This window comes from Pseudomonas gingeri (genome assembly GCF_013386115.1).
Classification (GTDB): domain Bacteria; phylum Pseudomonadota; class Gammaproteobacteria; order Pseudomonadales; family Pseudomonadaceae; genus Aquipseudomonas; species Aquipseudomonas gingeri.
Genome location: NZ_JACAOR010000015.1, coordinates 99322 through 151012, shown reverse-complemented (window position 1 = coordinate 151012; position 51691 = coordinate 99322). Strand labels below are relative to the sequence as shown.

The 51691-nt window shown below is 61.8% G+C and carries 51 protein-coding genes and 1 tRNA gene (1 of these 52 cut by a window edge); 16 read left to right on the top strand and 36 right to left on the bottom strand.

What is annotated here, in order from left to right:
• The 19 genes from HX881_RS30205 to HX881_RS30115 all read right to left on the bottom strand — a co-directional run.
• Nucleotides 1–1561, bottom strand: a 1561-nt coding sequence (locus HX881_RS30205; protein WP_177088228.1) for a two-partner secretion domain-containing protein, incomplete at its 3' end; no start/stop codon positions are given.
• 353 nt (nucleotides 1562–1914) lie between these two features.
• Nucleotides 1915–1990, bottom strand: a tRNA-Lys gene (locus HX881_RS30200).
• A 63-nt stretch (nucleotides 1991–2053) separates the two neighbouring features.
• A complete protein-coding gene (gene queC / locus HX881_RS30195) occupies nucleotides 2054–2743 on the bottom strand; it encodes a 7-cyano-7-deazaguanine synthase QueC (protein ID WP_177088226.1) in 690 nt (229 codons plus the stop codon).
• A gap of 1 nt (nucleotide 2744) precedes the next feature.
• Complete coding sequence (gene queE / locus HX881_RS30190) at nucleotides 2745–3392, bottom strand: 7-carboxy-7-deazaguanine synthase QueE (protein ID WP_042934595.1); 648 nt, start codon at nucleotides 3390–3392, stop codon at nucleotides 2745–2747.
• A gap of 165 nt (nucleotides 3393–3557) precedes the next feature.
• Complete coding sequence (ybgF, locus tag HX881_RS30185; RefSeq protein ID WP_177088224.1) at nucleotides 3558–4382, bottom strand: tol-pal system protein YbgF; 825 nt, start codon at nucleotides 4380–4382, stop codon at nucleotides 3558–3560.
• A 6-nt stretch (nucleotides 4383–4388) separates the two neighbouring features.
• Nucleotides 4389–4886: a peptidoglycan-associated lipoprotein Pal gene (gene pal / locus HX881_RS30180; protein ID WP_083875268.1), complete on the bottom strand. Its 498-nt coding sequence runs from the start codon at nucleotides 4884–4886 to the stop codon at nucleotides 4389–4391.
• Between the two features lie 52 nt (nucleotides 4887–4938).
• Nucleotides 4939–6189, bottom strand: a complete 1251-nt coding sequence (tolB, locus tag HX881_RS30175; protein ID WP_370590988.1) for a Tol-Pal system beta propeller repeat protein TolB — start codon at nucleotides 6187–6189, stop codon at nucleotides 4939–4941.
• Between the two features lie 47 nt (nucleotides 6190–6236).
• The gene (gene tolA, locus HX881_RS30170; protein WP_017124281.1) at nucleotides 6237–7316 is read right to left on the bottom strand and encodes a cell envelope integrity protein TolA; all 1080 of its coding nucleotides are present in this window, start codon (nucleotides 7314–7316) and stop codon (nucleotides 6237–6239) included.
• Nucleotides 7316–7768 (bottom strand): protein TolR, encoded by a 453-nt coding sequence (gene tolR / locus HX881_RS30165; RefSeq protein ID WP_017124282.1) that lies wholly within the window; start codon nucleotides 7766–7768, stop codon nucleotides 7316–7318. Before tolR ends, tolA begins: the two co-directional genes overlap by 1 nt.
• 14 nt (nucleotides 7769–7782) lie before the next feature.
• The gene (gene tolQ / locus HX881_RS30160; RefSeq protein ID WP_103033137.1) at nucleotides 7783–8478 is read right to left on the bottom strand and encodes a protein TolQ; all 696 of its coding nucleotides are present in this window, start codon (nucleotides 8476–8478) and stop codon (nucleotides 7783–7785) included.
• Entirely contained in the window at nucleotides 8468–8935 is a 468-nt protein-coding gene (ybgC, locus tag HX881_RS30155) for a tol-pal system-associated acyl-CoA thioesterase (protein WP_017124283.1), read from the bottom strand. The genes tolQ and ybgC overlap by 11 nt, the downstream gene beginning before the upstream one ends.
• Nucleotides 8936–9063: 128 nt before the next feature.
• A complete protein-coding gene (gene ruvB / locus HX881_RS30150; RefSeq protein WP_017124284.1) occupies nucleotides 9064–10122 on the bottom strand; it encodes a Holliday junction branch migration DNA helicase RuvB in 1059 nt (352 codons plus the stop codon).
• Nucleotides 10123–10737 (bottom strand): Holliday junction branch migration protein RuvA, encoded by a 615-nt coding sequence (gene ruvA / locus HX881_RS30145; protein WP_017124285.1) that lies wholly within the window; start codon nucleotides 10735–10737, stop codon nucleotides 10123–10125.
• Nucleotides 10738–10851: 114 nt separating this feature from the next.
• On the bottom strand, nucleotides 10852–11376 hold the full coding sequence (gene ruvC / locus HX881_RS30140; RefSeq protein ID WP_177088222.1) for a crossover junction endodeoxyribonuclease RuvC: 525 nt from the start codon (nucleotides 11374–11376) through the stop codon (nucleotides 10852–10854).
• Between the two features lie 148 nt (nucleotides 11377–11524).
• Nucleotides 11525–12271, bottom strand: a complete 747-nt coding sequence (locus HX881_RS30135; protein WP_017124287.1) for a YebC/PmpR family DNA-binding transcriptional regulator — start codon at nucleotides 12269–12271, stop codon at nucleotides 11525–11527.
• Between the two features lie 133 nt (nucleotides 12272–12404).
• Nucleotides 12405–14180, bottom strand: a complete 1776-nt coding sequence (gene aspS / locus HX881_RS30130) for an aspartate--tRNA ligase (RefSeq protein WP_177088220.1) — start codon at nucleotides 14178–14180, stop codon at nucleotides 12405–12407.
• 94 nt (nucleotides 14181–14274) lie between these two features.
• Nucleotides 14275–14496 (bottom strand): FmdB family zinc ribbon protein, encoded by a 222-nt coding sequence (locus HX881_RS30125; RefSeq protein WP_003193872.1) that lies wholly within the window; start codon nucleotides 14494–14496, stop codon nucleotides 14275–14277.
• Between the two features lie 211 nt (nucleotides 14497–14707).
• Complete coding sequence (locus tag HX881_RS30120) at nucleotides 14708–15043, bottom strand: ribbon-helix-helix domain-containing protein (protein ID WP_042934596.1); 336 nt, start codon at nucleotides 15041–15043, stop codon at nucleotides 14708–14710.
• A 225-nt stretch (nucleotides 15044–15268) separates the two neighbouring features.
• Nucleotides 15269–15739 carry a Dps family protein gene (locus HX881_RS30115; RefSeq protein WP_017124291.1) on the bottom strand — a complete coding sequence of 157 codons (471 nt, stop codon included), beginning with the start codon at nucleotides 15737–15739 and terminating at the stop codon, nucleotides 15269–15271.
• A gap of 461 nt (nucleotides 15740–16200) precedes the next feature.
• Here HX881_RS30115 and HX881_RS33030 point away from each other — a divergent pair, with 461 nt between their 5' ends.
• Entirely contained in the window at nucleotides 16201–16803 is a 603-nt protein-coding gene (locus HX881_RS33030) for a cold-shock protein (protein WP_017124292.1), read from the top strand.
• Between the two features lie 76 nt (nucleotides 16804–16879).
• On the opposite strand, the gene HX881_RS30105 is transcribed toward HX881_RS33030, so the two are convergent.
• On the bottom strand, nucleotides 16880–17086 hold the full coding sequence (locus HX881_RS30105; RefSeq protein ID WP_017124293.1) for a SlyX family protein: 207 nt from the start codon (nucleotides 17084–17086) through the stop codon (nucleotides 16880–16882).
• On the bottom strand, nucleotides 17083–17514 hold the full coding sequence (locus HX881_RS30100; protein WP_177088218.1) for an HIT domain-containing protein: 432 nt from the start codon (nucleotides 17512–17514) through the stop codon (nucleotides 17083–17085). Before HX881_RS30100 ends, HX881_RS30105 begins: the two co-directional genes overlap by 4 nt.
• A gap of 985 nt (nucleotides 17515–18499) precedes the next feature.
• Between HX881_RS30100 and HX881_RS30095 the strand changes: the two genes are divergently transcribed.
• The gene (locus HX881_RS30095; protein WP_177088216.1) at nucleotides 18500–19864 is read left to right on the top strand and encodes an OprD family porin; all 1365 of its coding nucleotides are present in this window, start codon (nucleotides 18500–18502) and stop codon (nucleotides 19862–19864) included.
• A 233-nt stretch (nucleotides 19865–20097) separates the two neighbouring features.
• On the opposite strand, the gene HX881_RS30090 is transcribed toward HX881_RS30095, so the two are convergent.
• Both HX881_RS30090 and HX881_RS30085 read right to left on the bottom strand, forming a co-directional pair.
• Nucleotides 20098–20940, bottom strand: coding sequence for a mechanosensitive ion channel family protein (locus tag HX881_RS30090; protein WP_017124296.1), 843 nt, complete (start codon nucleotides 20938–20940; stop codon nucleotides 20098–20100).
• A gap of 121 nt (nucleotides 20941–21061) precedes the next feature.
• Nucleotides 21062–21547, bottom strand: a complete 486-nt coding sequence (locus HX881_RS30085; protein WP_017124297.1) for a YajQ family cyclic di-GMP-binding protein — start codon at nucleotides 21545–21547, stop codon at nucleotides 21062–21064.
• 118 nt (nucleotides 21548–21665) lie between these two features.
• Here HX881_RS30085 and HX881_RS30080 point away from each other — a divergent pair, with 118 nt between their 5' ends.
• Complete coding sequence (locus HX881_RS30080) at nucleotides 21666–22619, top strand: GGDEF domain-containing protein (protein WP_017124298.1); 954 nt, start codon at nucleotides 21666–21668, stop codon at nucleotides 22617–22619.
• Nucleotides 22619–23536 carry a putative 2-dehydropantoate 2-reductase gene (locus tag HX881_RS30075; RefSeq protein ID WP_177088214.1) on the top strand — a complete coding sequence of 306 codons (918 nt, stop codon included), beginning with the start codon at nucleotides 22619–22621 and terminating at the stop codon, nucleotides 23534–23536. Before HX881_RS30080 ends, HX881_RS30075 begins: the two co-directional genes overlap by 1 nt.
• 26 nt (nucleotides 23537–23562) lie before the next feature.
• Here HX881_RS30075 and HX881_RS30070 read toward each other — a convergent pair whose 3' ends face one another.
• Nucleotides 23563–24798, bottom strand: a complete 1236-nt coding sequence (locus HX881_RS30070; protein WP_177064869.1) for a M20/M25/M40 family metallo-hydrolase — start codon at nucleotides 24796–24798, stop codon at nucleotides 23563–23565.
• Between the two features lie 215 nt (nucleotides 24799–25013).
• Between HX881_RS30070 and HX881_RS30065 the strand changes: the two genes are divergently transcribed.
• Together HX881_RS30065 and HX881_RS30060 are read left to right on the top strand one after the other, a co-directional pair.
• The gene (locus tag HX881_RS30065) at nucleotides 25014–27050 is read left to right on the top strand and encodes a sensor histidine kinase (protein WP_177088212.1); all 2037 of its coding nucleotides are present in this window, start codon (nucleotides 25014–25016) and stop codon (nucleotides 27048–27050) included.
• Nucleotides 27051–27052: 2 nt separating this feature from the next.
• Complete coding sequence (locus HX881_RS30060) at nucleotides 27053–27637, top strand: cob(I)yrinic acid a,c-diamide adenosyltransferase (protein ID WP_017124302.1); 585 nt, start codon at nucleotides 27053–27055, stop codon at nucleotides 27635–27637.
• Nucleotides 27638–27745: 108 nt separating this feature from the next.
• On the opposite strand, the gene HX881_RS30055 is transcribed toward HX881_RS30060, so the two are convergent.
• From HX881_RS30055 to secA, 3 genes are all read right to left on the bottom strand, one after another.
• The gene (locus HX881_RS30055; protein WP_177088210.1) at nucleotides 27746–28687 is read right to left on the bottom strand and encodes a Nudix family hydrolase; all 942 of its coding nucleotides are present in this window, start codon (nucleotides 28685–28687) and stop codon (nucleotides 27746–27748) included.
• A gap of 61 nt (nucleotides 28688–28748) precedes the next feature.
• The gene (gene argJ / locus HX881_RS30050; protein WP_177088208.1) at nucleotides 28749–29966 is read right to left on the bottom strand and encodes a bifunctional glutamate N-acetyltransferase/amino-acid acetyltransferase ArgJ; all 1218 of its coding nucleotides are present in this window, start codon (nucleotides 29964–29966) and stop codon (nucleotides 28749–28751) included.
• Between the two features lie 128 nt (nucleotides 29967–30094).
• A complete protein-coding gene (gene secA / locus HX881_RS30045) occupies nucleotides 30095–32830 on the bottom strand; it encodes a preprotein translocase subunit SecA (RefSeq protein ID WP_042934581.1) in 2736 nt (911 codons plus the stop codon).
• A 308-nt stretch (nucleotides 32831–33138) separates the two neighbouring features.
• Between secA and HX881_RS30040 the strand changes: the two genes are divergently transcribed.
• Entirely contained in the window at nucleotides 33139–33594 is a 456-nt protein-coding gene (locus HX881_RS30040) for a DUF721 domain-containing protein (protein WP_017124306.1), read from the top strand.
• 4 nt (nucleotides 33595–33598) lie between these two features.
• Here HX881_RS30040 and HX881_RS30035 read toward each other — a convergent pair whose 3' ends face one another.
• From HX881_RS30035 to purU, 3 genes are read right to left on the bottom strand one after another with little or no spacing between them, the layout of a single operon-like run.
• A complete protein-coding gene (locus HX881_RS30035; protein WP_017124307.1) occupies nucleotides 33599–35086 on the bottom strand; it encodes a helicase HerA-like domain-containing protein in 1488 nt (495 codons plus the stop codon).
• A gap of 34 nt (nucleotides 35087–35120) precedes the next feature.
• A complete protein-coding gene (locus HX881_RS30030; protein ID WP_017124308.1) occupies nucleotides 35121–35318 on the bottom strand; it encodes a hypothetical protein in 198 nt (65 codons plus the stop codon).
• Between the two features lie 30 nt (nucleotides 35319–35348).
• Entirely contained in the window at nucleotides 35349–36197 is an 849-nt protein-coding gene (gene purU / locus HX881_RS30025; protein WP_042934597.1) for a formyltetrahydrofolate deformylase, read from the bottom strand.
• A 349-nt stretch (nucleotides 36198–36546) separates the two neighbouring features.
• Between purU and mvaT the strand changes: the two genes are divergently transcribed.
• Nucleotides 36547–36924: a histone-like nucleoid-structuring protein MvaT gene (gene mvaT, locus HX881_RS30020; protein WP_017124310.1), complete on the top strand. Its 378-nt coding sequence runs from the start codon at nucleotides 36547–36549 to the stop codon at nucleotides 36922–36924.
• Nucleotides 36925–37014: 90 nt separating this feature from the next.
• Here the strand turns inward: mvaT and sbcB are convergent, their stop codons facing one another.
• Nucleotides 37015–38451, bottom strand: a complete 1437-nt coding sequence (sbcB, locus tag HX881_RS30015; protein ID WP_177088206.1) for an exodeoxyribonuclease I — start codon at nucleotides 38449–38451, stop codon at nucleotides 37015–37017.
• A 162-nt stretch (nucleotides 38452–38613) separates the two neighbouring features.
• On the opposite strand from sbcB, the gene HX881_RS30010 reads away from it, so the two are divergent.
• Genes HX881_RS30010 through HX881_RS29985 form a run of 6 tightly spaced genes read left to right on the top strand, consistent with a single transcriptional unit; the run spans nucleotide 38614 to nucleotide 45350 of the window.
• A complete protein-coding gene (locus HX881_RS30010) occupies nucleotides 38614–39339 on the top strand; it encodes an RDD family protein (RefSeq protein WP_017124312.1) in 726 nt (241 codons plus the stop codon).
• Complete coding sequence (locus HX881_RS30005) at nucleotides 39336–40316, top strand: stage II sporulation protein M (RefSeq protein ID WP_177088203.1); 981 nt, start codon at nucleotides 39336–39338, stop codon at nucleotides 40314–40316. The genes HX881_RS30010 and HX881_RS30005 overlap by 4 nt, the downstream gene beginning before the upstream one ends.
• Nucleotides 40303–41832 carry a DUF4129 domain-containing protein gene (locus HX881_RS30000; RefSeq protein ID WP_177088201.1) on the top strand — a complete coding sequence of 510 codons (1530 nt, stop codon included), beginning with the start codon at nucleotides 40303–40305 and terminating at the stop codon, nucleotides 41830–41832. The genes HX881_RS30005 and HX881_RS30000 overlap by 14 nt, the downstream gene beginning before the upstream one ends.
• Nucleotides 41829–42992 (top strand): DUF4350 domain-containing protein, encoded by a 1164-nt coding sequence (locus HX881_RS29995; RefSeq protein WP_177088199.1) that lies wholly within the window; start codon nucleotides 41829–41831, stop codon nucleotides 42990–42992. Before HX881_RS30000 ends, HX881_RS29995 begins: the two co-directional genes overlap by 4 nt.
• Nucleotides 42989–44005: an AAA family ATPase gene (locus HX881_RS29990; RefSeq protein WP_177088197.1), complete on the top strand. Its 1017-nt coding sequence runs from the start codon at nucleotides 42989–42991 to the stop codon at nucleotides 44003–44005. Before HX881_RS29995 ends, HX881_RS29990 begins: the two co-directional genes overlap by 4 nt.
• A 13-nt stretch (nucleotides 44006–44018) precedes the next feature.
• Nucleotides 44019–45350, top strand: a complete 1332-nt coding sequence (locus tag HX881_RS29985; protein ID WP_177088195.1) for a DUF58 domain-containing protein — start codon at nucleotides 44019–44021, stop codon at nucleotides 45348–45350.
• Between the two features lie 18 nt (nucleotides 45351–45368).
• Here the strand turns inward: HX881_RS29985 and HX881_RS29980 are convergent, their stop codons facing one another.
• Both HX881_RS29980 and HX881_RS29975 read right to left on the bottom strand, forming a co-directional pair.
• Nucleotides 45369–45728 (bottom strand): PilZ domain-containing protein, encoded by a 360-nt coding sequence (locus HX881_RS29980; protein ID WP_017124323.1) that lies wholly within the window; start codon nucleotides 45726–45728, stop codon nucleotides 45369–45371.
• Between the two features lie 227 nt (nucleotides 45729–45955).
• Entirely contained in the window at nucleotides 45956–46330 is a 375-nt protein-coding gene (locus HX881_RS29975; RefSeq protein WP_042934583.1) for a tetratricopeptide repeat protein, read from the bottom strand.
• Nucleotides 46331–46502: 172 nt separating this feature from the next.
• Between HX881_RS29975 and pyk the strand changes: the two genes are divergently transcribed.
• Nucleotides 46503–47954 (top strand): pyruvate kinase, encoded by a 1452-nt coding sequence (pyk, locus tag HX881_RS29970; RefSeq protein WP_017124326.1) that lies wholly within the window; start codon nucleotides 46503–46505, stop codon nucleotides 47952–47954.
• Between the two features lie 90 nt (nucleotides 47955–48044).
• Here pyk and HX881_RS29965 read toward each other — a convergent pair whose 3' ends face one another.
• The 3 genes from HX881_RS29965 to HX881_RS29955 are packed head-to-tail and all read right to left on the bottom strand — an operon-like array spanning nucleotide 48045 to nucleotide 50877.
• Nucleotides 48045–48794, bottom strand: coding sequence for an enoyl-CoA hydratase-related protein (locus HX881_RS29965; RefSeq protein ID WP_177088193.1), 750 nt, complete (start codon nucleotides 48792–48794; stop codon nucleotides 48045–48047).
• A 45-nt stretch (nucleotides 48795–48839) separates the two neighbouring features.
• Nucleotides 48840–49778 carry an iron-sulfur-binding ferredoxin reductase gene (locus HX881_RS29960; RefSeq protein ID WP_177088191.1) on the bottom strand — a complete coding sequence of 313 codons (939 nt, stop codon included), beginning with the start codon at nucleotides 49776–49778 and terminating at the stop codon, nucleotides 48840–48842.
• Nucleotides 49771–50877, bottom strand: a complete 1107-nt coding sequence (locus HX881_RS29955; RefSeq protein ID WP_177088234.1) for a GGDEF domain-containing protein — start codon at nucleotides 50875–50877, stop codon at nucleotides 49771–49773. The genes HX881_RS29960 and HX881_RS29955 overlap by 8 nt, the downstream gene beginning before the upstream one ends.
• A gap of 335 nt (nucleotides 50878–51212) precedes the next feature.
• Here HX881_RS29955 and HX881_RS29950 point away from each other — a divergent pair, with 335 nt between their 5' ends.
• Nucleotides 51213–51691 carry the 5' portion of a fumarate hydratase gene (locus tag HX881_RS29950; RefSeq protein ID WP_177088189.1) on the top strand. It continues 1045 nt past the right edge of the window, so the window shows 479 of its 1524 coding nt (coding positions 1–479); the start codon lies at nucleotides 51213–51215; its stop codon lies beyond the right edge, outside the window.

The following is a 51691-nucleotide window of genomic DNA, read 5'->3' as shown; positions in this document are numbered from 1 at the left end:
CCTGATTGTTCACCGCGCCGGTAGCTGTGATGTCGAGGATGTTCTCGGCCATGACCAGGCCGGTGAGGTTATCCATCGAGCCCAGCACCAGCGTGCTGCTGTCCTGGCTGGAGACTTCACCGCCATTGTTGTTCAGGTGCCCCAGGGTGGCGGTCAGTTGGCTGGCGCTGTTGATCAGGCCGCCCTGCCCGTTCAGTGCCTTGTCGGCGGTCAGGTTGAGTTGCGCAGCGCTGAGTACCCGGCCCTTGTTCTGGTTGTCGAGGGTGCCGGCGGTGACCGTGGTCTGGCGCTGGCCGCTCAGGGTGCCGCCCTGGTTGTTCAGGGTTTGTGTGGTGGTAATCGACAGGTCACGGCTGGCAAGGATGGTTTTGCCGGCGTTGTTGAGGTTCTGCACGCTGATGCTGACATCGGCGTCGGTGTTGCGGGTGTTGTCGAGGTTGACCCCGGCTTCGATGATGCCGTTGTTGCTCAACTGGCCGCCGCTGCTCAGCGTGATGCGGTCCTTGGCGACCAGGTTGTTCTGGCTGCTCAGGTCGCCCTGGGTTTGCATGTCCAGGGTGGTGCCGGCGTAGACCGGGCCCTTGGCTTCCAGGCTCTGGGCCTTGACATTGACCGCTCCGCTCGCCGCCGTGTCGACCATGCTCAGATGGCCGTTGGCATCGAGTTGGATATCGCCACCACTGGCGACCATCTTGCCGTCGAGCTTGACCCCGACACCGGCTTCGGTGCCCACCAGCTTGATCGCCCCGGCGTACATGCCGCCCAGCGCCGAGGAGTCGATGGCCAGTTGCGGCGCATTGGCGGGATTGGCCGTGCGGGCGGTGGCCTTCAGCGTTTTGGCATCGACATCGTTGGCGCCGGCAATGATCGCCAGGTTCTTCGCCTGGATCTCGGCATTGAGCCGGGCCGAGCGGGTGATGATTTCGAACTGGTCGATATTGTTGGCGTTAAGCCCGGCGCCTTCGATGGACACGCTGCCCTGGTCGACCTGATAACCCGACACCTGGCCGTTGGTGATCACCGCCTTGCCGGTGGTCAGGGTCGCCTGCGGCGTGTTGATGAAGCCGCAGCCGCTGCAACTGATGCCGTAAGGGTTGGCGACGATCACATGGGCCGACTGCCCCGCCACTTCGGTGTAGCCGCGCAACTGGCTGGGGCTACCGCCGTTGACTTCGTTGAGGATGGTGGTGGCGGCACGACCGTTGAGGTTGCTGTTGCCGAGGATGTAGCCACCCAACTGGGTGCTTTGCAGGTTCTGCGTCGAGTTGTTGAGGATGACCCCGTTGGCGCCGACGTTGTAATCCTTGAATTGGTTGTGCGACAGGCCGCTGGCATTCGGTGCAGCGATATTGACGATAGGTACGCCGTTTGCCGCTTGCCCAAGCGAAGTCCCTGGTGCACTGACCACGATGCCGTTCGCCTGGGCCCACAGCGGCTGCCAGAACATCACGTTCGCCAACAGGAACGCCAGGCCGCGCTTGGGCAGTCCCAGGAAGTGCTCACGTTTTTTCAGGGCCGCAGAAGGTTGACCCGCGAGGAAGGCGAACTGACGGACGTCCATGTGGTGTCTCGATGCGCGAAGGCGTGAAGGAGTTCACAGCGCACAGCCTCGTCATGAAGACGAGTGCAAACAGCCCCGATCCCTCGAAACAAAAGTTGATATCAATATGATGTCACGATGGTAGAGAGACGCATCTCTGGCGTCAACAAATGTTGCACATTGTGTCCATTCAGATACAGGCTGCAGAGCAGACGCACGATGCATCCGCCCATTTGCTGAGAGCAGGCGGGATCCGGAAGTGATACGCAGGAGGATGCGCTAGACAGGGGAAGATCATTCGCTTTGTGGCAGGCAAAAAAAATCCGGAAATCCTCACTTGCGTGGGCTTTCCGGATTTTCTTCTACAACAAATATGGTGGGTCGTGTGGGATTCGAACCTACGACCAATTGGTTAAAAGCCAACTGCTCTACCAACTGAGCTAACGACCCGCTGTGTGGTGGCGCGTATAATACTGATTTCTAACGGGAATTCAACACCTTAAATGAAAAAAATCAAAAATAACGCGTTGGGTCGCTGATTCCGGCTGCTGCGAAGCCTTCTGCACGCAGGCGGCAGCTGTCACATTTCCCACATGCAAAGCCGTTAGCATCCGCCTGATAGCAGGATACGGTCAGCGAATAGTCGACTCCCAGCTTGATCCCGGCCTGGACGATATCGGCCTTGCTCAGGTTCTGCAGCGGGGCCCAGATACGGAAACCATCGCCCTCGACGCCAGCCTTGGTCGCCAGGTTGGCCAGGGTTTCGAAGGCCGCGACGAACTCGGGACGGCAATCCGGGTAACCGGAGTAATCCACCGCGTTCACACCGATAAAGATGTCGCGCGCGCCCAGCACTTCCGCCCAGCCCAGCGCCAGGGACAGGAACACGGTGTTGCGGGCCGGCACGTAGGTCACCGGAATGCCCTCGCCCGGTGTCTCGGGCACATCGATGGAGCTGTCGGTCAGGGCCGAACCACCGATACCGTTGAGGTTCAGGCCGATGACCTTGTGCTCGATCACGCCCTGGTCCCGTGCCACCCGCTCGGCGGCCTGCAACTCGGCGCGGTGACGCTGGCCGTAGTCGAAACTCATGGTGTAGCAGCTGTAGCCCTCGGCGCGCGCCATGGCCACCACGGTCGCCGAATCAAGGCCGCCGGACAGCAGGATTACCGCTTTCTTTTCAGTACTTGCTTGCAGGGTCATATCAACGTCCCGGTTCATCATTCCAAAGATATTTGTGCAACTGCATCTGCAAGCGCACGGGAAGATTGTCCGCCACGATCCAGTCCGCCAGTTCACGCGCCGGCAAATCGTGATGGCTCGGCGAGAACAACACTTCGCCGGCCCGCTTCTCCAGACCGTACTGGATCAGCTTGGACACCGACCAGTCGTAGTCTTCACGGGAACAGATGACGAACTTGACCTGATCGTTGGCGGTCAGCAACTCGATATTCTCGTAGCGGTTGCGATGCGCCTCCCTGGAGCCCGGCGTCTTCAGGTCGACCACGCGGCTGACGCGCGTATCCACCGCCGAGATATCCAGCGAGCCACTGGTTTCCAGGGAAACCTCATAACCGGCGTCACAGAGCCGCTTGAGCAGGGGAATGGCGTTGGGCTGGGCCAGCGGCTCGCCGCCTGTCACGCAGACATAGCGTGGCCGGTAGCCGGCAACCTGGTCGAGGATGCTGTCCAGCGACATCAGCGTGCCGCCGCTGAAAGCGTAGGCGCTGTCGCAGTACTGGCAGCGCAGGGGGCAACCCGTCAGGCGCACGAACACTGTGGGCAGCCCAGCAGTCCGCGTTTCACCCTGTAACGAGTAAAAAACTTCGGTAATTCTCAATGTGTCTTGCATATCCGCCACGGGCGTAACAGCTAAACAGGCTGTCCGCCTCCGTCAGGCACCGCAATGAACCTGCGATCGCATAGTCCAGAGCAGCGTGTTTCATAAAAAAGGGCATCAATTCTAACGAAAAAACCCGCGACAAGCGCGGGTTTCTTGATTCGGGCCTTCAGCACATCACATGCGCTGCAGGTCCCGTTGAGCCAGCTGGGCAGCCGATGTCCCCGGATACTGGGAAACCACCTGCTGCAGAATGCCCTTGACCTTGTCGGTATGACCCAGGCGACGCTCTACGTCAGCCAGCTTGTACAGCGAGTCAGGCACCTTGGCATGCTTGGGATACAACTGGCTGACCTTGGCAAACGCCTGGCCGGCACCTTGCAGGTCACCCTTGGCCAGGTTCACTTCACCCAGCCAGTATTGCGCGTTGCCCGCGTACTGGCTGTTCGGGTATTTGCGCAGGAAAGCGCTGAACGCCTGGCTGGCCTTGTCGAAATCCTTGGCCTTGATCAGGTCGAAGGCGGCGTCGTAGTACAGCTTTTCCTTCGCCGGATCGCCTGGTTCACTGCTGGCCGCAGGGGCCTGAGCAGCAGGTGCAGCACCGGCGGTGGCATTGACATCGCCACCGCTGGAAGAATTATCAGGAGCCGCAGCCGCCGGAGCGCCGCCACTGCCTATGCGCCGGTCAAGATCCTGGTATCGCTCCAGGTTTTCCTGCTTCATGCGCGCTACATCATTTTGCAGAACTTCGATTACGCCCTGTTGCTGCGCAAGTTGTTCCTGCATGCGTTGCAATTGGTTGAACAGTTCGCCCTGTGCCGAGACAGGGGCCGAAACCCCTCCCCCGGCATAGGCGCCGTTCGTACCGTAACCCGCTGGAGGATAACTCCCACCGCCATTGTTATAGCCGGAGTTGTCATCGACCACAGGAACCGCAGCCCACGCCGCAAGCGGCATGAGACTGAGAGCCAATACAGTTACAGCACGACGGCACGTTCGCATGACGAATTACTTACGCAGTTCGACGCGACGGTTTTGAGCCCAGGACTGTTCGTCGTGGCCAGTAGCAACTGGACGCTCTTTACCGTAGGAAACCAGTTCCAGCTGAGCTGGGGAAACACCTTGCAGTACCAGGTAGCGCTGAACGGCTTTCGCACGACGCTCGCCCAGTGCCATGTTGTACTCACGAGTACCACGTTCGTCGGTGTTGCCTTCCAGAACGACGCGAGCGCCGTTGGCTTTCAGGTCCTTGGCGTGAACGTCCAGAGCGCGCATGGCTTCTGGCTTCAGGTCCGAGCTGTCGTATTCGAAGTAGAAGGTGGTGATTGCGCGCAGAGCAGCTTCTTCGCTCAGGGAGCCATCAACAGCACCAGTGTTAGCGCCGTAACCAGCGTTTGGATCAACAGCGCCTTGACCGGCGTTGTCGCCGCCTTTGGACGAGCAACCTACAGCTACAGCCATGGCCAGAGCCAGCGCAGCAAATTTACCAAACTTCAGCATTTCCATCGTGAAACTCCTAATGAACCCCAGTGTGTTAAGTAAAACGTATAGCGCCGCGTCAGTTCAGGTAAGGGGACCAGGAAGGTTCTCTGACTTCGCCTTGTGCGGTAGGAAGCGGGAGCCTTACGCGTCCGTTGATGGACACGAGCATCAAGACTCCCCGGCCCTGCTGGGCGGTGGCGTAGATTACCATGGTGCCGTTGGGCGCGACAGTAGCTGACTCATCAAGGTTGGTGTCTGTAAGGATTTTTACGCTACCGCGCTGCAAATCCTGAGCCGCCACGCGGAAATTGGTGAAGCCATCCTGACGATGGATCATCACCAGCGTTTTTTCATCGGCCGACAGTTTCGGGTTGGCGTTGTAGTTACCGATGAAGGTCACGCGCTCGGCACCACCGCCATTGACGTTGGTCTTGTAGATCTGTGGCTTGCCGCCGCGGTCGGAGGTGAAGTAGATGGTCGAGCCATCCTTGCCCCAGAACGGCTCGGTGTTGATGCCGGGACCGCTGGTCACGCGACTGATCTGACGCGAGGCCAGGTTCATCACGTAGATATCCGGGTTACCGTCCTTGGACAGCACGAACGCCAGGCGCGTGCCATCCGGCGACCAGGCTGGCGCGCCGTTCAGGCCTTCGAAGTTGGTGATCTGCTCACGACGACCGGTGTCGATGTGCTGGACGAAGATCCGCGGACGCTTCTGCTCGAACGAGACATAGGCGATACGCTTGCCGTCCGGCGCAAAACGTGGCGAAAGGATCGGCTCGCGCGATTGCAGCAGGGTCACCGCACGCGCACCGTCGTAGTCCGAACGCTGCAGGGTGTAGCGGGTGTTGTTCACCGAGAAGCGTTCGGCCGTCACGTACAGCATGCGGGTGGAGAACGCACCCTTGATGCCGGTGAGTTTTTCGAACGACTGGTCGGCGATGTAGTGCGACATGTCCCGCAGTTGCTCGGCCGTGCCCGACACGCTGCCGGTCAGCACTTGCTGCTCGGTGGCGACGTTGAACAGCGCGTACTGCACCTGCAGGCGACCGCCCGCAGGAACAATGCTGCCGACCATGATGTACTGGGCGCCCAGGGCCTTCCAGTCACGGTAGATGACTTCGCTGGCCTGGGTCGGCAGGCTGATCATGTTCTGCTTCGGGATCGGCGAGTAGTAACCGGAGTTACGCAGGTCGTCGCCGATAATCTGGGCCATGTCGTCCGGCAGGACGCTGCCGCCCTGCCAACCGAACGGAACCACCGCGATCGGCGTGGCCCGGTCACTGCCACTGGTGACCAGAATGTTCTTTTCATCTGCTACCGCCATCCCTGCCAGGCAGCAGATCACGACAAGCATTCCTCGAAGAAGGTTTCTCACAAGGCTAGATCCTCAGGTGTGAATGTCATCTTGAATGAACGATAAGGAGCGAAGTCGCTCGGTTTCATTCCCTGCATTTCTGTCAAACGACCAATATTCTTGACCGCCGCTACCGCCGATGCGTCAAACGGACCGTCACCACTGGACTTGGCCACCGAGACCGTAGTCACGGTACCGTCCGGCAACATGCCGATCTGCAGCACCACCGTCATCCCTTTACGTGCCGAAGGCGGACGAGCCCAGCCTTCCGCGGCACGGGAGCGAATCAGATCGTCGAAACTGCCCGCGGTTTCATCGCCCTGCTCATCCGCCAGGGCCTGCTGACGCTGCGGCGTATCGGAAAGCAAATCGGCCAGGGCTTGCGCCTTCTTCTCTTCGGCGGATTTACGCGCGGCGTCCTGCGACTTTTTCTTCGCCGCATCGGCTGCTGCTTTCTTCTTCGCGTCTTCGGCGACTTTCTTCTTCGCCTCTTCAGCTTCAGCTTTCTTCTTGGCGTCTTCCGCGGCTTTCTTCTTCGCGTCTTCGACTATCTTTTTCTTCGCTTCGTCAGCGGCCTTTTTCTTGGCCTCTTCTTCAGCGGCCTGCTTGGCTTCTTCTTCGGCTTTCTTCTTGGCTATATCAGCCAATTGTTTCTCTTCAGCCTTTTTCGCTTCGGCAGCCTTCTTCGCGTCGTCGGCTTTCTTGGCTTCGTCAGCCTTCTTCGCCTCATCCGCTTTCTTGGCTTCGTCAGCCTTTTTCGCTTCTTCGGCCTTTTGAGCCGCCTCTTCTTTCTTTTGTTCCGCTGCCTTTATCGCTTCCTGCTCGACCTTCTTCTGTTCCATCTGCTCGACTTCGGTCTGGCGCGCGGCGGATTTCTTCGCCTCACCCGCAATCTTCTGATTGGTCTGGGTGGTTGCCTGACTTTTCGATTTCAGCTGGTACAGGGTCGCCTGGACGATCGGCTTGGCCGGCGGCAGTTCCGGAGTCATGGCGAAGCTGGCGAACAGCATGCCAAAAATCAGGACGTGCAGGCCTATCGCCCAGACGCTGGGCCAGAAGTAGCTTTCCGAGGCGGACGGCTCTCGCTGTTGGTGCATCAGGGCGCCTCGGTAATCAAGCCAACATTACCGACCCCAGCTTTCTGCAGACCGCCCATGGCACCCATGACGGCGCCGTAGTCGACGGTCTTGTCGCCACGAATGAAGACCTGGGTATGCTTGCCGCCTTCGTTGCCGGCGCGAATGATCTTGGTCACGGCGTCGGTCATCTGCGGCAAGGTCATGGCCTTGTCCTGCTGCTTTTCGGTGTCGACTTCACTGCCAAGGTTCCAGTAGTAGGTCTTGTCAGCCTTGATCGAAATGGTCAGGACCTGGGTGTTGTTGTCCTGCGGCAAGGCTTCGCTGGAAACCTTGGGCAGATCGACTTTCACACCCTGGTTGAGCATCGGTGCGGTAACCATGAAGATAACCAGCAATACCAACATCACGTCGATGTATGGCACCACGTTCATCTCGGCAACCGGCTTGCGTTTGTGGCGAACTCGGGCCATGGGGATTTACCTGCTCACTCTTCGCTGGTGTGCACTTTACGGTGCAGGATCGCCTGGAACTCGTCGGCGAAGGTGTAGTAACGGCTGATCAGCGTTTCACCGCGGGCGGCGAAGCGGTTGTAGGCGATAACCGCCGGGATCGCCGCGAACAGGCCGATCGCCGTGGCCACCAGGGCCTCGGAGATACCCGGTGCCACGGTGGCGAGGGTCGCCTGCTGGGCAGTCGCCAGGCCGCGGAAGGAGTTCATGATCCCCCAGACGGTGCCGAACAGGCCGATATACGGGCTGACGGAACCCACGGTCGCGAGGAACGGCAAGCTCTGCTCGAGCTTTTCTTCTTCACGGGAAATGGCGACGCGCATGGCACGGGACACACCTTCCATGACCGCTTCCGGATCGACACCCGGTTGCTGGCGCAGGCGGGAGAACTCCTTGAAGCCGGCGCGGAAGATCTGCTCGACACCCGAATCCGGATCCGGGTTGCTGCCGGCCTGACGGTACAGCTTGGACAGGTCGATACCTGACCAGAAGCGCTCCTCGAAGCTCTCCAGGGCGCGACGACCGGCGCGCAGCAGGTTGCTGCGCTGGAAAATCATGATCCACGAGGTGACTGAGGCAGCCACCAGGATCAGCATGACCAATTGCACCACGATGCTGGCATTGCTGACCAAGCTCCACATGGAGGAATGGTCGACGACGTTAGCTTCCACGCTTTATCTCCTGCTCTAAGTGAGTACCCGCGCCGCTTGAGTCGGCAAAGGCCGACCGCAAGGCTTCTGGAATGGCCCGGGGTTTCAAACTGTCGGCGCGTACACACGCCACCAGAAACTGCCCTTCGCAGAGCAGCGTTAAATCCGTTGCCCGCCGAACCTGCTGCTTGAAACGCAGGCTCGCACGGTTCAATTCAATGACATCCGCGCTGATCAACAGCTCGTCGTCCAGTCGCGCCGGCACGTGGTAACGCGCTTCGCTGGAATGCACGACGAACAACAGGTTCTCCCCCACCAGCTCGGATTGGGCAAAGCCCAGCTCCCTCAGCCGCTCGGTTCGAGCCCGCTCCATGAACTTAAGGTAATTAACGTAATACACGATGCCGCCGGCATCGGTGTCCTCGTAATAAACGCGACAGCGATGTGCGAACGACTGAACCCCGTTTTGCGCGCGCATACTCTAGTGCTTACTCCTCAGGTTGCCAATCCGGCCAGGCAACTGTTTTTCATACTTTTGCATGAAGATTCGTGACACGTGCCCTTCGGACAACGCAAACACCGAATAAATCAGCCCCTGTCCCGTCTTTACTCATCCAGCGCATCCAGAAACTCGTCTGCCACGGGCATTTCACCCAGGCGCGAGGGAATGTTCAAACCGAAGTGCAGGTACGCATGCCGGGTGACCACGCGACCACGGGGGGTGCGCATGATATAGCCCTGCTGGATCAGGTAGGGCTCGAGCACATCCTCGATCGTGTGTCGCTCCTCGCTGATCGCCGCCGCCAGGCTGTCCACGCCCACCGGGCCACCGTCGAACTTCTCGATCATGGTCAGCAACAGGCGCCGATCCTGATGATCGAAACCGTGTTCGTCGACATCCAGCAGGTTCAACGCCAGGTCCGCGACCGCCTTGGTGATATGCCCCTTGGCCCGCACCTCGGCGAAATCACGGACCCGCCGCAGCAGCCGGTTGGCGATCCGCGGCGTACCGCGGGCACGCCGGGCGATCTCGAAGGCACCGTCGGGATCCAGCGGCAACCCGAGGATCCCCGCCGAACGACTGACGATGGTCGCCAGATCCGCGGTGCTATAGAACTCAAGACGCTGCACGATACCGAAGCGGTCACGCAACGGGTTGGTCAACATCCCCGCACGGGTGGTCGCGCCGACCAGGGTGAACGGCGGCAGATCCAGCTTGATCGAGCGCGCGGCCGGGCCCTCGCCGATCATGATGTCGAGCTGGAAGTCTTCCATGGCCGGATACAACACCTCCTCGACGATAGGCGACAGGCGGTGGATTTCGTCGATGAACAGCACATCATGGGGCTCGAGGTTGGTCAGCAGCGCCGCCAGGTCCCCCGCCCGTTCGAGCACCGGTCCGGAAGTGCTCTTGATCGACACGCCCATTTCCTGGGCAATGATATTGGCCAGGGTGGTCTTGCCCAACCCCGGCGGCCCGAAGATCAGGGTGTGGTCGAGGGATTCGTTGCGACCGCGGGCGGCCTGGATAAACAGCTCCATCTGCTCCTTGACCGTGGGCTGACCGATGTACTCGGCCAGGCTCAACGGACGAATCGCCCGGTCCTGGACCTCCTCGCGGTCACGCCCGCTGGAAGCGGCTATCAAACGATCGGCTTCAATCACTTAAATCATTCCCTTCAGGGCGCGACGAATCATATCTTCGCTGCTCAAGCCTTTCTCTTTGATGGCAGACACGGCCTTGCTGGCTTCCTGTGGCTTGTAGCCCAGGGAAATCAGCGCGCTGACCGCATCGGTCTCGGCGCTGGCGACCGGCACCGGCGGCGCACCGTCCGGCTGGTTCGGTACCAGGGCAAACATGCTAGGCACGGTCTCCCAGGCCTTGAAACGGTCCTTGAGCTCGACCAGCAGGCGCTCGGCGGTCTTCTTGCCCACCCCCGGCACCTTGACCAACGCCGAGGTGTCCTGGGCCGACACACAGCGCACCAGCTCATCGACCTCCAGGCTGGACATCAACGCCAGCGCCAGCTTGGGCCCGACACCATTGAGGCGGATCAGCTCGCGAAAGAAGTCGCGCTCACGCTTGCCGACAAAGCCATAGAGTAACTGGGCATCCTCGCGCACGACCAAATGGGTGTGCAGCGTCAGCGGTTCGCCGACCGACGGCAGACGATAGAGCGTGGTCATCGGGACCTCCAGCTCATAGCCGAGGCCATTCACATCCAGGATAAGGTGCGGTGGCTGTTTTTCAGCCAGGGTGCCGCGCAAGCGTCCAATCACGTATCAGATCCTTGTTTCCGGCCAGGCCGGGGGCTGATGAACAGAACGATAGACCTGCCATCATCCGGCAAGACACTCTATCGGCAAGCAAAATTGTTTAAGCTGATGATGCTATCAGAGACGCAGGCGACCGCCACGGGTCCGTGCCGCCCCCAATCCATGGGGCAACAGGCTCGAACGCGTGTGCGCATGGCACAAGGCGATCGCCAGGGCATCCGAGGCGTCAACCTGTGGCTTGCTGGTCAATTTGAGCAGGTGCATCACCATCATCATCACCTGTTCCTTGTTGGCGCCGCCCGTACCGGCCACCGCCTGCTTGACCTGGGTCGCCGTGTACTCGGCAATCTCCAGGTTCTCCTCGGCACCGGCGACAATCGCCGCGCCGCGCGCCTGGCCGAGCTTGAGCGCCGAATCGGCGTTCTTTGCCATGAACACCTTTTCGATGCCCATGGTCACCGGGCCATAGGTCTGGATCACCTCGCGCACGCTGCGGTAGACCACCTGCAAGCGCTCATGCAGCTCGCCGCTGCCGGTGCGGATGCAGCCCGAGGCCACATAGACACAGCCACGCCCGGTGTCGCGGACCACACCGTAACCGGTAATCCGCGAACCCGGGTCGATACCAAGAATAAGAGTCATAACGCCTGCGGTTTGATCGAGAAAGCCTGCCAATGACGCGCAGTATCTACTGTATATGCATGCAGGTCGATAGAGTGCTGCCCAGAGGACACCCGCCCCTCCCCGCGGCAACCGGAGAATGCCCCTGCCACGCAGGGGCATGTGTCGCTCAGCCGAGCTGTTCCAGCACGGCCTCGGGAATCTCCGCGTTGGAATAGACGTTTTGCACGTCATCCAGGTCTTCGAGCATATCGATCATCTTCAGGACCTTTTCCGCGCCCTCGAGATCGAGTTCGGCACTGGTGGTCGGCAGCATGACGATTTCCGCGTCACCAGCCTTGAACCCGGCCGCCTCCAGGGCGTTGCGCACCGCGTAGAAGCCGGCAAACGAGGTGAAGACATCAATGGAGCCGTCTTCGTTGGTCACCACGTCATCGGCATCGGCCTCCATCGCGGCTTCCATCAGGGCATCCTCGTCGACGCCCGGGGCAAAGGAGATCTGCCCCTTGCGTTCGAACAGATAGGCCACGGAGCCATCGGTGCCGAGGTTGCCGCCACACTTGCTGAAAGCATGACGCACGGCAGCGGCGGTGCGGTTGCGGTTATCGGTCATGCATTCGACCATGACCGCCACACCGCCCGGACCATAGCCTTCATAGCTCAGCTCGACCATGTCATCGGTGTCGGCGGCACCGGCACCACGGGCGACGGCACGATCGATGATGTCACGACTCATGTTCGCGCCCAGGGCCTTGTCCAGGGCCAGGCGCAGACGTGGGTTGGAGCCCGGCTCAGCACCACCCTGGCGGGCAGCAACGGTCAGCTCGCGAATCCACTTGGTGAAGATCTTGCCCTTCTTGGCATCCTGACGTTCTTTGCGGTGCTTGATGTTCGCCCACTTGGAATGACCCGCCATAACTCGCTCCGGTGCTCTTTGAAAGATTGCCTTGAAACATTGCCCGCCACGCAGTCGGCGCCGGCCGGCAAACAGAATTTTCGACCTGTATAAAAGAAAGGGCGCATCCGAGGATGCGCCCGCCAGGACCGGGTTACTCGGCCTTGGGTGTTTCGCGCAGGCGGATATGCAGCTCGCGCAGTGCCTTGGCGTCCACCAGGCCCGGTGCCTGGGTCATGACACAGGCCGCGCTCTGGGTTTTCGGGAAGGCGATCACTTCGCGGATCGACTGGGCACCGGTCATCAGCATCACCAGGCGGTCGAGACCGAAGGCCAGGCCACCGTGGGGTGGAGCACCGTACTTCAGTGCATCGAGCAGGAAGCCGAACTTCTCTTCCTGTTCCGCTTCGCTGATACCCAGCAGGCGGAATACCGCCTGTTGCATTTCCTTGCGATGGATACGGATCGAACCGCCACCCAGCTCGGTGCCGTTCAGGACCATGTCGTAGGCGCGGGACAACGCGGTGGCCGGGTTGGCCTCCAACTCTTCCGGCGAGCACTTCGGCGCGGTGAACGGGTGATGCAGGGCGGTGAAGCTGCCGTCTTCGTTCTCTTCGAACATCGGGAAGTCGACGACCCACATCGGCGCCCACTGGCTGGTCAGCAACTCGAGGTCATGACCGACCTTGATCCGCAGCGCGCCCAGGGCCTCGCTGACGATCTTGGACTTGTCGGCACCGAAGAACACGATATCGCCATCGACCGCACCGACGCGATCGAGGATCACGTTGAGGTTGGCCTCGGGGATGTTCTTGACGATCGGCGACTGCAAGCCTTCCACGCCCTTGGCGCGCTCGTTGACCTTGATGTACGCCAGGCCCTTGGCACCGTAGATGCCGACGAACTTGGTGTAGTCGTCGATCTTGCTGCGCGGCATGCTCGCCGCACCCGGCACGCGCAAGGCTGCCACACGGCATTTCGGGTCGTTGGCCGGACCGCTGAACACCTTGAATTCGACATCCTTGAGCTGGTCGGCAACGTCCACCAGTTCCAGCGGGATACGCAGGTCCGGCTTGTCGGAGCCGTAGCGACGCATGGCCTCGTCCCAGGTCATGTGCGGGAATTCGCCGAATTCCAGATCCAGCACTTCCTTGAACAGGTTGCGGATCATGCCTTCGGTCAGCCCCATGATGTCTTTTTCATCGAGGAAACTGGTCTCGATGTCGATCTGGGTGAATTCCGGCTGGCGGTCGGCACGCAGGTCTTCGTCGCGGAAGCACTTGGCGATCTGGTAGTAACGGTCGAAACCGGCCACCATCAGCAGTTGCTTGAACAGCTGTGGCGACTGTGGCAGGGCGAAGAAGCTGCCGGGGTGGGTACGGCTCGGTACCAGGTAGTCGCGGGCGCCTTCCGGAGTCGCACGGGTCAGGATCGGCGTCTCGACGTCGAGGAAGCCGTTTTCGTCCAGGTAACGACGAATGCTGGTGGTCATGCGCGAACGCAGGCGCAGCTTCTCGGCCATTTCCGGGCGACGCAGGTCGATAAAGCGATAGCGCAGGCGGGTTTCCTCGCCGACATCGGAGTACTCGTTGAGCGGGAACGGCGGGGTTTCCGCTTCGTTCAGCACTTCCAGCTCGTAGCCCAGCACTTCGATTGCACCGGAAGCCATGTTGGCGTTGCCGGCACCGGCCGGACGCAGGCGCACCTTGCCGGTGATCTTCACCACGTATTCACTGCGCACGCGATCGGCGGCGGCAAAGGTGTCGGCGCGATCCGGATCGAAGACCACCTGGGCCAGACCTTCGCGGTCACGGATATCGAGGAAAATCACCCCGCCATGGTCGCGACGACGGTGGACCCATCCGCAAAGGGTGACTTCCTGGCCTTCCAGGCTCTCGTTCAGTTGGCCGCAATAATGGCTGCGCATCATGGTCGTGGTTTCACTTCTCGTAATTCGAATTCGGTGGAGGTCTTGCGTACTGTAGTGCCTGTAGCGCGCAAGAGCCCGCTCGTGTGACTCATTTTCAGTCGGCTTTGTCGCCACCGGCCAGGTTTTTCTTGGCACCGGTCTTGAAATCGGTTTCGTACCAGCCGCTGCCGCTGAGGCGGAAGCCGGGCATCGAAAGCATCTTTTTCAATTCTGGCGCCTGGCAAGCAGGGCAATCGACCAGAGGGGCGGCGCTGATTTTCTGAATGGCTTCCAACTGATGACCACAGGAAGCGCATTGGTAGTCGTACATGGGCATGGGGCGTCTCGACAATCAGATAACGACATCACTGCTGCCCGAGCCCAGAGTCGGGCCATGCAGCAAAGAGCGGGATTATATCTGTTAAATCGAGGCTTTGCAGCCGTATGACCGGCCATCCCGCTCAGCGTATCCAGCGACCGCCGACGGGCGCCGCCTTTCAGGACCTTCGACGACCGACAGTCCGACCGGGGGCGCCGCTCCCCCGCCATCACGCCGAACGGTGCAAACCACCCAGGGTCAGGAGGTGCACCATGCACACGACACGAATCAAGCCACTGAAGTTCTTCACCCCCCCATAGCGAAGATGAACCTCCATATCGACGTTGGACAGCAGCGCATTGACCGTGCACTGGTTGATACCGGCCATATCGGCCAGTACTTTCCAGTACACCTCCTCCAGGCGCAAACAGGTTGCAAATCCATTCAGGCGCACCGACCGCGAAACCGGCTTTGCCAATCCGATATCAAACTCCAGCAACATGGGATCCGTCCTGGTTTTACGAAACAAACCAGCCTCCCCCCCACACTGACTTAACTGAACCATCTTCCTCGCACTCCGTCGCCACATGTCCTTGAATAAGGACATTCCTGGAAAATCTCTCTCACATAAAACATTAAGTAAAAGTTCTTATCCAGCGGACCGAACCATGACAACTGTAGGATGATGCGACGAGAAAATGCAGAACCACGATATTGCGCGGCAGGAACGGAACAGCAGGCCCGGCAATCGCACGAATGAAGCCCCGTGGGCCTCATCCGTGCCCCTGCCTCAGCCCTCCAGCAGCGCCCGCAGCATCCAGGCGGTTTTCTCATGCACCTGCATACGCTGGGTCAACAGGTCGGCGGTCGGCTCATCGCTGACTTTATCCAGAAGCGGAAATATGCCACGTGCCGTACGGGTAACGGCTTCCTGCCCCTGCACCAACTGCTTGATCATTTCCTCGGCACTCGGAACACCTTCTTCTTCCTTGATCGAAGACAACCGTGCATAAGTTGAATAAGTACCCGGCGCCGGAAATCCAAGTGCCCTGATTCGCTCCGCAATCAGATCCACCGCCAGGGCCAGTTCATTGTATTGTTCTTCAAACATCAAGTGCAGGGTCCGAAACATCGGGCCGCTGACATTCCAGTGGAAGTTGTGGGTCTTCAGATAAAGTACATAGGTATCCGACAACAGGCGGGAAAGCCCCTCGACAATGGACTTGCGATCCGCTTCGCTGATACCGATATCAATAGCCATATGCATCCCCTTGATGTGATTGAGATCACCCTTGAAGGTGTAGGACCACTCTAGCAAGAGTCCGCACGGCATGCAGCCCGCACGCCACGATCCACCTGCGACAAATCCGCCACACCTGCCAGCCTGATACCTGCGAAAGCGAAGGAAAAAACCGGGCTCGCCGGCCTTCACCTTGAAACATCTCGGATCAACGGCCTGCAAACGTCTAGATCAGGCCTCTCCCCGCCCCTTGGGCAATCACGACCGGCATTCACCCGCAATGCCACCGATAGTAGGCCAAGCCACTGATTTGAGAAGGTTCGGGCTTTGCTGTTAAATAGAGTCTGTGTCGTCGCAACCCCATTTTCTGGGCGCGGCGCATAGGCTGATTGGCGCGCGTGCTCACCGCCTCACCTTTTTTCAGAAGCGAACCGGGTGCCTTCAGCTCTTCCTTGCGATCTATCTTGAGTGAGTTAATCAAAATGTTGAAAATCGTCCATCTGCTAACGGGCGCTGTCGCCCTGCTGCTGTCCTTTATACCCAGCCTGCGATCCGAAGCCCTGCCTTACCTGCAACAACCCGATGCGCTTTACCTGGCATTCTTCGGCTTGCTCAACCTCATCCTCGCTCCGGTCATTCCCTACTGGAACAAGGGTCCACGCCACCAATTGCAAAACCTTGTCAGCGCCTTGCTGATCCTCGCGGTTGTCCTGCAAATCCTGGTACTGCTCGCCCCCCTGCCGATGGTCGCAGGCCAACCCGCCGTACTGCTGAGCCTGGCAGCCGCGGTGATAGCCGTGCTTCTGCACCTGGTCGTGAGTTTCTACAGGTCCTCGCCCGCCGCGGCTTCCCACAACTACGACATGACCAACCGCGATACCGGCACCGTGAAGTGGTTCAATACCTCCAAGGGTTTCGGCTTTATCTCGCGGGACTCCGGTGACGATATTTTCGTGCACTTCCGCGCCATTCGTGGCGAAGGCCACCGCGTCCTGGTCGAAGGACAGCGCGTGGAGTTCTCGGTGATGAACCGCGACAAGGGCCTGCAGGCCGAAGATGTGATCGCCGCCTCGCCGCGTCGCTGATTCCCGCCTGAAAAAAAACCGCGACGCCATTTGACGGCTCGCGGTTTTTTTACGCCTGCTGGCTGCGCTCCCTCCCTCAATAGTGTGGCGGCGGGGCCTCCTCTTCGGAAGACTCGAACTGCCCCATCATTTCTTCATGACGTTTGAGCAGGGCCGCCATCTGCAGTTGCAGACGTTCCACCACTCGCTGCTGTACCACCAGCACATCGTTCAGCGACTGGATGGTGTCATCCTGAAAGGCCAGACGGGTCTCCAGTTCCGTCACGCGCTCCTCGAGGCTCATGATTGCGCCTGCACATAGGAGAAACCCTCGGCCAGGGCCACGCCCAACTGCTGGCGAATCACACTGACCTGCGCATCACTGTAGGGCTGTGCCGGATGCTTGCCCCAGACCGGGGCGGGCCAGGCGGCGTCGCTCTGCCGACGAACGATGACATGCATATGCAGTTGGCCGACCACATTGCCCAGCGCCGCGACATTCATCTTGTCCGCCTCGAAAGTATCCTTGAGCACCCGCGCCAGCTCGGTGGTTTCACGCCACAACTGTTCCTGGTCCGCCGCCTCCAGTTGAAACAGCTCACTGATGTCCGCGCGCCGGGGCACAAGAATGAACCAGGGATAATTCGAATCATTGGATAACAGCAGACGACACAACGGAAAGTCGCCCATCGGCAAAGTGTCTTGTTGAAGACGCGAATCGAGAACGAACACCGTAAACACTCCTGCTTGACTGATTTTCCTGCCAGGGCGACGACTCGACCGCGCCTTCGCCCGGCCACATGCGATGAGGATACCCGCCTTCGGCCTCCAGTTCACTGCAAGCCGGCCGGAGAGCGGCAAACGGACGATCATCTTCTCTCCGCGCCAAAATGAAACACCTGGAAACGCTACGCACCATTTCGGGCACAGAACGACCCTTTCTCATTCAGAAAGACGTAAAAAAGCCTTTCTTATAATCAAAACGTCATCTTTTCCTGAAAACCTTCCCTGACCTGCAATGCCGACTCGACCTGAGCCGATCGCCAGAAAGCACGAACGGAAACGACTGACTGTACGAACAGAAACAGCCTACAGTCACTTTTGCACCAAAACTGCACAGAGCGACTACTATCGGTGCATGTTCTACCCGCCGATTAACCCATTGGCGGTGTGGACCGGTAACGTTTTCAGCTTTCTGCACGTAATCAATGGATTAGCAGCACAAGGAAAAGTGATACGTCAAGCACCATGAGAAACCGGCTTCGCCCCTGCTCTCATGAGGGTTTCAGCGCGACGGGACGGTCAGGAAAATATTTTCTGGTTTTTTTTGAACTTTGTGCATGCTTGTTGCATTACCCCTTGCATAGTCGCTACAGAGGGCCTGATCGGACGCTGAAGCTCCCGCGACACGGTAACAACGCAAGACGGTGCGACCATGGACAGTTAAATGCTTGAACATGGGGCTTTCTTATCTATGCTCAGGCGTTCGACAACAGCGCTGAAGTTGTACAGCCGATACGAAAAGGCTGTGAATTTGCGACATGGACCGAGCTTTTTGCGACACGCTCGTAAAGAAGCCGCAAGGATAGGTGAGCAAGTATCGCCAACAATGTCAGCGTGATATAAGTTTGCGCCGACACAAAAAGAAAGAGCCGCCCAGACAAAAATACAGGTGGGACGGCAGTACTCTTCCTAAAAACCAAAGGAGCAAATCACGATGCGCGTGATGAAGTGGAGCATGATCGCCCTGGCTGTTTCCGCAGCAGGCACTCAATTGGCAATGGCTGAACCTTTTGTTACCGACCAGGCTGATGCCAAGGGTTTTGTTGAAGGTGCTTCGGCTGGCGTGGTTCTGAAGAACTATTACTTCAACCGTGACAAGAAAGACCATACCGAAGACTCGATCGACTGGACCCAGGGCATTCTGGGCAAGTTCAGCTCGGGCTACACTCAGGGTCAGGTTGGCGTAAAGGTTGAAGGCTTCGGCGACGCCGGCTTCAAGCTTGACGGTACTGACGATCAGGCCGGTTCCCAGAACCTGAGCCGCAAAGCCAACGGCGAGAACAACAACAGCTTCGGCAAAGCCGGTGCAGCAGTTGCTGTACGCGTCTCCAAGACCGAACTGAAGTTCGGTGACCAGCAGCCTAGCACTGCTCCTGTCTTCGCCCTGGGCGGCAGCCGTCTGTTCCAACAGACCGCTCGTGGTTTCCAACTGCAGAGCAGCGAAATCAAAGACCTCGATCTGGAAGCAGGTCACTTCTACGCTGGCAGCAGCCAGGACCAGACTGCAATGGACCAGCAGTTGCGCGCCACCTACGCCGGTAAAATCGGTCTGGGCAAAGCCAACGCCGGTGCAAACCTCGACGTCAAGAGCGCCGACTACCTGGGTGGCAAATACGCCATCAACGAGAACCTGACCGCGTCCCTGTACGGCGCCAAGCTCAAGGATCTCTGGAACCAGTACTACGCCAACGTCAACTACACCCTGCCATTGGCTGAAAAACAGTCGTTGAACTTCGACTTCAACATCTATCGCACAACCGACACCGGCTCTTCGCTGGCAGGTGACATCGACAACACCGCTTTCTCGTTCGCGACTGCCTATTCCTTCCTGAATGCACACACCGTTACCGTGGCATTCCAGAAAGTACGTGGCGACACCCCGTTCGACTACGTCGGTGTGGGTGACCGCAGCAACCGTGGCGGCGACTCGATTTTCCTCGCCAACTCCATCCAGTACTCCGACTTCAACGGTCCGGGTGAGAAGTCCTGGCAAGTACGTTACGACCTGAAAATGGCCGAGTACGGCATCCCAGGCCTGAGCTTCATGGCTCGTAACATCCACGGTACCGGCATCGACGGCACCCACGCCGACGTTGATGGTTCCTATGTCGGTGCATACGGCAAAGATGGTCGCCACTTCGAAACCAACGTGGAAGCCAAGTATGTCGTTCAGGCTGGCCCTCTCAAGGATCTGTCCTTCCGTGCACGTCAAGCCTGGCACCGCGCCAATACTGCTGAAGGCGAAGGCGATATCAACGAGTTCCGCCTGATCACCGAATACCCGATCAACATCTTGTAATCGTGTGATACTCGCAACACTCGCTTGAACAAAGGCCCATCCTGGTGATGGGCCTTTTTTATTGCCCTGGTTTTAGTAACGCGCGAACTTTGATAGCAAACTAATAAGTAGCCAGCATCCAATTTACCAACAACTACCCCACTGATCGACGGCCACAAAAAAGGGGCCATCAATCGGCCCCTTGGTTTGTCACTGAATACCTGACCACTGCGCCAGGTAACAATGCACTTGTCTTACTTCGCCGCGGTTTCCTGCATCACCCGGATAACCCGCTGCGGAAACGGAATATCGATCCCCGCGTCCTTGAGACGATCCCGCGCATGTTCGTTGAACATGAACATCAGGTCCCAGTAATCGGCAGTCTTCACCCATACTCGCAGGGAAACGGTGATAGAGCTGTCGCCCAGCGCCGAAATCACCGCCGCGGGGGCCGGGTCAGCCAGGACGCGCTCATCCTTGGCCAGATCCAGCAATACCTGGCGAGCCTTCTGCAGGTCAGCCTCGTAATCGACACCGACATCGAACACCACCTTGCGGGTGGCCTGGCGGTTGGCGTTGGTGATGATGCCGTTCGACAGGTTGCCGTTGGGCACGATCACCGTCTGGTTGTCACCCGTACGCAGGATGGTGTGGAAAATCTGGATGCTGTCGACTGTCCCGGTAATGCCTTGCGCGGTGATCGTGTCACCAATGCGGAACGGCCGGAACATCAGGATCAGCACGCCACCGGCAAAGTTCGCCAGGCTGCCCTGCAATGCCAGGCCAATGGCCAGGCCCGCGGCACCGATAGCCGCGACAAATGACGTGGTTGCCACGCCAATCATCGAGGCCACACTGATGCTGAGCAGGATCTTCAGGGCAATATTTGCCAGGCTGCTGATAAAGCCTTGCAGCGCCAGATCGGCGTTGCGCAACGCCAGCAACTTGCCGATCTTGCCCGTCAGCTTGTTGATCAGCCACCAGCCCACGGCCAGGGTAACCACCGCCAGCAGCACACGGCTGCCATATTCCATGATCATCGGAATCCAGGCCTCGGAGGCCTTGATGAGATGATCCACTTCCGCATTCAGATCCATTGTTCTCTCCTGTTACCGTACGATCGCCCGGCGAAACGATTGCGCCTTGAACACCCAACCGTTTCGCCGTGCCTGGGCCCTCCGACGCCGATAACTTCCAGAGGTTCCCTGACAGGCTGGATCAGTCGCGGAAGTTGTTGAATTGCAGCGGCAGGTCGAATTCCTTGGCACGCAGGTTGGCAATGGCTTCCTGCAGGTCGTCACGCTTCTTGCCGGTCACCCGTACCTGTTCGCCCTGGATCGCCGCCTGTACTTTCAGCTTGGCGTCCTTGATATGGGCGACGATCTTCTTCGCCATTTCCTTGTCGATGCCTTCCTTCAAGGTCGCTTCCTGCTTCATCAGCTTGCCGGATGCATAGGCGTCCTTGACCTCAAGGCACTTCACGTCGATCTTGCGCTTGGCCAGGGCCAGCTTCAGGATCTCGATCATCGCCTCCAGCTGGAACTCGGCCTCGGCGGTCAGGTTGACCGCCAGGTCCTTTTCCTTGAATTCGAAGCTGCCCTTGCCCTTCAGGTCATAGCGACGATCCAGCTCCTTGACGGCGTTCTCGACGGCGTTGGTGACTTCGTGTTTGTCCAGTTCGGATACCACGTCGAACGACGGCATGTCATTTCTCCAAAATAAGGTCGGCGCAGCTCGATACCGATGGAGCGCGCCTGGTTTGACGGTTAAAATCCGCGAGCATTATAACGGTTCTTCCCACTCATTCACTTGCGAGCCACCCATGCCTAACCCGGATCTGAGCATTTTGCTGGTGAGTGACGGTCAGCTGGTAAGCAGTGCCTTTGGTAGCAGCCTCCAGCGTGCGGGTTACCAGGATATACGCCAGGCAAACGACGCCGTGCTGGCACTGGAACAACTCGACCAGCGAGCCGCCAGCGTGGTGGTCTGTGCCGGGGCCGCCGGCCTCAAGCTGGCGGCAAAGGTCAGACAGCGCGACGAGATGAACGATCACTATACCTATGTGCTCCTCATCAGCGCCGAACCTGCGCTCACGTTGCTCGACGATGCGTCGGACAATGATATCGACGACCTGATCGCCCCCGGCGATATCGAGCGCCTGCTGCTGACCCGGGTACTGGCCGCCGATCGCCAATGCAGCACCCTGCAGCGGCTGCGCCAGGAAAACCGCCTGCTGCGCCAGAACATCGCCAGCCTCGAACAACGCAATCTCGTCGACTCCCTGACCGGCCTGGGCAATGCCCGCTACCTGCGCCAGAAGCTGACCGACAGCCTGCGCCAGGTGCAGGCCCGTGGCGGCGCCATCTGCTACCTGCTGATCGGGGTGGAACAGGCGAACGAGCTGCAGCGCCAGCATGGCAACGACTTCTACGACGAGTTGCTGCAAGGCATTGCCCGGCGCCTGCAACAACTGGTGCGCCCGCTGGATGTGCTGGCACGCCTGGACGACCAGCATTTCGTCCTGATGACCATGCCGCCGGACCTCCAGGATTGCGCCCCCAGCAGCTTCAAGCGCCTGTATGACGGGTTGAACCTCAAGCCTTTCATGACCAACGCCGGGCCTATCGAACTGAAGGCCGGCATCAGCCTGGTGGGCCTGGACAGCAAATGCTTCCCGCTGGACCAGCAAACCCTGTTCGATGAGGCCGACCGTCTGCTGGCCGAATCCTATGCCGATGGCGTGGTCAGCGCCAAACGCCTGCCGGCCCGCAGCTGATGGCCACCACCTGGCACGTCCTTGGCGCCGGCAGCCTGGGCAGCCTGTGGGCCACCCGCCTGGCGCGCGCGGGGCTGCCTGTGACGCTGATCCTGCGCGACCCGGAGCGCCTGGCCGCCTACACAGCCAGCGGTGGCCTGACCCTGGTCGAACAGGGCCGGGAGCATCGCCTCGCCATTCCCGCCCAGACCTTTGACACTGCCGAGCCCATCAGCCGCCTGCTGGTCGCCTGCAAGGCCTATGACGCAGAGGCCGCCGTGGCCCGGCTGGCCCCACGCCTGGTCGAAAATGCCGAACTGGTCCTGCTGCAGAACGGCCTGGGCAGCCAGGATGCCGTCGCGGCGCTGGCGCCCAAGGCGCGCTGCATCTTTGCCTCCAGCACCGAAGGCGCCTTTCGCGACGGCGACTGGCGGGTCGTGTTTGCCGGACACGGCTTTACCTGGCTGGGTGATATCGCCCATCCCCAGCCACCCTACTGGCTCGACGATCTGACCCTGGCCGGCATTCCCCATGAATGGAACACACAGATCCTCACCCGGCTCTGGCGCAAGCTGGCGCTGAACTGCGCCATCAACCCGCTGACGGTGCTGCATGGCTGCCGTAACGGCGGCCTGCAGGATCACCACTGCGAAGTGGCGACCCTCTGCGGCGAGCTGACGGAACTGCTGGAATGCTGCGGCCAACCCGCGGCCGCACAGGACCTGCACAGCGAAGTGGAACGGGTCATCCAGGCCACGGCAGCGAACTACTCCTCCATGTACCAGGACGTCGCCCAGGGCAGGCGTACCGAGATCAGCTACCTGCTGGGCTACGCCTGCGCGGCGGCGGCACGCCATCACCTGAACCTGCCCCACCTGAACCAGTTGCGGGACCGCCTGGTCGCGCACCTTGCCGCCCGCGGATTGCCCACCACCTGAGCAATCCGTGAACGGATGCGGCGGTTTTACCGGCTGATTTCCATCAACATCCGGGTCAGCAGATAGAAACGCGGCACCACGCTCTCGACCTCGGCATATTCATCCTCGGTGTGAATACCACCGCCGACGATGCCGAAACCATCCAGTGTCGCCGTCCCCACCGCAGCCGACAGGCTGGCATCAGCCGCACCACCACTGCCTTCCAGGGTCAGCTTGCGGCCGATTTCGCCGTAGATCGCCTGCGCCTTGGCCGCCAGGGCATCCTGGGCCGGCGTTGGCGGCATCGGCGGCAAGCCACGGAGCAGGCTGGTCTTGACCTCGGTGTCGGCAATCAACTTGCTGGTCGAGACCTTGGCCAGGTCGCGCTCGACCCGGTCGAACTCCTCCGGCACCAGCACCCGGACATCGGCCTTGGCAACGGCTGAATCCGGGATCACATTGACCCGGTCACCGGCCTTGAGCACCGTGAAGTTGACCGTGGTCTGCTTCTCCGGATCCCCCAGCTTGCCCAACTGGAGAATCTGGTGCGCGGCTTCCATCGCGGCATTGCGGCCGCTGTCCGGGGCCACGCCGGCATGGGCCGACTTGCCCTTGACCTCCACCACCGCCGTGCCGCTGCCCTTGCGCCAGATCACCAGGCCGTCGGCCGGGCGACCGGGCTCCAGGTTCAACGTCACATCGTGCTCCCTGGCTACCCGCTGAATCAGTTCGGTGGTGCCCTTGGAGCCGGTTTCCTCGTTGGTATCGAGCAGGAAGGTGATTTTCGCGTAGTTCTTGAAGTCCAGGTCCTGGAGGATTTTCAACGCATACAGACCGGCGACGATACCGCCCTTGTCATCCATGACGCCCGGCCCGTAGGCGCGCCCGTCCTTGATATAGAAAGGCTTGGCTGTCGCCGTGCCTTCCTTGAACACCGTGTCCATGTGCGCCATCAACAGGATCCGCGCCTTGCCGTTGCCCTTGAGGGTCGCCACGATGCTCTCGCCCGGCTCCGGCGTGGCGGGAAAGGTCTCGATACTTGCCCCGAGCTTTTTCAGTTCGTCGGTGACGATGGCCCGGACCTGCTTCAGGCCCGGCTCGTAGCCTGACCCCGAGTCGATATTGACCAGCCGCTCCAGCAGCTTCAAACCGTCTTCCTTGTAGTGCTCGGCCTTGTCATGGACCGGCTTGTTGACCTCGGCCAGTGCCTGAGGCGCGCCTGTCGCCAGCGCCACCCCCATGGCAAGCCCCGCCAGTGCCGCACGCTTGAAATGAAACCCCATGGTCATTTTTCTCCCTGAACCCGGTTCTTGATGTTTTCTTATCGAACTGTGATCGCATCGCCCAGGCAACTTACAACGTGGGAAAGCAACCGTCGACCCGTTCAGTTCGCACCTTTGGCAAAAGGCCGTGGTAAAAACCGACGGTTTGATACACTCATTCACGGTCGGCGCGATCGATGCCCGCCCTCTTCATCCCTTGCCAAACAGGATCCGCAATGCCTTTGCGCCAGCGCCTAGAAAACCTGCCGGTCGGCCAGAAACTCCTGGCGGCCCTGCTGGTGCTGCTGACCACCGTACTGCTGGTGGCCAACCTGACTTTTATCAGCGCGGCCTACTGGATTTCCCAGGAAAGCATGGCCCCCCAGGCCTTGCAGACCATCGGCCGGCTCGTGTCCAACCCGGCCCTGGCCAGCCAGGCCCTGGACTCCGCCGCCAATGCCGAGACCCTGCTCAAGGAACTCAACACCTATTCCCCCCTGCGGGCCGCGGCCATCTACGACAGCAAGGGCGATCGGCTGGCCCAGTTGCAACACGGTGACCGCCTGAAGCTGCCGGAACGCTATCGACATATCGAAGCCTGGCGCCTGACCGAGTTTCGCAGCAACCAGGTGATCGACATGCCCCGTCCGGGCCAGGCGCCCGGCCACCTGCTGCTGGTGGCCAGCAGCGAGTTGCCTGTGGCCTTCTATACCGGAACCCTGACCGCCAGCCTGGGCATCCTGATCTTCAGCGTCCTGCTGTGGCTGATCATCGCCCGGCAGATCAAGCGACTGATCACCCGGCCGATCCACCAACTGGAAGAGTTGTCGCGCCAGGTGACCCGTGAGGAGAATTATTCGCTGCGGGCATCACGGGGCAATCACGATGAAATCGGCAGCCTGGCCGAGGCCTTCAACACCATGCTCTCGCGCATCGAAGCCCGCGAGCAGCAGCTCAAGCGCGCCCGTGACGATTCCCAGGCCGCCTATGACCAGGCCCAGGGCCTTGCCGAGGAAACCCGGCATACCAACCGCAAGCTGGAACTCGAGGTCCAGGTCCGCAGCAAGATCGAGAAAAAACTCACCGGTTTCCAGAACTACCTCAACAGCATCATTGACTCCATGCCCTCGGCGCTGATCGCCCTGGACGAGCAGCTCTACGTCACCCAGTGGAACCAGGAGGCCAGCGCACTCTCCGGAACCCGCCTGGACGAGGCGCTGAACCAGCCGATCTTCCTCGCCTTCGAGCCGTTGAAACCCTTTCTGCCGCAGCTCAAGGACACCGTCGAACAACACAGCGTGGCGAAGATTGAGCGCGTCACCTGGATCAAGGACGACGAGGCCCGCCACTATGCCCTGACCTTCTACCCGCTGATGGGCGGTGCCGGCCGCGGCGTGGTGATCCGCATCGACGACATCACCCAGCGCCTGTCCCTGGAAGAAATGATGGTGCAGTCGGAAAAGATGCTTTCGGTCGGCGGACTCGCCGCTGGCATGGCCCACGAGATCAACAATCCGCTGGGGGCGATCCTCCACAACGTGCAGAACATCCGCCGGCGCCTGTCCTCGGATCTGCCGAAGAACCTCGAGTACGCCGAACAGGCCGGAATCGACCTGGACACCGTCAACCAGTACCTGACAAGCCGCGAAGTCCCGCAACTGCTCGACGGCATCCAGCAGGCCGGGGCACGGGCGGCAAAGATCGTCACCCACATGCTCAGCTTCAGCCGCCGCAGCAACCGGGAAATGGCCCCGTGCGACCTGCCGGCGCTGATCGACCAGGCCGTGGAAATCGCCGGCAACGACTTCGACCTGGCCATCGGTTTCGACTTCAAGGGACAAGCCATCATCCGCCAGTTCGACCCGCAGCTGGGGCCGGTCCCCGGCACCGCCAACGAACTGGAACAAGTGCTGTTGAACCTGCTGAAAAACGCCGCCCAGGCCATCCACCAGCGCGATGACGACCGCGAGCCCGGGCGTATCACCTTGCGCACCCGGCTGAACCCGCCCTGGGCGGAAATCCAGGTCGAGGACAACGGCATCGGCATGTCGGAGAACATCCGCAAGCGCACTTTCGAACCCTTCTTCACCACCAAGGAGATCGGCCAGGGCACAGGGCTGGGGCTGTCGGTTTCCTATTTCATCATCACCAACAACCACAAGGGCCAGATGGAAGTGCAATCGACCCTTGGCCAGGGCACCTGCTTCACCCTGCGCCTGCCGCTGGCCGGTAGCCAGGCCACCCTTCCCGTACTGAACCAAACGGAGCTGTAACCATGGGTTTTCGCCTGTCGAAGATTTACACAAGGACCGGTGACACCGGCGAAACCGGGCTGGGCGATGGTCGTCGCGTGCCCAAGGACCATCCGCGGATCGAAGCCATCGGTGAAGTCGACAGCCTCAACAGCCAGCTCGGCCTGCTATTGGCGGGCCTGGCGGAACTGGTGGTCATCCACCCGGAACTGGAGGAACTGATCGAAGTGCTCGCACCTTGCCAGCATCGGCTGTTCGACCTCGGCGGCGAGCTGGCCATGCCGGAGTACCAGGCGCTGAACAAAAGCGAAATCGACCGACTGGAAGCGGCCATCGATCGTTGGAACGAGGAACTCGGGCCACTGGAGAACTTTATCCTGCCAGGCGGCTCGATGCTGATTGCCCAGGCCCATGTCTGCCGTAGTCAGGCACGCAGCGCGGAGCGCCGTTGCCAGCAGCTCAACGCCTTGGAACCCTTGAGCGGGGTTGGTCTGGCCTATATCAATCGACTGTCGGATCTGCTGTTCGTGGCGGCACGCCTGATTGCGCGGCGCGAGAAGATTGCGGAGATATTGTGGGAGGCGGCGAAGAAGCCGGTCTCCCACTAACCCGCTGCAGGAGCCGGCTTGCCGGCGACGAGGCCCTGAGGTCGTGTATCGATTGACCGGGCGCCATCGCTGGCAAGCCAGCGCCTACAAGGGAAGCCGCGGCCCTGATTACTGCGGCCAGAACGCCCGGATGCCGGCCACGCCCTGTGCACCGGCTTCCCAGGCACGCGGCTGTTCCTGCGGACCAACGCCCCCCAGCAGATACACCGGTCGGTTGAAACCACCGATCAGCTGCTGCGCCTGTTCCCAGCCCAGGGGCTGCGCATCGGGATGGGTCAGGGTCGGCTGGACCGGCGACAATGTGACGAAATCCACGCCCATCTGCTCGGCCAAGGCCAGCTCTTCAGCGTTATGGCACGAAGCCGCCAACCAGCGATCCGCGGGCAATGGGCGACCGGCACTGGCGTACTTGCGCAACTGCGCCGCCGTGATATGCCAGCCGGCCGAAGGGAAATCACCCAGCCATTCGAACGGCCCCTTGAGCATCAGTTGCGCCTTGCCGGCACACAAACCCACCGCATCCACCGCCAGGTCGCGGTACTTCGGGTCATAACCGTTCGGCGCACGCAGCTGGACCAGCCTGATCCCGCCGGCAATCGCCTTCTGGACACCCCGCAACAGCTCCGGCGTCTCCAGGCCTTCCGGCGTGATCAGGTACTCGCCCGGCAGACGGGCCGCCGCGATGATCGGCTGGTTGGCCGCCGGGAACTCGTAGTCCGCCAGCTCCCGCTGCGTGACCCAGGCCAGCGGCTGGCCTTCGGCACCATGGGGTTCGCCGGTAAAGGCCGAAACCTCCCAGACGTCCAGCAGCACCTGCTTGTCCGGATAGTCGTGGCGCACCTTGATCAAGGGCCGGGCCGTGGTCACCACGATACCCAGTTCCTCCCGCAGCTCACGGGCCAGGGCGACCGCTACCGCTTCGCCCTCCTCGACCTTGCCGCCGGGAAACTCCCACAGACCGCCCTGGTGCTGGGAATCGGCACGCCGGGCGATCAGGATCCGCCCATCGTTGCCTCGAATAACGGCCGCGGCCACATGTACGCGTTTCACGCTGAAAGCTCCTATAAATCCGCACCTGACAGAACTGGCCCCTACAGGGGGGAAGTCGTACTTACGTGCGGTATTCCGCGTTGATCTTCACGTATTCGTGGGACAGGTCGGTAGTCCAGATGGTTTCGCTGCAGGCACCACGTCCCAGTTCGATACGAATGGTGATTTCCTCGCGAGCCATCACCGCCGAGCCCTGCTCCTCGGTATAGGTCGAGGCACGGGCACCACGACTGGCGATACAGACCTCGCCGAGGAACACATCGATCTTGCTCACATCGAGGTCCGCGACACCGGCACGACCGACCGCCGCCAGGATACGGCCCCAGTTCGGATCGGAGGCGAACAGCGCGGTCTTGATCAGTGGCGAATGGGCCACGGTGTAGCCCACGTCCAGGCATTCCTGGTGAGTGCCGCCGCCGTTGACTTCGACAGTGACGAACTTGGTCGCGCCTTCACCGTCACGGACAATCGCCTGGGCCACTTCCATGCAGACTTCGAACACCGCCTGCTTCAGGGCCGTGAACAGCGGACCGCTGGCTTCGGTGATTTCCGGCAGCCTGGCCTGGCCGGTGGCGATCAGCATGCAGCAATCGTTGGTCGAGGTATCGCCATCGATGGTGATGCGGTTGAACGACTTGTTGGCGCCGTCGAGCATGAGGTTCTGCAGGACTTCGCGGGAGACTTTGGCGTCCGTGGCGATGTAACCGAGCATGGTCGCCATGTTCGGCCGAATCATGCCGGCGCCCTTGCTGATGCCGGTGACGGTGACGGTGACGCCGTCGTGCTGGAACTGGCGGCTGGCGCCCTTGGGCAAGGTGTCGGTGGTCATGATGCCGGTAGCGGCAGCGGCCCAGTTGTCCACGGACAGGTCGTCCAGGGCTGCCTGCAGGGCACCTTCGATCTTCTCGACCGGCAATGGCTCGCCGATCACGCCGGTGGAATAGGGCAGCACGGCATTGGCATCGACGCCCGCCAGTTCGGCCAGTCTGGCACAGGTGCGTGCCGCGGCAACCAGACCGGGCTCACCGGTGCCGGCGTTGGCGTTGCCGGTGTTGGTCAACAGGTAGCGCACCGGCCCCTGCACGCGCTGTTTGGCCAGGATCACCGGCGCGGCGCAGAACGCGTTCAGGGTGAACACGCCGGCCACGGTGGAGCCTTCGGCACAGCGCATGACCACGACATCCTTGCGCCCCGGGCGCTTGATACCCGCCGAGGCGATACCGAGTTCAAAACCGGCAACCGGGTGCAACGTTGGCAAAGGACCAAGACCAACAGCCATGAATGCGCTCCTATCAATGTTCAATGTGATGTCTGCACTGCCGGCAAAAGGGACAGTGTTTCAAATGGAAAAACGCCGCGACGGCTGAAGCCGGTCGCGGCGCGGTAGTTCAGGGGTCAACAGGAACCTTAGCTGATCTGCCCATGGCAATGCTTGTACTTCTTGCCCGAACCGCAGTAGCACAGTTCGTTGCGGCCCAGCTTCTGCTCGTTGCGGACCGGAGCGGCGGCCAGGGCGACATCAACCTCCTCGCCCAGCACTTCCGGCTCTTCCAGGCCAGGCGCTTCGGCGTGCTGGAACTGCATGCGCTGGGCCAGGGCTTCGGCTTCCTGGCGCAGGCGCGCTTCTTCCTCGATCGGATCTTCGCGGCGTACCTGCACATGGGACAGCACACGGATCGAGTCGCGCTTGATCGAATCGAGCAGTTCGGAGAACAGCGTGAACGACTCGCGCTTGTACTCCTGCTTCGGGTTCTTCTGGGCATAGCCGCGCAGGTGGATACCGTGGCGCAGGTGGTCCATGGTCGACAGGTGGTCTTTCCACAGGTCGTCCAGCACCCGCAGCACGATCTGCTTCTCGAAGGTCCGCAACGCTTCGGCGCTGGCCTGCTCTTCCTTCTCGTTGTACGCCGCCAGCAGCTCGTTGAGGAGCTTCTCGCGCAGGGTTTCCTCGTACAGGTGATCGTCTTCGTCGAGCCATTGCTGGATCGGCAGCTTCACGCCGAAATCGTTTTCCAGGGCTGCTTCCAGCCCGGCGACGTCCCATTGCTCCGGCAGCGACTGCGGCGGAATGTGTGCGCTGACAGTGGCGTTGAGCACATCCTGGCGGAAATCGGAGATGGTTTCGCCGATATTGTCGGCCGCCAGCAATGTGTTGCGCATGTGATAGATCACTTTACGCTGTTCGTTGTTGACGTCGTCGAACTCGAGCAATTGCTTGCGGATGTCGAAGTTGCGGCCTTCGACCTTGCGCTGGGCCTTTTCGATGGCGTTGGTCACCATGCGGTGCTCGATCGCCTCGCCAGGCTGCATGCCCAGGGCCTTCATGAAGTTCTTCACCCGGTCGGAGGCGAAGATACGCATCAGGCTGTCTTCCAGGGACAGGTAGAAACGACTGGAACCGGCGTCACCCTGGCGACCGGCACGACCACGCAACTGGTTGTCGATACGGCGCGATTCGTGACGCTCGGATGCGATGACCTGCAGGCCGCCCGATTCGAGCACCTGCTGGTGACGCTTCTGCCAGTCGGCCTTGATCTGGGCGATCTGCTCCGGCGTCGGGTTTTCCAGGGAAGCCACTTCGACTTCCCAGTTGCCGCCCAGCAGGATGTCGGTACCGCGACCGGCCATGTTGGTGGCAATGGTCAGCGCTCCCGGACGACCGGCCTGGGCAATGATTTCCGCTTCCTTCTCGTGGAACTTGGCGTTCAGGACCTTGTGCTCGATACCTTTCTGGTTGAGCAGGTTGGACATGTGCTCGGAGGTTTCGATGGTCGCGGTACCCACCAGCACCGGACGCCCCTGCTTCAGGGACTCCTCGATGTCGGCAATGATCGCCGTGTACTTCTCTTCGGCGGTCAGGAACACCAGGTCGTTGTAGTCCTTGCGCGCCAGCGGCTTGTTCGGCGGGATGACCATCACCGACAGACCGTAGATCTGGTGGAACTCGAACGCTTCGGTGTCGGCCGTACCGGTCATGCCGGACAGCTTGGTGTAGAGACGGAAGTAGTTCTGGAACGTGGTCGACGCCAGGGTCTGGCTTTCGGCCTGGATATTGAGGTTTTCCTTGGCTTCGATGGCCTGGTGCAGGCCTTCGGACAGGCGACGGCCCGGCATGGTACGACCGGTGTGCTCGTCGACCAGGACCACCTGACCATCCTGCACGATGTATTCGACGTTGCGGTGGAACAGCTTGTGTGCGCGCAGGCCGGCATAGACGTGGGTCAGCAGGCCAAGGTTATGCGCCGAGTACAGGCTCTCGCCTTCGGCCAGGAGGCCGACCTGGGTCAGCATCTCTTCGATGAACTGGTGGCCGGCTTCGTTCAACTCGACCTGGCGGGTCTTCTCGTCGATGGTGAAGTGACCTTCCTTGGTCACCACGCCTTCGACTTCCTCGATGTGCTGGGTCAGGCGCGGGATCAGCTTGTTGATCTCGGTGTACAGGCGCGAGCTGTCTTCGGCCTGGCCGGAGATGATCAGCGGGGTACGGGCTTCGTCGATCAGGATGGAGTCGACTTCGTCGATCACGGCGAAGTTCAGCTCGCGCTGGAACTTCTCTTCCATGCTGAACGCCATGTTGTCGCGCAGGTAGTCGAAACCGAATTCGTTGTTGGTGCCGTAGGTGATATCGGCGGCATAGGCCGCGCGCTTCTCTTCCGGTGGCTGGAACGGCGTGACCACGCCGACCGTCAGGCCGAGGAACTCATAGAGAGGACGCATCCAGTTGGCGTCGCGGCGGGCCAGGTAGTCGTTCACCGTCACCACGTGCACGCCCTTGCCGGACAGCGCGTTGAGGTAGACGCCCAGGGTTGCTACCAGGGTCTTGCCCTCACCGGTACGCATCTCCGCGATCATGCCTTCGTGCAAGGTCATGCCACCGATCAACTGGACGTCGAAGTGGCGCATGCCCATGACACGCTTGCCGGCTTCACGGGCGACCGCGAAAGCTTCCGGCAGGATCTTGTCGAGGGTTTCACCTTTGGCTAAGCGGGCCTTGAACTCTTCGGTCTTGGCGCGCAATTGCTCATCCGAAAGGGCCACCATTTGCTCTTCGAAGGCATTGACGATCTGTACCGTCTTGAGCATGCGTTTGACTTCACGCTCGTTCTTGCTTCCAAAAAGTTTCTTTAACAAAGGCGCAAACATATCGGCAGGTTCTTCCACACATAGGGATGGAGGGCGGCCCCGTGAGTCGCCCGAGCAGCCCTCATGGCCGCATGCGAACGAGCATTCTACCCGGAAACGGTGGTGAGGAAAGTGGCGTTATTCCACGATGCTGGCACTGCGCTTTGACGGGGCCACTCTAAAATAAGGTCTTTTTCCCGAACTTCAAGCCACCAAGCCCGGAAACTGGTTGCAGACTTTAGGGGCAAAGCCGCTCTGCATCAATGGGGGCCGGCTGCCCTGCCCGTTTCTGCTACCATGGCCGCTCTGTTACTTCAGGTGTCTGAATCATGGCATTTCGCCCTCTCACCGCCCGGGCACCCGCCGTCCTGCTTCGCGAGGCCAAGCCGCTGAAAGCGATTTTCGGCCATGCCCAACGCCTCGCGCACCTGCAGCGCCTGGTGGAAAGCCAGTTGCAGCCCGCGGCCCGCGAACACTGCCATGTGGCCTCCTGGCGCGAAGGCAGCCTGCTGCTGATCGTCACCGACGGACACTGGGCAACCCGCCTGCGCTACCAGCAAAAACGCCTGCAACGGCAGTTGCAGGCATTCGACGTGTTCATCGGCCTGAACCGCATCCTGTTCAAGGTGCAGCCGCCGACCGTCCAGCAGGGCGCGGTGGGTCACACCATGGACCTGTCGATCAATGCCGCGCAGACCATCCAGGAGACGGCGGACGGCATCAGCGACCCGAACCTGCGTGCGGCCCTCGAACGCCTGGCCAGCCACGCCCGGCCCAAGGCCTGAGCACTCAACGGCGCTTGTTGCCGCCGAGCAACGAGCCCATCAGACCACGTACCAACTGTCGCCCCAACTGATTGGCCGCCTGCCGCATGGCGGACTTCAGCGCCTGCCCCGCCGCCGTTCCGAGGAACTCGCCGGCCTTGTCCGCCAGGCTCGGCTCTTGCGCCGTCGCTTCGTCGGTGGACGCAGGAGCTTCGCTGACCGGTGCCTTGCGCGCCATCAGGATTTCATAGGCCGACTCGCGATCGACAGGCTTGTCGTAGCGACCGAGCAGGGCCGAGCCGGCGACCAATGCCGCCCGTTCGGCTTCGCTCAACGGGCCGATGCGCGATTGGGGCGGTGCGATCAGCACCCGCCGGACCATCTCCGGCGTACCCTTGTCCTGCAAGGTCCCCACCAGCGCCTCGCCGATCCCCAGCTCGGTCAGTACCGCCAGGGCCTCGAAGGCCGGGTTGGGCCGAAAGCCCTCGGCGACCGCCCGCAGCGATTTCTGCTCGCGCGCCGTGAAGGCCCGCAGGCCGTGCTGGATCCGCAACCCCAGCTGCGCCAGGATGGTATCCGGCAGGTCACCCGGCGACTGCGTGACGAAGTACACCCCGACACCCTTCGAGCGAATCAGCCGGACCACCTGCTCCAGGCGGTCCTGCAAGGCTTTCGGGGTACCGGCGAACAACAGGTGCGCCTCGTCGAAGAACAGCGCCAGCAGCGGCTTGTCCGCATCGCCGCGTTCGGGCAGTTGCTCGAACAGCTCGGCCAGCAGCCACAACAGGAACGTCGCGTAGACCTTGGGTGCTTCGTGTACCAGGCGACTGGCATCGAGCAGATGAATCCGTCCGCGCCCATCGCCGGCCGGCTGCAGGATATCTTCCAGTTGCAGCGCCGGCTCGCCGAACAGCGCTTCGGCGCCCTGCTGTTCCAGGGTCGCCAGGCGCCGCAGCAGCGCCTGGCTGGAACCGGTGGTCATCAGCGCCGCGTCTTCGCCCAGCAGTTGAGGATGATCCTTGAGGTGATTGAGCAGCGCCTTGAGATCCTTCAGGTCGAGCAACAACAGGCCTTCGCGATCCGCCACCTTGAACGCGGCATACAAGGCCGACTGCTGGCTGTCCGTCAGTTCCAGCAACGCACCGATCAGCAGCGGCCCCATTTCGCTCAGGGTCGTGCGCAACGGATGCCCGGATTGTCCATGGATGTCCCACAAGGTCACCGGATAGGCCCTGGCCTGGTAATCCAGCCAGGGCATGCCGGCAATCCGCTCCGCCACCTTGCCCTGGGGATTGCCCGGTGCGCCCAGGCCACAGAGATCGCCCTTGATATCCGCCGCGAACACCGCGACCCCGGCATCGCTGAAGGCTTCGGCCAGGCGTTGCAGGGTCACGGTCTTGCCGGTCCCGGTAGCCCCGGCGATCAGGCCGTGACGATTGGCCAGGCGCATCGCCTGGCCAATGGGTTGGCCCGCCGGGTCGGCGCCGAAAACAAGTTGTGCAGGATCCGTCATGTCGTCACCCAGGGTTGGTCGCTGAGACAAGCCACTAGGATTTTAGCGGACCTCGGGAAACATCGACGGAAATCGTCTCGGACTCTTCCTGCAACTGCCGCCAGAGTTCGGCGGCACCGGGAAACTCGGTACCGTCCTCACTGCTCATGGCGTCGGGGTCATAGCGGCTCAGGCAGCCTTCCCCCAGGGTCGGCGGCGCCTTGGAGGTGGCCTTGTCGAGTGGATCGCCCATCAGCAAACCTCCAGGCCCGTCGACGGGCGGTCAGAACACCACGGTCTTGTTGCCGTGCACCAGCACACGATCTTCCAGGTGATAGCGCAGGCCACGGGCCAGCACCATCTTCTCGACATCGCGGCCGAAACGCACCATGTCCTCGATGCTATCACTGTGGCTCACACGTACCACATCCTGTTCGATGATCGGGCCGGCATCCAGCTCTTCGGTCACGTAGTGGCAAGTCGCACCGATCAGCTTCACCCCACGCAGGGATGCCTGGTGATAGGGCTTGGCGCCCACGAACGAAGGCAGGAAGCTGTGGTGGATATTGATCACCTTGTGCGCGTACTCGCTGCACAGTTCCGGCGGCAGGATCTGCATGTAGCGCGCCAGTACCACCACATCGGCATCGTGATGCTTGACCAGGCGCGACACCTCGGCGAAGGCCGGTTCCTTGTCCTGTGGATTCACCGGCACATGGTAATAAGGAATACCGTGCCACTCGACCATGCTGCGCAAGTCGTTGTGGTTGGAAATCACGCAGGCGATCTCGCAATCGAGCTCATCGCTGTGCCAGCGGTGCAGCAGGTCGGCCAGGCAATGGGATTCGCGGCTGGCCATCAGGACCACGCGCTTCTTCTGCTCGGTGTCGGTGATGCGCCAGGTCATGGAGAACTCTTCGGCGATCGGGGCAAATGCCTCGCGGAAAGCATCCAGGCCAAACGGCAGGCTGTCGGCACGGATCTCGTGGCGCATGAAGAACCAGCCGCTGAGGTTGTCGGAGTGATGGCTCGCTTCGGTGATCCAACCGTTGTAAGACGCCAGAAAGTTACTGACTTTGGCAACGATGCCAACGCGGTCGGGGCAAGCGATCACCAGCCGGAAAGTGCGCATGAGGGGGAAACTCCAGAACTTCGCAAAGGCGGCCATTCTAGCGAGTGCGCGGCAAAACTGCAGTATTCCTTGCAATGCGCGCTGCAACAGGCGGCCCGCGGGCCCGGACAGCAGGACAAGGCTCGCGACATCAACTGAAGCAGCCGGCAGTTTCCATAGTTCAACGGCCCACTCGTGGGACTATTCTCAAGCGTCGCGGGCAGAACATCTAACAGGCACACATCGCGCGCCTGCAAAGTTCAAAAATTAAATGCAACAAACATTCGCTTAATTGTTTACTTGGGCAAACTGTCTGACTACTATTGCGACACTGCACCCTGTCACACACGACTCACATAAGGTAGTCCTCATGTCCCTGATCAACAAATATCGCGCCACAGAAGTAGCTATCAAAGAACTGCAAGCTCAGATGGCAGCGATGGAAAAAGACGGCGCCCTGAAAAAAGAAATGGAATTCGAAAAAGAACTGCGCGCTCTGCTGGCCAAGCACGCCAAATCGCTGCGCGACTGCCAGGTGATCCTGGACCCTCAGTCCAAAGAAAAAGCCCCACGTGGCGGCGCGGTAAAAACTACTGGCACCAAGCGTGCGCGCAAGGTCAAGCAATACAAAAACCCGCACAACGGTGAAGTCATCGAAACCAAAGGTGGCAACCACAAGACTCTGAAAGAGTGGAAAGCCAAGTGGGGCGGTGACGTGGTTGAAGGCTGGGCCACTCTGCTGGGCTAAGCGAAATACCCGTCGCGGCGCTGTTTGCGCTGCAGAAAAAACGCCAGCTTGCTGGCGTTTTTTATTACCTCGATTTAATCCGTCGCCCGCTCAATCCAGCGCAATGTTAAAACGAGTGCACAAAGAGAGTGCATGGCGCTGCCATTCACCGAGCACTTGTGCCTGCTCAGGCGTGGCATTGGTCAAACAGCTCGTAAGCGCTTCGCTAAATCCCGCCAGGGTATTTGGCGCGCCCCAGCTCGATTCACTCAAGCGTTGCCGACAGAATGTCTGCCAACGCTGTTGCTCTTCTTCGCCCAAGGTATCGGGAAAGTTACGTGCGCGATAACGGAATAATAATTCTGGCAAGCGCTCATCATCGAAAGGCCATTGCTCCCGTGTCAATTGCTCCGGCCCCGCGTTGCGCACTTGTTCACATAAGCGGCGGTCCCGATCGCCAAGAAAACCATCGTATAACTGCTGCTCCGGGTCTTGGCTGGGGGTGAAATCTTCTGCCGCATAAATCGCCTGGACTTTCTCCCGCCAAACTTCCTGTGTGTCATTAAGCCGCAGGCGACGGGCCTCATAGAGCGCCATGTCGAGTTGCAGGCGCTGCTGGTCTTCTCCCCGTAAAACCGCCATCGGCGCCACGACCGGACAGCGATTGACGTGAATCAACTTGAGCGGCACCGGCAATTGCCCATCCGCCATGTCTTCACGACGGGTATACAGATGCTGGCGCAGCAATTCGGCATCCAGGTCCAGCAGCGGCTGCGGATCCTGATGCAAGTCGCAGACAATCAGCGCATTGCGATTGTGCGGATGCCAGGCCAGTGGCAGGACCACTCCCAGGTAGTTGCGGGCCGCGGAAAAACGTCCGGAGATATGCACCATCGGTTGCAACAGGCGAATCTGATCCAGCACCCGCTGCTTGCTGCGTAACTGGAAGAGCCAGTCATACAACTTCGGCTGCTTTTCCCGGATCAGCCGCGCCAGGGCGATGGTCGCGCGGACATCGGACAAGGCCTCGTGGGCATGGCCATGATCGATGCCGTTGGCGGCCGTCAGTCGCTCCAGCCTCAAGCTCACCCGCCCGTCCTCCTCCGGCCAGACAATGCCCTGGGGACGTAGTGCATAGGCGGCACGCACTACGTCGATCAGATCCCAGCGGCTGTTGCCGCCCTGCCATTCCCGCGCGTAGGGATCGAAGAAGTTCCGGTACAGGCTGTAGCGCGTCACCTCGTCATCGAAGCGCAGGGTGTTGTAGCCGGCGCCGCAGGTTCCCGGTTGCGCCAGCTGGGCGTGCACCCGGGTCATGAAATCGGCTTCCGCCAGACCCTGGCTGGCCAGTTGCGAGGGAGTGATGCCGGTAATCATGCAGGCCGCCGGATGCGGCAGGATATCCTCGCTGGGCTGGCAGTAGAGATTGACCGGTTCGTCGATCTCGTTGAGCTCGGCATCGGTACGGATGCCCGCCACCTGCAAGGCGCGGTCGCAGCGCGGATTGATCCCGGTGGTTTCGTAGTCGTACCAGAAGATAGTGGTCACGGCTTGTTCCTGAACAGAAGACCGGGGCAGTCTAGGCGCTCGATAGCCCTCGGGGCCAGTCGCCCGGCACAACTTATATATACAGCCGATTGCAGAGTTCGGTTGCTTAGCCCGGCAGCGCTGGCTAGGATCGGCCGACAAGTCCCTACCGACATGGCAGCCATGCCGCCGACTTCAAGCCCGACAAGGAATGCACCGCTGCAAACGCCACTGGATACCCGTTACCAGGTCGAGACCCCGGAAGGTATCGACCTGCCCCTGCGCCCGGCCGGCCTGCCGGTGCGGGCGGTCGCGTTCGCCATCGACCTCGGTGTACGCGGCGTGATCCTGGGCGCCCTGCTCTCGGTGCTGACCCTGCTGGACAAGTTCGGTGCCGGCCTCGGCTCGATCATCCTGTTCCTGGTCAGCTGGTGGTACATGGTGCTGTTCGAAGTGCTCAACCAGGGCCGCTCGCCCGGTAAACAGCTGATGGGCCTGCGGGTGGTGCACGATGACGGCACACCGGTCGGCTGGTCCGCCTCGCTGACCCGCAACCTCCTGCGTTTCGTCGACATGTTGCCGTTCGGCTATTGCCTGGGCGCCCTCAGTTGCCTGCAGCATCCGACCTTCAAGCGCCTGGGTGATCTGGCCGGCGGCACCCTGGTGATCTACCGCGAACAACCCTTGTCGCGCCCGACCCTGCCCGAAGCGGTGCCGAGAACGCCGGTGTTCGCCCTGCGCCTGAACGAGCAACGGGCCCTGTTGAGTTTCGCCGAGCGCCAGGGCGAACTGTCCGCCGAGCGCGTCAACGAACTGGCCGGCCTCCTCGCCCCGGCGCTGCGGGTCCCGCCCTCCCTGGCCGTGACCGAGCTGAACGGCATCGCCCGTGGCCTGCTGGGGCCGACATGAAACAGAGCCTCTTCGAAAGCCGTCACCAGCCCGAGTGGCAACATTTCAGTCATCTGCTCGAACAACTGGAACGCGGCAAGGCCAAGGCCGATACCTCGACGCAATTCCCCGCGGCCTACCGGCGCCTGTGCCATCAACTCGCGCTGGCCCAGGAGCGCGGCTACAGCAGTCACCTGGTGGATCCGTTGCAACAGCTGGCCCTGCGCGGACACCAGCAGCTTTACCGACATCGCAGTCGCCTGGGCGCCCAGCTGCTGGGATTCATCCTCGCCGACTTCCCCCGCCTGGTACGCCGGCAATGGCCCTTTGTCCTGGCCGCCGGCCTGCTGTTCTTCGCCAGCCTGCTGCTGATCGGCGTGCTGGTCTACCTGTTCCCGGACCTGATCTACAGCATCGTCAGCCCGCAACAGGTCGCCGACATGCAGAACATGTACGATCCCGCCGCCAGCCGGCTGGGACGCACCGCCGCACGCGCCTCCAGCGAAGACTGGGCGATGTTCGGCTACTACATCATGAACAACATCGGCATTGCCTTCCAGACCTTTGCCGGCGGCTTGCTGTTCGGCCTGGGCAGCCTGTTCTTCCTGCTGTTCAACGGCCTGACCATCGGTGCGGTCGCCGGCCACCTGACCCAGATCGGCTTCGGCCAGACCTTCTGGTCCTTTGTCATCGCCCATGGCGCTTTTGAACTGACCGCCATCGCCCTGGCCGGTGCCGCCGGGCTGCAACTGGGCTGGTCGCTGGTAGCACCAGGACGCCTGAGCCGCGGCGAAGCCCTGCGCCTGGCGGCGAAAAGCAGCATCCAGATGATCGCCGGGGTGATCCTGTTCCTGCTGATTGCCGCGTTTATCGAAGCCTACTGGTCCTCGCGGACCCAGCCGACGCTGCTGATCAAGTACCTGGTGGGTGCCGGCGCATGGTTGCTGGTAGCGGCCTACCTGCTGTTTGCCGGACGGAGTCGTCATGCGCCTGACTGACGCCAGCGTCACCATCCGCCCACGCAGCAGCTGGGAAGCCATGGACCTCGGTATCCTGCTGGCCAGGCAACACCGTGGCTTGCTGACGACCAGCTGGGCCATCGTCACCCTCCCGGTCTTTGCCTTGCTGAGCCTGCTGCTGTGGGAACATCCGTCGATCGCCCTGCTGCTGTTCTGGTGGCTGAAGCCAGCCTTTGAACGCCTGCCGCTGCATATCCTGTCCAGGGCCCTGTTCGGCGATACCCCGGACCTGAAACAGGCCCTGAAAGCCTGGCCGCGCCTGCTCAGGCCACAACTGCTGGCGAGCCTGACCTGGCGCCGGCTGAGCCTGAGCCGCAGTTTCACCCTGCCGGTGCAACAGCTCGAAGGCCTGGGCGGGCAAGCCCGGCAACAGCGCCTGCGCGTCCTGCTGCCACGGGCCAACCGGGGGGCGCGCTGGCTGACACTGATCGGCGTGCACCTGGAGTCGGTGCTGTGGATCGGCTGCATGGCGTTGTTCTACCTGCTGCTGCCGCGACAGATAGAGCTCGACTGGAACTGGCAGAAACTGGTGTTCGCCGCCCAGCACGGCTGGCTGTGGCTGGAACACCTGACCAACCTGTTCTATGTGCTGGTGCTGATTGTCTGGGAACCGATCTATATCGCCTGCGGCTTCAGTCTCTATCTCAATCGACGCACCGTGCTGGAAGCCTGGGACATCGAGCTGATCTTCCGTCAATTGCGCCAGCGCCTGGCGCCGATGCTTGCCGGTCTGATGGTCGCGGGTCTGTTGCTGGTATCACTGCCCGCGCCGGTGATGGCCGCCGCGCCACCCGCTCCGGACAGCCCGCGCCTGCTGCAACAACCGCTGACCAGCCAGGCGGCCCACGACTCGATCAAGGCGCAACTGGACGCGGCACCGTTCAAGAACCGGGAAACCATCACCCGCTGGCGTCTGGGAGATCCCTCCGCGAAGAACGAAAAGGCCGCGCCCGGCTGGCTGCAGCGACTGCTGGGCGGCCTCGACAGCCGCACGTTCGACGGCCTCGCCGATGGCCTGGCGGTACTGCTCTGGGCCAGCATTTTCGGCTTGATCGCCTGGCTGGCCTGGCGCTATCGGGACTGGTTGCAGGCCTTTGTCAGCCGGCGTCCGGCTCCGCCGGCAAAACCGCGCCCCGGTGCGCCGGCGCAACTGTTCGGGCTCGACCTGACTACCGAGAGCCTGCCCGAGGATATCGCCGGCCGCGCCGAAGCCCTCTGGTCCAGCCAGCCCCGCGAGGCCATGAGCCTGCTCTATCGCGGCTTGCTGAGTCGCCTGCTGCACGACTTCCAGGTGCCCCTGAAAAATGCCGATACCGAGGGCCAGGTCCTGGAGCGGGTCGCGCATCTGCGGCAACCGGAACTCCAGGCCTTCAGCCAGAAACTCACCCGCCACTGGCAGAACCTCGCCTATGGCCATCGCGCGCCCTCGCCTGAACTGCAAGAGGAACTGTGCAACGGCTGGCGCCAGCTGTTCGGTCCGGGAGCCCTTTCGTGAATCGTCGCCGGACACTGCTCGGGGCCTTGCTGGTCGGCGGCCTGCTGCTCGGCCTGGGCCTGTACCTGTATCACAAGGCGGTGCCCTACCCCGTGGTCATCGACCATGGGCCGTCCCCCGAAGCCCGCGCCTATCCCTATCTCGCGGCGGAAAACTTCCTGCGCCAGCAAGGCCTTGACGTCCACCACGCCAACGACCTGCGGATCCTCCCGGACCTGGACCCGCGTCACCACAGCCTGATGCTGCTGGGCGAGCGCTCGAACATGAGCCCGCGCCAGGCCGACCAGTTGCTCAACTGGGCCCGGGCCGGCGGCCGCCTGCTGTTCGTCGCCGAAGCCCTCTGGGACCCGCGACAAGGCCGCAGTGGCGACCTGCTGCTGGATCGCGTACAACTGCGCCAGTCCCTGAGCAAGGACCTCAAGGGCGACGGCCCCGAACCCGAGGACAAGTACTACCCGCAACTGACCCGGATGTACCTGGAGGACGAGGACGCCCCGGCCTACTTCAGTTTCGACACCGCCTTCCACCTGTCCGACCCGCAGAACCTGGCGCAATCCTGGGCCAGCAGCGCCACTTCCACGCACCTGATGCAAATGAGCTACGGCCTGGGCACGATCACGGTACTGACCGACGCCGACCTCTGGACCAACGCCGCCATCGGTCGCTACGACAACGCCTGGCTGCTCTGGTACCTGAGCCAGGACAGCGACGTCACACTGCTGTTCAACACCGACCATGACAGCCTGTTCAGCCTGCTGCTGCGCTATTTCCCCCAGGCACTGGTGGCCCTCGCCGCCCTGATCGCCCTGTGGCTATGGCATGTCGGCCTGCGCCAGGGTCCGTTGCAGGCCCCGGCCTCCAAGGCCCGCCGGCAACTGCAGGAACACCTGCGGGCCAGCGCCGATTTCCTGCTCCGGCGCAGCGACCAGGAGGCCTTGCTGCAAGCCCTGCAACAGGACATCCTGCGCCGCGCCCGCCGCCGACACCCCGGATTCGAACGGCTCGGCGTTGCCGACCAGTGGCAGGTGCTCGCGCGCCTGACCCGCCAACCCACCAGCGCCATCAGTCAGGCCTTGCGCCCACGCCCGAAACAGCGCCTTTCCAGCGCTGACTTCAGCCGCCAGGTCGCCCACCTGCAAACCCTCAGGAATGCCCTATGAGCGAACATCCAACGGAACCGGCACCGGCGGTCGACGCCGAGGCCCACGCCCTCCAGCAGCGCCATCGCGCCAGCCAGCTGGCCCAGGCGGTGCGTCATGAACTGCAAAAGGCCCTGATCGGCCAGGACGCGGTCATCGACGACGTCCTGACCGCGCTGATCGCCGGCGGCCATGTCCTGCTCGAAGGCGTCCCCGGACTCGGCAAGACTCTCCTGGTGCGGGCCCTGGCCCGTTGCTTCGGCGGCGACTTCGCGCGGATCCAGTTCACCCCCGACCTGATGCCCAGCGATGTCACCGGGCATGCCGTCTACGACCTGCAGACCGAGCAGTTCAAGTTGCGCAAGGGCCCGCTGTTCACCAACCTGCTGCTGGCCGACGAGATCAACCGCGCCCCGGCGAAAACCCAGGCCGCCCTGCTCGAAGCCATGCAGGAGCGCCAGGTCACCCTGGAGGGTCGCGCCCTGCCGATTGCCCAGCCATTCATGGTGCTGGCCACCCAGAACCCGATCGAACAGGAAGGCACCTACCCGCTGCCCGAGGCCGAGCTGGACCGCTTCATGCTCAAGCTGCGCATGGACTATCCGGAGGCCGAGCAGGAATTGAACATGGTCCGCCAGGTCACCCGCTCGACCAAGGCCGACATGCTCGACGTGCAACCGCTGCGTACCGTGCTGCAAGCCAAGGATGTGCTGGCCCTGCAACGTATCGCCAGCGACCTGCCGCTGGACGAGCAGGTCCTCGACTACGCCGTGCGCCTGGCCCGGGCCACCCGTACCTGGCCCGGCCTGACCCTCGGCGCCGGTCCCCGCGCCTCGATTGCCCTGGTCCGCGGTGCGCGGGCACGGGCCTTGTTGCGTGGCGGCGATTTCGTCATACCGGACGACATCAAGGGTTGTGCGCTGGCCGTCCTGCGCCATCGGGTCCGTATCGCCCCGGAACTGGATATAGAAGGCCTGTCGGTCGAGCAGGTGCTCCGGCAACTGCTCGACCAGGTCCCGGCGCCGCGCCTGTGAGTCAGCCCAAACGATGAAACCCTCACGGCTGCTGCTGATCTGGCTGGGCGTACTGCTCGGGCTGGGGATCCTCCTCGGGGCGCTCAAGGCCCTGGGCGTCGGCGTCCCCGAAAGCTTCGACGCGATCGGCTGGGGCCTGTTGCTGGCGCTGTTGCTGCTGGCCGCGCTGGACGCCGCGCGCCTGCGCCGCCTGCCCTCGCCACGCCTGCAACGGCAGATGCCCGGCAGCCTGGCCCTGGGCCGCTGGGGCGAAGTGCGCATCGAGCTGCAGCACGATTACCCGGACGAACTGCAGTTGCAGGTGTTCGACCATGTTCCGGACGGCGTGGGATTCGAACACCTGCCGCAGTCCATCACCCTGCAACCGGGGGAAAAAAGCGAACTGGGTTACCGCGTACGGCCCCTGCGCCGCGGGCATTTCACCTTCGAGCGCTGCGAAATCAGCCTGCCCAGCCCGCTGGGCCTGTGGTCGCAACGGCGCTACCTGGCACTCGACGACGCCACCCGGGTCTATCCCGACTTCGCCCGGCTCTACGGTGCACGCCTGCTGGCGGTGGATAACTGGCTCAGCCAGCTCGGCGTGCGCCAGCGCCAGCGGCGTGGTCTGGGCCTGGAGTTCAACCAGCTACGGGAATTTCGCGAAGGCGACAGCCTGCGCCAGATCGACTGGAAAGCCACCGCCCGGCAACGCACCCCGATCGCCCGGGAATACCAGGACGAACGCGACCAGCAGATCATCTTCATGCTCGACTGCGGGCGCCGCATGCGCAGCCAGGACGGCGAGCTGGCGCACTTCGACCACGCGCTCAATGCCTGCCTGCTGCTCAGCTACATGGCCCTGCGCCAGGGCGATGCGGTCGGTCTGAGCACCTTCGCCGGCGATCAACCGCGCTTCCTGTCGCCGGTCAAGGGCCAGGGCCAGCTCAACCTGCTGCTCAACGCGGTCTACGACCTGGACAGCAGCCAGCGGCCGGCGGACTACCAGGCCGCCGCCAGCCAGGTCCTGGCCCGGCAGAAGCGCCGCGCCCTGGTGGTGCTGGTCACCAACTTGCGGGATGAAGACGACGAGGAGTTGCTGACCGCGGTCAAGCGCCTGGGTCGCCAGCATCGGGTGCTGGTCGCCAGCCTGCGTGAGGAAATCCTCGACCAGTTGCGTCAGAGCCCGGTACAGACGCTGCCCGAAGCCCTCGCCTACTGCGGCACGGTCGACTACCTGAATGCCCGGGCCAACCTCCATGAGCGCCTCAACGCCCATGGGGTTCCCGTACTCGACGCGCGTCCAAGCGAACTCGGCGCCGAGCTGGTCAGCCGCTACCTCAGCTGGAAGAAAGCCGGGACCCTGTGAAACCGGAGGGCTCCCCGGCTACGCCGAAGCCTCCAACGGGTAAAAGCTGAAATAGTGCTGTAACGCATCCACCAGCTTCTGATACGCCTCGGGAGGTTCGGACAGGACAAACCCCGAGTCGTAATAGCCCGGCGTCACCTCTTCATGGGACCAGAGACAACGGGCATTCAGATCGATGAGCTGGACCGTGTCATCCGGTCCGGGGAGTTTCAATTGCAGCTGGAAGTCCGCATTCACCAATAACGGCAACTGGCTGATGAGCATCAGCCCGTCTTCGGAGACATTGCCCAGATACCCCATGGGCTTGTCGGTGAAGCGGTTGAACACCTTCAAAAAATACGGCAGCTGGTGCCGCTCGATTCGACGGTCGGTAGGCATGTTCGTGATCGCTATACAAGGCCATTCAGCATGACCGCGCTAGTGCTTCGGAGCAGGGCCAGCCGGCCCGCTCTCCCTTGGCCTCGGCGCGACGGCAGCGGATCGCCCTGTCGCATGACATCTACCGAGCCATGGTTTTCAACTCGAACGAATTGATGAAACTCAAACCATACCCCCCGAACTGTAGCTGAAAGCTGGCAGAGAGCCAGTTCATATTACAGCCTTCATCATAGGGCTGCCGGCCTGGGTTGGGCCGGGACTGCGCCGTCGGCGTGCCCCAACTGACGCAAGGTATCCAGGCGAGCCTGGGCCCGGTAGGCATATTCGCTGTAGGGGAACTGGGTGATGATGAACCGATAGGTCTGCGCCGCGTCGACGAACAGTTTCTGGCGCTCCAGGCACTGACCGCGCAACATCGACACTTCCGGCTGGACGTAGGGCCGGGTGCGGCTCTCACGGTCGACCTGGGACAGTTGCAGCATCACGTCTTCACAATTGCCCCGGTCATAGGAACGGTAGGCATTGTTCAGGTGGCTGTTCATCGACCAGCGGGTGCAACCGACGACACTGGCGGCCAAGACTAAAACGAGCAAAATTCGCATGGATATCTCCTGTTCTTGGCAGTGTATCGACCCGTCGGCGAAAATCTTCAGAGTGTTCGCCAAACAACATATCCGAAAAAAACTTCTTCGCCGAAAAGTAGTGCAAATGAACAATGACTACAGCACAGGACCATAGTAGCCTCTCGTTGCGCTTGAACTCAGGAGTCTCTGCATGTCCGTTCGTCGTACTAAAATCGTCGCCACACTGGGCCCGGCCAGCAACTCGCCGGAAGTTCTGGAACAGCTGATTCTGGCTGGCCTGGACGTCGCCCGCCTGAACTTTTCCCACGGTACCCCCGACGAGCACAAGGCTCGCGCCAAGCTGGTCCGCGACCTCGCCGCCAAGCACGGGCGCTTCGTCGCGCTCCTGGGTGACCTGCAGGGCCCGAAGATCCGTATCGCCAAATTCGCCAACAAGCGTATCGAGCTGAAGATCGGTGATCAATTCACCTTCTCCACCAGCCATCCGCTGACCGAAGGCAACCAGCAGGTCGTCGGTATCGACTACCCGGACCTGGTCAAGGATTGCGGCGTGGGCGACGAGCTGCTGCTTGACGACGGTCGCGTGGTCATGCGCGTCGACACCGCTACCGACACCGAACTGCGTTGCACCGTGACCATCGGTGGCCCGCTGTCGGACCACAAGGGTATCAACCGTCGCGGTGGCGGCCTGACCGCTCCGGCCCTGACCGAAAAGGACAAGGCCGACATCAAGCTCGCCGCTGAAATGGAAGTGGACTACCTCGCGGTCTCCTTCCCGCGTGACGCCGCCGACATGGAATACGCCCGCAAGCTGCGCGACGAAGCCGGCGGCACCGCCTGGCTGGTGGCGAAGATCGAGCGCGCCGAAGCCGTGGCCGACGACGAGACCCTCGACGGCCTGATCAAGGCCAGCGACGCCGTCATGGTTGCCCGTGGCGACCTCGGCGTGGAAATCGGCGATGCCGAGCTGGTGGGCATCCAGAAGAAAATCATTCTGCATGCGCGCCGCCACAACAAGGCCGTGATCGTTGCGACCCAGATGATGGAGTCGATGATCCAGAACCCGATGCCGACCCGTGCCGAAGTGTCCGACGTCGCCAACGCCGTGCTGGACTACACCGACGCCGTCATGCTGTCGGCCGAAAGCGCCGCCGGGGCCTACCCGCTCGAAGCCGTGCAGGCCATGGCCCGCATCTGTGTCGGCGCGGAAAAGCACCCGACCAGCAAGACCTCCAGCCACCGTATCGGCAAGGTCTTCGAAAGCTGCGACCAGAGCATCGCCCTGGCCGCCATGTACACCGCCAACCACTTCCCGGGCGTCAAGGCGATCATCGCCCTGACCGAAAGCGGCTACACGCCGTTGATCATGTCGCGGATCCGTTCGTCCGTGCCGATCTACGCGTTCTCCCCGCACCGTGAAACCCAGGCTCGCGCGGCGATGTTCCGTGGCGTCTACACCGTGCCGTTCGACCCGGCTTCGCTGCCGCCTGAGCAAGTCAGCCAGGCCGCAGTGGACGAGTTGCTCAAGCGTGGCGTAGTCGAGCAAGGCGACTGGGTCATCCTGACCAAGGGCGACAGTTACCACACCATCGGTGGCACCAACGGCATGAAGATCCTGCATGTCGGCGACCCCATGGTCTGAGTGACCTGACGCTGGACCCGAAGCCTCGCCGCAGTCTTGCCGCGAGGCTTTTTAATGCCTGGCAGAACCTCCCCTCGGCGTTCCGCTGCCTCAGCGCCTGGTCATGAAGCCCGAAAGCGCGGCAATCGCCTCCGGCGACCGCAGGCGCTGGACAAACAGCGCGCCCTCGGCCTCCACCACCTTGCGCAGTTGCTCGCGGTCCGGGGCCTTCATCAGTTCCTTGCTGATCTGCACCGCCGCCGGTGCCAGTTGCTCGAAACGCAGTGCCGCTTCCCTGGCCCTGGCCAGTGCCTCGGCACCACTGGACAAGGCCGCCGTCGCCAGCCCCCAGGCCGCCGCCTGTTCACCGCTGAAACCTTCGCCCAGGAGCAACAGCTCGGCAGCCCTGGCATGGCCGACCAGGCGTGGCAGCAACAGGCTGGAACCGAATTCGGGGCACAGGCCCAGGTTGACGAACGGCATCCGCAGGCGCGCATCGGCGCTGACATAGACCAGGTCACAATGCAGCAGCAAGGTCGTGCCGATCCCCACCGCCGGCCCCGCCACGGCGGCAATCAGCGGCTTGCGGCAGTCGAGCAGGCTGCGCATGAAATGGAACACCGGGCTGTCGAGGTCGCTCGGCGGCTCCTCGAGGAAATCGGCGATATCGTTGCCGCTGGTAAAACATTCTTCACTGCCACGGATCAGCACCGCCCTGATCGCCGGGTCTTCGTCGGCCTCGCGCAACGCCTGGCCCAACTGGCTGTACATGGCGCGGGTCAGGGCGTTCTTCTTGTCGGCACGGTTCAGGCGCAGGGTCAGCAGACCGCCTTCGCGCTCAATCACAATCGCGTCAGTCATCACGGCTCTCTTGTTGTGGGCTCTGTGTTTTTCGAAAGCGGGCGCTCAACCCCGCGGCAGGAACACATCCGCCAGCAGTTGATTACGCGGCAATCCGGCCAGGTACAGGCGCTTGGCAAAGGCTTCGACACTGGCCGGAGCACCACAGAGTAGAGCCAGGGTTTGTCGCGAGACAAGCCGCAGTTTGGCCAGAAACTCCGGCAGTTCGGCCCCGTCCAGGTATTCGACCGTGAGATTGTCATGGGCCGCGGCCAGTCCGGCCAGCTCGGCGGCCAGGTAGTGCTCATGGCGATCATGGGCCAGGTGCACCAGGCGGATCGGTCCTTCGTGACCCTGGCGCAAGGCTTCGCGCAGTACGCCCCACAACGGTCCGAGACCGGTGCCGGCCGCCAGCAGCCAGAGCGGTCGGGCATGCCAGTCGGGGTCGTAATGCAGGGCGCCGCCACGCAACTCGCCCAGGCGAATCACTTCGCCGATGCTGAAGCGCCGGGCCGCATCGACGAATTCGCCGGGCTGGCGGCAATCGAGGTGAAATTCCAGGTAGCGGTCTTCCTCGGGCAGGCTCGCCAATGAATAGGGACGCGCGACACCCAGGGTGGTCCACAGCACCAGATGCTGGCCGGCGCGATAACGCAGCGGACGTTCCGGCAACAGCCGCAGGCGCAGGACCGTCGGGCTCGGCCAGTCGAGTTCGGCGATATGGGCCGCGACCCCGTCCCGTAGCGGATCGAAGACTTCCAGGAGCAAGTCCTCCTGCACCTGGCACTGACAGGCCAGGCGCCAGCCACGCTCGCGCTGCACGGGGGTCAGGGCCTGCGGTTGCCTGTCCAGCGGTTCACCCTGCAGGCAATGCACCAGGCAGGCATGGCAACTGCCCGCCCGGCAACTGTAGGGCACCCTCACTCCGGCCTGGTTCAAGGCATCGAGCAGATTGCTGCCGATGGCCACCGACCAGGCCCGTTCACCGACCCGCAGCTCAGGCATCGCTGTATTCCCAGGCGGCGCAACAACGGTTGCGGCCGTCCCGCTTGGCGCGGTACAGCGCCTGGTCGGCACGCTGCAAGGCGTCATCGAGATCGTCGTCCTCGACCACCAGGGTCATGCCCACCGACAGGCTCAGGTTACTCACCGTCACGCCAACCAGCTCGACCTGGGTAAAGGCCAGGCGCAGTCGTTCGCAGCAGGCCGTCAGGCGCTCGGGATCGGCATTGGGCAACAGCAACACGAATTCTTCTCCACCATAACGGGCCAGCACATCGCCCTCGCGTACACAGGCGCCGGCCACGCCGGCAAAGGCCTGCAACACCTGGTCACCGGCCGCATGCCCATGGACGTCGTTGATGCGCTTGAAGTGATCCAGGTCGATCAGCGCCAGGCCGTGCACGGTGTCCGGGTCCATCAGTTCCAGCTCGCGGGAAGCCAGGCGCAGGAAGTGCCGACGATTATACAGGCCGGTCAGCTCGTCGGTGGCGACCAGGTCCTCCAGCTGGCGCATCATTCCGCGCAGGGTGTCCTGGTGGGCCTGCAGGGCAAACCGCCGCTGGCGCATGCGTTGCCGGGAGGCCTGGACATAACTGGCATACAGGCACAGCCACACCAGCACCACGAACAGCACGCTGACCTGCAGCGCCGCCAGTCCGGGATCGGGCAGCCGGAACTGATAGCCTTCCCACAGATTCAGGGCGGCAAAGCTGAAGAACACCAGCACCGCGCAACGCACGAATTTGCGGCGCGGCAGATGAAACAGGCCGAACAGCAGCACCAGCGGGTAAAACACCAGGAAGGTGCCGCGGGCGTGCTCGAGATTGGCCATCATGTAGGTCTGCCAGCCCAGTCCCAGCAATACCTGGAACTCGGTCAGGCTCGGATCGCGAAAGCGCAGATTGCGGCCACTGAAAAACAGCCAGCCGAGTCCACCCTGGCTGGCGATCACCAGGCCGGTACTGATCAGGCCCGTGGTGACGCTGGCACGGTAGTGGTCGGTGAAAATCGCCGCCCAGACCAGCAGCAATGCCAGTACATACGTACCGGCAGCCAGGGCAAAGCGTTTGCGTAACAGACTCTGTATGGCTTTATGGGTCAATCTATGACTCACCGTGCGCTGAGGGCTCAAGGGGTTTCCTTCCCGTACAGGCCACTTGCCACTCTAGTGATCTGGATCAAAAATGACTATTCAATTTTTTACAACTAGTACAGCTTTTGCTGTACGAGCACGCAAGAACGATGCCTGCCGCCACCCGACCATGGTTTGACCACTGACGGATGTGCCCGGCAGCCGGGCGGGTTATACTGCCGCGCCTTTTTTGTGCCGGTCCTGCGTGCCCGGCCAGCCTCAAAAGATGTTTTCGACAGACCGGATGCACCCAGGTCGCAAACACCTTACTTAAATGTTCCCGTCTTTATAGAGGAGCGCGACCCATGACCGTGATCAAGCAAGACGACCTGATACAGAGCGTTGCTGACGCCCTTCAGTTCATTTCCTACTACCACCCCGTGGACTTCATCCAGGCCATGCACGAGGCCTACCTGCGGGAAGAGTCGCCGGCCGCCCGTGACTCCATGGCACAGATCCTGATCAACTCGCGCATGTGCGCCACCGGCCACCGGCCGATCTGCCAGGACACCGGGATCGTCACCGTTTTCGTCCGCGTCGGCATGGACGTGCGCTGGGATGGCGCCACCATGGGCCTGGACGACATGATCAACGAAGGCGTGCGTCGCGCTTACAACCTGCCGGAAAACGTCCTGCGCGCCTCGATCCTGGCCGACCCGGCCGGTGCCCGCAAGAACACCAAGGACAACACCCCGGCGGTCATCCACTACTCCATCGTCCCGGGCAACACCGTGGAAGTGGACGTGGCGGCCAAGGGCGGCGGTTCCGAGAACAAGTCGAAGAT

Bases quoted from the DNA above. Each gene is read 5' to 3' on its own strand.
- HX881_RS30040 (WP_017124306.1), top strand. From the start codon at position 33,139: ATGGCATTTCGCCCTCTCACCGCCCGGGCACCCGCCGTCCTGCTTCGC.
- HX881_RS29975 (WP_042934583.1), bottom strand. From the start codon at position 46,330: ATGCGAATTTTGCTCGTTTTAGTCTTGGCCGCCAGTGTCGTCGGTTGC.
- secA (WP_042934581.1), bottom strand. From the start codon at position 32,830: ATGTTTGCGCCTTTGTTAAAGAAACTTTTTGGAAGCAAGAACGAGCGT.
- HX881_RS29980 (WP_017124323.1), bottom strand. From the start codon at position 45,728: ATGCCTACCGACCGTCGAATCGAGCGGCACCAGCTGCCGTATTTTTTG.
- HX881_RS30030 (WP_017124308.1), bottom strand. From the start codon at position 35,318: ATGGGCGATCCACTCGACAAGGCCACCTCCAAGGCGCCGCCGACCCTG.
- HX881_RS30105 (WP_017124293.1), bottom strand. From the start codon at position 17,086: ATGAGCCTCGAGGAGCGCGTGACGGAACTGGAGACCCGTCTGGCCTTT.
- HX881_RS30115 (WP_017124291.1), bottom strand. From the start codon at position 15,739: ATGGCTATTGATATCGGTATCAGCGAAGCGGATCGCAAGTCCATTGTC.
- HX881_RS30080 (WP_017124298.1), top strand. From the start codon at position 21,666: ATGCCTAACCCGGATCTGAGCATTTTGCTGGTGAGTGACGGTCAGCTG.
- argJ (WP_177088208.1), bottom strand. From the start codon at position 29,966: ATGGCTGTTGGTCTTGGTCCTTTGCCAACGTTGCACCCGGTTGCCGGT.
- HX881_RS30035 (WP_017124307.1), bottom strand. From the start codon at position 35,086: ATGACGGATCCTGCACAACTTGTTTTCGGCGCCGACCCGGCGGGCCAA.
- ybgF (WP_177088224.1), bottom strand. From the start codon at position 4,382: ATGCGAACGTGCCGTCGTGCTGTAACTGTATTGGCTCTCAGTCTCATG.
- HX881_RS30095 (WP_177088216.1), top strand. From the start codon at position 18,500: ATGCGCGTGATGAAGTGGAGCATGATCGCCCTGGCTGTTTCCGCAGCA.
- HX881_RS30090 (WP_017124296.1), bottom strand. From the start codon at position 20,940: ATGGATCTGAATGCGGAAGTGGATCATCTCATCAAGGCCTCCGAGGCC.
- HX881_RS30010 (WP_017124312.1), top strand. From the start codon at position 38,614: ATGCCGCCGACTTCAAGCCCGACAAGGAATGCACCGCTGCAAACGCCA.
- HX881_RS30075 (WP_177088214.1), top strand. From the start codon at position 22,619: ATGGCCACCACCTGGCACGTCCTTGGCGCCGGCAGCCTGGGCAGCCTG.
- HX881_RS30005 (WP_177088203.1), top strand. From the start codon at position 39,336: ATGAAACAGAGCCTCTTCGAAAGCCGTCACCAGCCCGAGTGGCAACAT.
- HX881_RS30125 (WP_003193872.1), bottom strand. From the start codon at position 14,496: ATGCCCATGTACGACTACCAATGCGCTTCCTGTGGTCATCAGTTGGAA.
- tolB (WP_370590988.1), bottom strand. From the start codon at position 6,189: ATGGCGGTAGCAGATGAAAAGAACATTCTGGTCACCAGTGGCAGTGAC.
- HX881_RS29965 (WP_177088193.1), bottom strand. From the start codon at position 48,794: ATGACTGACGCGATTGTGATTGAGCGCGAAGGCGGTCTGCTGACCCTG.
- purU (WP_042934597.1), bottom strand. From the start codon at position 36,197: ATGCGCACTTTCCGGCTGGTGATCGCTTGCCCCGACCGCGTTGGCATC.
- aspS (WP_177088220.1), bottom strand. From the start codon at position 14,180: ATGATGCGCAGCCATTATTGCGGCCAACTGAACGAGAGCCTGGAAGGC.
- pyk (WP_017124326.1), top strand. From the start codon at position 46,503: ATGTCCGTTCGTCGTACTAAAATCGTCGCCACACTGGGCCCGGCCAGC.
- ybgC (WP_017124283.1), bottom strand. From the start codon at position 8,935: ATGCGCGCGCAAAACGGGGTTCAGTCGTTCGCACATCGCTGTCGCGTT.
- ruvC (WP_177088222.1), bottom strand. From the start codon at position 11,376: ATGACTCTTATTCTTGGTATCGACCCGGGTTCGCGGATTACCGGTTAC.
- HX881_RS29990 (WP_177088197.1), top strand. From the start codon at position 42,989: ATGAGCGAACATCCAACGGAACCGGCACCGGCGGTCGACGCCGAGGCC.
- HX881_RS30120 (WP_042934596.1), bottom strand. From the start codon at position 15,043: ATGGTTCAGTTAAGTCAGTGTGGGGGGGAGGCTGGTTTGTTTCGTAAA.
- HX881_RS30000 (WP_177088201.1), top strand. From the start codon at position 40,303: ATGCGCCTGACTGACGCCAGCGTCACCATCCGCCCACGCAGCAGCTGG.
- HX881_RS29985 (WP_177088195.1), top strand. From the start codon at position 44,019: ATGAAACCCTCACGGCTGCTGCTGATCTGGCTGGGCGTACTGCTCGGG.
- queC (WP_177088226.1), bottom strand. From the start codon at position 2,743: ATGACCCTGCAAGCAAGTACTGAAAAGAAAGCGGTAATCCTGCTGTCC.
- tolA (WP_017124281.1), bottom strand. From the start codon at position 7,316: ATGCACCAACAGCGAGAGCCGTCCGCCTCGGAAAGCTACTTCTGGCCC.
- tolR (WP_017124282.1), bottom strand. From the start codon at position 7,768: ATGGCCCGAGTTCGCCACAAACGCAAGCCGGTTGCCGAGATGAACGTG.
- mvaT (WP_017124310.1), top strand. From the start codon at position 36,547: ATGTCCCTGATCAACAAATATCGCGCCACAGAAGTAGCTATCAAAGAA.
- HX881_RS30085 (WP_017124297.1), bottom strand. From the start codon at position 21,547: ATGCCGTCGTTCGACGTGGTATCCGAACTGGACAAACACGAAGTCACC.
- HX881_RS30135 (WP_017124287.1), bottom strand. From the start codon at position 12,271: ATGGCGGGTCATTCCAAGTGGGCGAACATCAAGCACCGCAAAGAACGT.
- HX881_RS30070 (WP_177064869.1), bottom strand. From the start codon at position 24,798: ATGGGGTTTCATTTCAAGCGTGCGGCACTGGCGGGGCTTGCCATGGGG.
- HX881_RS30060 (WP_017124302.1), top strand. From the start codon at position 27,053: ATGGGTTTTCGCCTGTCGAAGATTTACACAAGGACCGGTGACACCGGC.
- queE (WP_042934595.1), bottom strand. From the start codon at position 3,392: ATGCAAGACACATTGAGAATTACCGAAGTTTTTTACTCGTTACAGGGT.
- HX881_RS29960 (WP_177088191.1), bottom strand. From the start codon at position 49,778: ATGCCTGAGCTGCGGGTCGGTGAACGGGCCTGGTCGGTGGCCATCGGC.
- HX881_RS30065 (WP_177088212.1), top strand. From the start codon at position 25,014: ATGCCTTTGCGCCAGCGCCTAGAAAACCTGCCGGTCGGCCAGAAACTC.
- HX881_RS33030 (WP_017124292.1), top strand. From the start codon at position 16,201: ATGTTGAAAATCGTCCATCTGCTAACGGGCGCTGTCGCCCTGCTGCTG.
- pal (WP_083875268.1), bottom strand. From the start codon at position 4,886: ATGGAAATGCTGAAGTTTGGTAAATTTGCTGCGCTGGCTCTGGCCATG.